This is a genomic window from Betaproteobacteria bacterium (assembly GCA_009377585.1).
Taxonomy (GTDB): domain Bacteria; phylum Pseudomonadota; class Gammaproteobacteria; order Burkholderiales; family WYBJ01; genus WYBJ01.
In genome coordinates this window covers 57,672-115,342 of sequence record WHTS01000003.1, presented here as the reverse complement: position 1 = coordinate 115,342, position 57,671 = coordinate 57,672, and the positions used below count along the sequence as shown (strand labels likewise).

Below are 57,671 nucleotides of genomic sequence, written 5' to 3'. Positions count from 1 at the left end.
GAATTCGCCACACGCGGCAGCGTCAGCTCGGCGCACAAGCCGCCGCCGCCACGATCGGAAAGCGCAATGTCCCCGCCGTGTGCGCGTGCGACCGCGCGCGCGATGGCAAGCCCGAGACCGCTGCCGCCGGTATGGCGCGCACGCGAGGGCTCGAGGCGCACGTACGGTTCGAAAACCCGCTCGCGCTCGGCCGCGGCAATGCTGGGCCCGCGATCCTCGATGCGAATGCGCACGCTCTGCGGTGAATCGAGCACCGTGACGTCGATGTCGCCGCCGCCATGGCGGCGCGCATTGTCCATGAGATTCGCGAGGCAGCGGCGCAAGGCGTGAGCTCGAGCATGGAGCGGCGCCTCGGCGCGGCCGTGAACGCGCACGCGTGCGCCCAGCGCTTCGATGTCTTCGGCCACCCCTTCGAGCAGCGCATTCAGATTGAGCAGGATCGGATTCTCGCCGCTCGCGCCGGCACGCAGGAATTCGAGTGTGCCGCCGATCATGTGCTCCATTTCCTCGAAGTCGGAGTCGAGGCTCGCCTTTACCTGCGCGTCGCCGATGCGCTCGAGCCGCAGCCGCGCACGCGTCAGCGGCAGGCGCAGATCGTGCGATACCGCGGCCAGGGCCTGCGAGCGGGTTTCGAGATAGGCCTTGAGCTCGCGCTGCATGGTATTGAACGCGCGCGCGGCGCGCGACACTTCGATCGGGCCGCTCTCGGGCAATGGCGGCCGGTCGAGATTGCGTGCAAGACCGGTGGCCGCATCGGCCAGCGTGGCGAGCGGGCGGGTGAGACGGCGCACGGCCCAGCCTGCAAGCAATGCCACGGTGACGCCGCTGATCGCCACCAGCGCGATCAGTCGCAGCGGCCGGTCCGCCGGCGCCGTCGGCACGACATGACGAAAGGTCGCGACCGCGCCGTTGGCCAGACGCACCTGCGCGATCATCAGCAGGAGCGGAAAACGGGCGCCACGCCTGCTCCGGCGAATCTTGCGCTCGCCCTCCGGCGACGCCGGCGGTGCTGTTCCGTCGTCGCCGCGATGCTGCCGTCGCTGCTCATCGTGGAATCGTCCCCGCCTGGCGGGGACCAGAGATAGGATCTGCACGTCGCGCGACGGCGCCAGCGCCTGCTCCAGATAGCGCGCATACGCTTGCGCCTCAGGCGAAAGCGGCTCCGCGCGCTCACGCCAGGGCTCCTCCAGGCTCACTCGCGTAGGCGGAACGCTCAACGCGCGCACCAGCCGAGCGCGCTCCTCGGCGTCGGCGTCGTCGAGCAAGGAGACGATGCCGGCGACGCGCTCGGCCGCGTAGCTGCCGAGAATGCGTCCGGCAAACCGGCTGCGATCGTCCAGCATGAGCCACGCACCCACGGCCTGCGCCGCGAGCAGCCCCGCAGCCAAGGCGGCCAGAAGCTGCCCGAAGAGCGTTCGCGGCAGCCACTTCACGCGCTGCGCTCCACCTTGGCCGCGAGCAGGTAGCCTTCATTGCGAACTGTCTTGATGAGCTCGGGCTCGCGCGCGTCGTCGTTGAGGCGCCGGCGCAAACGGCTGATCATGACATCCACGCTGCGATCGAACGGACCTGCTTCGCGTCCCGACAGCACGTCCATCAGCCGGTCGCGCGACATGACCCGGTTGGCATTCTCCGCCAGCGCCTGCAGCAGGCGAAACTCGCCAGTCGACAACGGGATGGCGACGCCATCCGCGCCGACCAGATGGCGCATGCCGATGCTCAACGTCCACCCCGCGAAGCGCAGCTCGCGGGCCGGACGTTCGCCGGCGAGCTCGTGCATCCGGCGCAGGATGCTGCGGATGCGTGCCAACAGCTCGCGTGGATGGAACGGCTTCGGCAGATAGTCGTCCGCCCCCATCTCCAGGCCGATGATCCGATCGAGCTCGTCGCCGCGTGCGGTCAGCATGAGAATGGGGATGCGCGAACGGGCGCGCAGCTCGCGGCACAGCGCCAGCCCATCGTCATCCGGCAGCATGAGATCGAGGATGACGAGATCGAATGCGCCTGCGTCCAGTGCCCGGCGCAGCGCGGTCCCATCTTCGACCGCTATCACCTCGAAACCTTGCTCGCCGAGGTAGCCTTCGAGGAGCGTACGCAGCTCGGCATCGTCGTCCACCACCAGCAGGCGCTGACTCATAGCGGGACTCTCGGTTCGCGCGGCCGTGCGCAAGCGTCACGAGCTGCGTAGGTCCAAAGCATAGCCTTTCGGCTTGTCGGCGCGGCCTCTGCAACGCCTGTCTTGCATTCCGTTACACGCGGTTAACAAAACCTCGCCCGTTGCTGCAAGCCGGTTTACATGCCCGGGCGTTAATGCCCATGCGTTTCCAACCTGAGGAGTAAATACCCATGAATCGCACCACCATCGCCCGTACCATCGCCGCCGCGTTGCTCGGCTCGACCGTGCTCGTCACCGCCGCACCGGCTCTGTCGCAACCGCACGGGGAAGGTCATCGCTTTCAGCGCATGTCGCAGATGACCGAAACCGACCGCGCGCAGATGCGCGAACGCATGCAGACGCGCATGAGCCAGCGTCTGGATCGGCTCGCCGCCCGGCTCGAGATCAAGGCCTCGCAACAGGACGCGTGGCAGGTATATCGCAAGGCGCGCGCTTCGATCTTCGAGAACCGGCCGCAGCGTCCGGCGCGCGACGCGGATGCGACCACGTTCACGCGTTTCCGCGCCGACATGGCGCAGCGCCGGGCACAGCACCTCGCGGCCATGGCGGAGGCCACCGCGACGCTACAGCAGGCGCTCGAGCCGCAACAGCGCAAGGTGCTCGACGAGATCGTGCGCCAGAGCGGGGCACGCGGCAAGCATCGCGGCCACCGCGATGGTCCGCGCCGCGGCGGTCATCATCACGGCAGCGGCCGCGCCTGAAGTGCCTGCGCCGGCCTCGTTCCTGCCGGGCTCGCGTCTGCGGGAACGGAACGAGGCACGGTCGCGACGCCGGGCGCAGCATCGGCGCTGCGCCCGGCGTTTCTCCGCTCTCAGGACGCGGCAAGGTTATCGCGTCCCCGCAATCCCGCCTCGATCTCCGCCGCATCCACGGTCGCACGCACTACCAGGCTGCTTGCAGCGGTTCGAGCCGTCTTTTCCTGCTTTCGGCCCGCCGATGTGTCCATTGGCTAAACTACACGGCACTCGCGGCAGAACGAATTGGCCAATTCAATGGCAGTCGAGCGAACAGGCGTGGGTCACCAGCTCGGTCGAGCGCGCAGGTCATACCGGCAGCGCGCCTGGGCCGATGCGTTCCAGGCATTCTCGCGCGCCGATCGTGAAGCTCCGCTCGAGGCTGTAGACCTCGAGTCGTTTGCGATGGCGGCATACCTGGTCGGTCGGGATCGTGAATACATCGAGACATTGGAGCGTGCTTACAACGCTCATTTGAACGCCGGCCGCTGCGCTCGCGCCGTTCGTTGTGCTTTCTGGCTGGGATTTCGCCACCTCATGCGCGGCGAGACGGGCCGCGCGAGCGGCTGGTTTGGTCGTGCCGAACGGATGCTGGTGCGCGAGGCCCAGGAGTGCGCCGAGCGCGGCTATCTGTTGCTGCCGGTGGTCGAGCAGCGGCTGCAATCGGGCGACTTCGAGAATGCATACGCCGCTGCAGCCGATGCCGCCGTCATCGGCGAGCGCTGCGGCGACGCGGACTTGGTCGCCTGCGCCCGGCACCAGCAAGGCCGGATCCGACTGCTGCAGGGGCAGGTCGAAGCCGGGCTGGCGCTCCTGGACGAAACCATGGTCACGGTCACCGCGGGAGAGCTGTCGCCCCTCGTGACCGGCCTGATGTACTGCAGCGTGATCGACGCCTGCCAGCGGGTATACGCGATCGACCGCTCCCGGGAGTGGGCCGCCGCCCTTGCGCATTGGTGCGAGCGCCAATCCGATATGGTCGCCTTCGCCGGCGTCTGCCAGGTCCATCGGGCGGAGATCCTGCAGCTGCAGGGCGCATGGCCGGACGCGATCGCGGCGGCGCGACGCGCCAGCGCGCGTTCGCAAGGCATCAATCGGGGCGCCGCCGCCGCCGCGTTCTACCAGCAGGGCGAGGTCCATCGCCTGACGGGGGAGTTCGGCGCGGCCGAGGAGGCATACCGTAGCGCCAGTCACCTCGGCCTGGAGCCCCAGCCGGGCCTCGCCTTGTTGCGCCTGGCGCAGGGACGCACGGACGCGGCTGCTGCCGCCATTCGCCGCGCCGCAGGCGCCACGACGGACCGGCTGAAGCGCATGGGCCTGCTGCCCGCGTGCATCGAGATTATGTTGGCGGTGGGCGCGGTCCAGGACGCGCGCCACGCCTGCCGGGAGCTGGAGCAGATTGCGCGGAACTTCGATACCGGGGTGCCGGGCGCCATCGCCGCACAGGCGTGCGGAGCCGTTGACCTGGCCGAGGGCGACGCGCAGGCTGCGCTCGGCCCGCTGCGGCGCGCTTTCGACGTCTGGCAGCGGATCGAGGCGCCCTACGCCGCGGCGCGCGTGCGCGTGCTGATCGCACTCGCCTGCCGTGCCCTCGGGGACGAGGACGGCGCCGGCCTGGAGATCGACGCGGCCAGGTCCGTGCTCGAGCGGCTGGGCGCCGCACCGGATCTTGCCCGGATCGAGTCGCTGATGAAGGACGTCCCCTCCGGTCACGCCCATGGGTTGACGGCACGCGAACTGCAGATCCTGCACCTGGTCGCCGCCGGCAAGACCAACAAGACCATCGCCCGCGAGCTATCCCTGAGCGAGAAGACCATCGACCGGCACGTGAGCAACATCCTCGCCAAACTCGGCGTCTCCTCGCGAACGGCGGCGACGGCATTCGCCTACCAGCGCAATCTCGTCTGACCGACTCGGGCTACTTGCCCGCATCTGGGGGAAATCACCCACGCCATCGCCGGGGACACTGGCGTGTTCCCCCGAAGCGCGCCCTCGCCTTCTCCGCTAGCTTGTGCGCAGATCGGCAGCGCGAACGCGGAGAACCCGAACCTTGAAGGAGATCGCGATGACGCAGGCATTCGATGCAATCGTCGTGGGCGCACGCTGTGCCGGTTCGCCGACGGCGATGCTATTGGCCCGGAGGGGATATCGGGTCCTCGCCGTCGACCGCGCAACGTTCCCGAGCGATACGGTGTCGACTCACATCCTGCACCCCCTCGGCGTGAGCGCCCTGTCGAGGTGGGAGCTTCTCGACAGCCTGGCGGCGACCGGGTGTCCGCCGATGCACACGTACGCCTTCGACTTCGGCGCCATCACGATTACCGGCGCGCCAGGCACCACGGAAGCACCCGTAGCGTATTGCCCAAGGCGGCCGATACTGGACAAGCTGCTCGTCGACGCCGCGGGCCGATCGGGCGCGGAGATCCGCGAAGGCTTCGCCGTCGAGGAAGTCCTGATCGAGGAGGGGCGTGCGGTCGGAATAAGGGGCCGCTCGAAGCAGGGCGGCTCCATCATCGAGCGGGCGCAAGTCGTCGTCGGCGCCGATGGCAGACGCTCGTTCGTGGCCAAGGCCGTTCGGCCCGAACACTATGACGAGAAACCGCCGTTGCTCGGCGCGTACTACACCTATTGGAGCGGATTGCCGATGGATGGCAGATTCGAGAACTATATCCGCGCCAAGCGGGGCTTCGCGGTCGCTCCGACTCACGACCATCTGACCATGGTCATTGTCGGGTGGCCGTACGCTGAGTTCGCGCAACACAAGCGCGACGTCGAAGGCAGCTATCTGAAGGCGATCGAACTGGCGCCGACCTTCGCGGAGCGCCTGCGCGGCGCGCAGCGGGAGGCGCCGTTCACCGCTGCGGCCGTGCCGAACTATTTCCGCAAGCCCTACGGTCCAGGCTGGGCGCTCGTGGGTGATGCGGGCTACAACAGGGACTTCATTACCGGACAAGGAATTATGGACGCCTTCCATGACGCCGAGCTCTGCGTCGCCGCGCTCGACGGGTTCTTCTCCGGAGCGCTGCCGTTCGAGGCCGCGATGAGCGAGTACCAGCGCGCACGCGATGCACGCGTGAAGGCGATGTACGAATTCACCTGTCACCTGGCGACTCTGGAACCCCCCTCACCCGAAATGCAACGGCTCTTCGGCGCGATTCACGGCAAGCAGCGGGCCATGGATGGCTTCGCGCGGATGAACGCCGGGACGATCTCGCCTGCAGAGTTCTTCGCGCCGGAGAACGTCGATGCAATGAACGCGGCGGTCAGCACGCAGGCCGGTGCCGCCTCGGCTCTGGCCTACCGGGACTGCGCGCCCAACTGCGGGGACTGCGCGCCCAACTGCGGGACGGGCAGCTGACCGTCCCAGCCCCCGCCCAACGCGCGCACGAGCTGCACGCTGGCCAGCAGGCGCCGGCCGAGGATCTGCACCGCCGTGCGCTGGTCGGAGAGCGCGATCGCCTGCACGGTGATGACGGCGAGGAAGCTCGCCGTGCCCGCCTTGTACTGGTTCTCCACCAACCGAACCGACTCGCGCGCGGCCGTCACCGCATCGGCCTGCAATTTCGCTTCCTCTTCCAGAATGCGCAGCGTCGCCAACTGATCTTCGACCTCCTGGAACGCCGCCAGCACGGTGCGCCGATAGAAGGCCACTTCCACTTCGTGCGCGGCGCGCGCCTCGTCCGTGATCGCCTCGCGCTCGCCGGCATCGAACAGGACCTGGCTGGCGGCGGCGCCCAGCGCCCAGAACAAATTGGGCGCGCCCAGCCGATTCGCCAGCGTGGCGCTGCGCAGCCCCGTTGCGGCCGAGAGGTTGAGCGAAGGGTAGAGCGCGGCCTGCGCGACGCCGATGCGCGCGTTGGCCGCTGCGACGTTGCGCTCGGCGCGCGCGATATCGGGCCGTCGTTGCAGCAGCTCCGACGGTATGCCCGCCGGAATGGCAGGCAGGACCGCGATCATCGTGGCGGACGGCACGGTCAATGCCGCCGGCGGCTCGCCGACCAACACCGCGATCGAATGTTCGAGCTGCGCGCGCTGGACGCCCAGGTCGACGCGCTGCGCCTGGTTGCTGCGCAGCTGCGCCTCGGCCTGGATGACGTCGGCCTTGGCCGCGACGCCGGCGTTGTAGCGGTTGCGCGTCAGCTGCAGGAAGCGCTCGAACGCGCTCACCGTGTCATCGAGCAGCCGCGCCTGGATGTCGGTCACCCGCAACGCGAGATAGTTCTGCACCAGGGTGGCGATCGCCGCCAACCGGATCGATTCCAGATCGGCGGCCTGCGCCTGCAGCTGCGCCTCGCCCGCTTCGATCGTGCGCCGCACCCGCCCCCACAGATCCGGCTCCCAGGAAGCGTCGAGCGCGAGCTCCAAGGTCGTGCTGGTGCCCGATCCTTCGTTCACGACGCGGCTTCGATTCGCCGCACCGCCGCCGCCGACGAAGGGATAGCGTTGCGCCTGGGCCTGGCGCACGATGGCCTGAGCCTGGCGCACGCGCGCCTCGGCCTGGCGCACGTCCTGGTTGGCGCTCTGCACGCGGCTGGCCAGGGCGCTCAACTGCGGATCCTCGTAGAGCTCCCACCAGCTGGCGCGCTTGACCACATCGCTCGGCTTTGCCGTCTTCCACAGCGCGCCCGCCTCGCGATATTCGGCGGGCGTTGCAACGGCCGGCGGCTGGTAGGTCGGGCCCACCACGATGCAGGCGCCGAGTGCAACCGCGCCGGCGACCGGCGCGAGCGCGCGCAGCGCCGCGCACGCTCGGGACGAAACACCGCGGCCCACTCGCATCAGCGCAGCTCGAGCGGCTCACCGGCACGCGGCGGCCGGCGCGTGCGTGCGCACCACAGGCGGAAGCGATCCAGGTACAGGTACACGACCGGCGTGGTGTAGAGCGTCAGCAGCTGGCTCAGCATGAGGCCGCCGACGATGGCGATGCCGAGCGGCGTGCGCAATTCCGCGCCGTCGCCCGCGCCGAGCGCGAGCGGCAGCGCGCCCAGCATTGCCGCCATGGTCGTCATCATGATCGGCCGAAAGCGCAGGCGGCAGGCCTCGAAGATCGCCTCCTCGGGCCGTTTGCCTTCGCTGCGCTCGGCGGCAAGCGCGAAGTCCACCATCATGATGGCGTTCTTCTTCACGATGCCGATGAGAAGGAATAGCGCTATCAGCGCGATTATGCCGAACTCGGTATCGAACAGCATCAGCCCGAGCAGCGCGCCGACGCCCGCCGACGGCAGCGTCGACAGAATCGTGAGCGGATGGATGTAGCTTTCGTACAGGATGCCGAGCACGATGTAGACGGCGACGATCGCGGCCAGGATGAGCCACGGCTGATATTGCAGCGAGCGCCGGAAGCTGCGCGCCGTGCCTTCGAACGTGCCGAAGATCGTCGTCGGCATGCCGATGCGGGCCATCGCATTCTCGATGCGCGCCGTGGCGTCCGAGAGCGAAGCACCTTCGGCAAGGTTGAAGGAGATGGTCGAGGCGGCGAACTGGCTTTGATGGTTCACCGACAGCGGCGTGTTGGTGAGCTCGTAGCGCGCCACGGCGGACAGCGGCACGATAGCGCCGCCGGGCGCTTGCACGTGAATCCGCTTCAGCGCCTCGGGACTGCGCTGGAAGCGCTCTTCCACCTCCATCACCACGCGGTACTGATTGCGTTCGCGGTAGATGGTCGAAACCACCGCCTGGCTGAACGCGTTGCCGAGTGTGGTATCGATGAGATCCGGCGTCAGGCCGTAGCGCGCGGCGGTCGGCCGGTCGATCACCAGCGTGAGCTGCATGCCGCGCGTCTCCTGGTCGGAGTCGACGTCCTGCAGCTCGGGCGCGCTCAGCAGCACCTGCTCCAGGCGCGGCGTCCAGGTGCGCAACAACTCCAGATCGTCGCTGCGCAAGGTGTACTGGTAGGTGCTGGAGGCCTGCCTGCCGCCGATACGGACATCCTGCACCGGATACAGAAACAGCCTTGCCCCGGGAACACGCAGCGCCTGGCGGCGCAACCGGTCCACGACCTGCGCCGCCGTATCGGTTCGCTCCGCAAGCGGCTTCAACGTGACGAACATCATGCCCGAGCGGCGCGAACCGCCGCCCACCACGGCCGTCACCTTCTGCACCGCCGGGTCGGCGCGCACGATCTCGACAAAGGACTCCATCTTGCGCTGGGTCAGCACGAACGGTGCGGACTGGTCGGCGCGCAAGCCGCCGAACAGACGCCCCGTGTCCTGCTGCGGAAAGAAGCCTTTGGGGATGGTGTTGTACAGGTGGACATTGAGACCGATGACCGCGGCCAGCACGACGATGGTCAGGAACGAGTGGCGCAGCGCAAACGCGAGACTGCGCTCATAGCCGCGCAGCATCGCGGCGAACCATCGCTCGCTGGCGCGCACCAGAACACTCTGGGGCCGCGGCGGACGCAGCAGCAGCGCGCACATCATCGGCGTGAGCGTGAGCGAGGCCACCAGCGAGATCAGAATCGCGACCGACAGCGTCACGGCGAACTCGCGAAAATAGCGCCCGACCACATCGCCCATCAGCAGAATCGGGATGAACACGGCAATGAGCGACAGGCTCATCGAGAGTACGGTGAAAGCGACCTCGCGCGCGCCGACATGGGCGGCCTCGCGCGGCGTCATGCCGCGCTCGATGTAGCGCGTGGTGTTCTCCAGCACGACGATCGCGTCGTCGACCACGAAGCCGGCCGCCACGATCAGCGCCATCAGCGACAGATTGTTGATGCTGTAGCCCGCGAGGTACATGAAGGCGAAGGTGCCGACGAGCGAGACCGGCACGGCGGCCGCCGGGACCAGCGTGGCGCGAAAGTTGCGCAGAAACGCGAACACCACCAGCACCACCAGCCCGACCGAGATGATGAGCGTGCGCTCGACTTCGCGGATCGAGCCGCGAATGGTGCTCGTGCGCTCCAGCGCCGTGCCGAGGTCCATGGCTTCCGGCATCGAGGCGCGCAGCCACGGCAGCAGCGCCTCCACCCGCTGCACCGTCTGCAGGATATTGGCGTTCGGCTCGCGATAGAGGATCAGCAGCACGGCCGGGTGGCCGTCCGAGACCGCGGCATTGTTCTTGTCCTGCACCGAGTCGGTCACAGTCGCCACGTCGCTCAAGCGCACCGCTGCGCCGTTGCGATACGCCACCACCAGCGGCAGGTACTCGGCCGCAGTGAACGCCTGATCGTTGGCGTGGATCCACCATTGCCGATCGTGATCCTCCACCAGTCCTTTGGGCCGGTTGGAGTTGGCCGCGATCAGCGCAGCGCGCACGTCTTCCAGCCCGATGCCCTGATGGCTCAAGGCGCGCGGATTGATCGCTGCGCGCACCGCCGGCAGCGAGCTGCCGCTGACGTTGACCTGGCCGATGCCGCGCACCTGCGAGAGCTTCTGCGCGACGATGGTCGAGGCCACGTCGTAGATCTGCCCGCGCGAGTGCATCTCGGAGGTGAGCGCGAGCACCATGATCGGTGCATCGGCCGGGTTCACCTTGCGGTAGGTCGGGTTGTTCGGCATGCCCGAAGGCAGCTGGCCGCGCGCCGCATTGATCGCCGCCTGCACTTCGATCGCGGCCTCGTTGATGTTGCGATTGAGATCGAATTGCAGCACCACCCGCGTCGTACCCAGCGAGGAGGAGGAAGTGATCTCGTTCACCCCGGCGATGCGCCCGAGCTGGCGCTCCAGAGGTGTCGCGACCGTCGCCGCCATCGTTTCGGGGCTTGCGCCCGGCAGACTTGCCGTCACCGAGATCACCGGGTACTCGACCTGCGGCAGGGGCGACACCGGCAGGCGCGTGAACGCGATCGCGCCCGCGAGTACGAGCCCCAGCATGATGAGCGTGGTCGCAACCGGCCGCGCGATGAAGATGGCGGGAAGGTTCATCGAACCGAGCTCAAGCCGCCGGACGCGCCGACGCCGGACGAGCGCGCATGCGCCGGGCCAGGCGGTCGAACGCGAGATAGATGACCGGCGTGGTGAAGAGCGTGAGCACCTGGCTCACGATCAGGCCCCCGACCATCGTCAGCCCCAGCGGGTGCCGCAGCTCCGAGCCCACGCCCGTTCCGAGCATCAGCGGCAGCGCCCCGAGCAGCGCGGCCAGCGTCGTCATGAGGATCGGCCGGAAGCGCAGCAGGCACGCCTGGAAGATTGCCTCGCGTGGGGCAAGGCCTTCGCTCCTCTCGGCGTCGAGAGCGAAGTCGATCATCATGATGGCGTTCTTCTTCACGATGCCGATCAGCAGGATGATGCCGATGACGGCGATGATGTCGACCTGGTTGCCGGCGAGCAGCAACGCAGCGAGCGCCCCGACGGTGGCGGTGGGCAGCGTGGAAAGAATCGTCACCGGGTGGATGAAGCTCTCGTACAGCACGCCCAGCACGATGTACATCGTCACCACGGCGGCCAGCACCAGCAGCAGCGTATCGCCGAGCGACTCGCGAAAAGATGCGGCCGCGCCCTGGAAATTGGTCTGGATCGCGGGCGGCAGGCCGATCTCGCGCTCGGCGGCCTCCACCAGGTCGACGGCGTTGCCGAGCGATGCGCCGCGGGCGAGATTGAACGAGATCGTAGCGGCCGGAAACTGGCCGACGTGATTGATCGCGAGCATGGCGTTGCCGACGCTCACGCGCGCGAGCGAGGACAGCGGCACCTGCTGGCCGGAGGAGGAGGCGACGTAAATGTCATCCACGGCTTCGGGGCCGCGGCGGAATGCCTCCTGCACCTCCAGCACGACCCGATACTGACTCGACTGCGTGAAGATGGTCGAAACCAGCCGCTGGCCGAAGGCATTGTAGAGTGCGGTGTTGATCGCTGCCGGCGTGATGCCCAGGCGTCCCGCGCTGTCGCGGTCGATATCGAGAAACACCTGCAGGCCCCGGTCCTGCAGATCCGAGGCGACGTCGGTGAGCAGCGGCGAGCCTCGCAGCCTTTCGACCAGCCTGGGCACCCAGGCGGAAAGCAAGGCGCCGTCGGGCGACTCGAGCGTGAACTGGTACTGGTTGCGGCTGATGCGATCCTCGATCGACAGGTCCTGCACCGGCTGCATGTAAAGCGTGATGCCGTGCAACTCGGCGAGCCGCGGCTGCAAGCGCCGGATCACATCGACGGCACGGACATCGCGCGCGGCCAGCGGTTTCAGGTTGATCAGCATGCGCCCGCTGTTGAGCGTGGTGTTGACGCCGTCCACGCCGATGAACGAGGACAGGCTCACGACCGCGGGATCCTCCAGCACGACCCGCGCGATCGCCTCCTGGCGCTCGGCCATGGCGCGGAACGACACGCTTTGCTCGGCCTCCGTGATGCCCAGGATCGCGCCGGTATCCTGCAGCGGAAAGAAGCCCTTGGGCACCGCAAAGTACAGCGCCGCGGTGAGCGCGAGCGTGCCGATCACCACCAGCAGCGTGAGGCCCTGGTGCTTGAGAACCCATTCGAGCATGACCCCGTAGCGGCGGATCACGCGATCGAACACGCCCTGGCTGGCGCGGTAGAAGCGGCTTTGCTCCTGCTCCGGGATGTGCCGGATGAGCCGCGCGCACATCATCGGAGTGAGGGTGAGCGAGACGACCCCCGAGATCAGGATCGCGACGGCGAGCGTGACGGCGAACTCGCGAAACAGCCGGCCGACCACATCGCCCATGAACAGCAGCGGGATCAGCACCGCCACCAGCGAGATGGTGAGCGAGATGATGGTGAATCCGATCTGCTGCGAGCCCTTGAGCGCCGCTTCGAGCGGCGTGTCGCCCCGCTCCAGGTAGCGCGAGATGTTCTCGATCACCACGATCGCGTCGTCGACCACGAACCCGGTTGCCACCACCAGCGCCATCAGCGTCAGGTTGTTGATGGAGAACCCGGCGAGGTACATGAAGCCGAAGGTGCCGACCAGCGACAGCGGCACGGCCACGCTCGGGATGAGGGTGGCGCGGACGTTGCGCAGGAAAAGGAAGATCACCAGCACGACCAGGGCGATGGCGAAGGCGAGCTCGATCTGCACGTCGCGCACCGAAGCGCGGATGGTGATGGTGCGATCGGTCAGCACGGCGACGTCGACCGCGGCCGGAAGCGAGGCGGTCAGCTGCGGCAGCTGGCGCTTGATGCGGTCGACCACCTCGATCACGTTGGTGCCGGGCTGGCGCTGGATATTGACGATCACCGCCGGCACGTTGTTCATCCAGGCCGCGAGGCGCACGTTCTCCGCGTCCTCGGTCACGTCCGCGACATCGGACAGGAACACCGGCGCGCCGTTGCGGTAGGCGATGACGACCGAGCGGTACTCCTGCGCCGAGCGCAGCTGATCGTTGGCGTCGATCACATAGGAGCGACTGGGCGTATCGATGTTGCCCTTGGCGCGCTTGACGTTGGCGGCGACGATCGCACCGCGCAGGTCTTCCAGGTTGAGCCCGTTGGCGGCGAGCGCCTTGGGGTTCGCCTGCACGCGCACCGCGGGACGCTGGCCCCCGGCGAGGGTGACCAGCCCCACGCCGGTCACCTGCGATATCTTCTGCGCGAGGCGGGTGTCGGCGAGATTCTGGATCTCGGGCAACGGCAGCGTCGCCGACGAAAGGCCGAGGGTGAGAATCGGCGCATCGGCCGGATTGACCTTGCTGTACACGGGCGGCGCCGGCAGGTCGTTCGGCAGCAGATTGGAGCCGGCGTTGATGGCAGCCTGCACGCCCTGCTCGGCCACGTCGAGCGGCACTTCCAGATCGAACTGCAGGGTGATGACCGAGGCGCCGCCGGAGCTGGTCGAGGACATCTGCTTCAAACCCGGAATCTGGCCGAACTGCCGCTCCAGGGGCGCGGTGACCGTCGAGGCGAGCACCTCCGGGCTGCCGCCGGGATAGAACGTGAAGACCTGGATGGTGGGGTAATCCACGTCCGGCAGCGCCGAGGTCGCAAGCTGCCGGTAGGCCACCATGCCCGAGAGCAGGATCGCGACCATCAGCAGCGTGGTCGCCACCGGCCGCATGATGAAGAGTCGGGACGGATTCATGGCCTACTGCCGGGCCGGTGCGGTGGTGCCGTCCTGGCTTTCCGCAGGAGGCTTGCGCCGGCGCTTCTTCTTCGGTGCCTCTTCGCTGCCCGCTTCGGCGGAAGACTTTTCCGTCGAAGCCTCGCTGGCCTTGCCTTTCCCCTTGCCCTTCTTGCGGGCGCCGCTGCCGCCGTCCACCGAGGGTTTGTACTCGGGCCGCTTGGCGAGGGATACGCGCGTGCCTTCGCGCAGGCGATCGATGCCGTCGACCACCACGCGCTCGCCCGGTTTGATGCCCTTCACGACCGAGACGCGCGGCCCGTCCGCGGGTCCGAGCTCGACGGGACGCGCGGTCACCGTCATGTCGTCCTTCACCACGTAGACGAAAAGCCCGCGCCCGCCGCGCTGCACCGCCGACTGCGCGATCACCGTCTGCTCTTCCAGAGTTTCGAGCTTCAGGCGCACGTTGACGAACTGGTTCGGGAAAAGCTCGCTGCCCGCGTTCTTGAACTGCGCCTTCAACTTGATCGTGCCGGTCGCGACGTCGACCAGGTTGTCGACTGCGAGCAGGCTGCCTTGCGCAAGGCGCGTCTTCTGCTCGCGGTCCCAGGCTTCCACCGGCAGGCGTTCGTCGGCGCGCGTGCGCTTCATCAATGCGGGCAGACTATCCTGCGGCACGGTGAAGAGCACGCCGATCGGCGCGAGCTGCGTGATCACCACGATGCCGTTGGCATCGGCTCCGCGCACGATGTTGCCGGGATCGACCTGGCGCAAGCCCACACGGCCCGTGATCGGGGCGGTGATGTGCGCGTAGCTGAGCTGCAGGCGGGCGCTCTCGACCTGACCTTGGTCGGATTTGACGATGCCTTCGTACTGGCGCACCAGAGCTTCCTGCGCATCCACCTGCTGCTTGGCGATCGAGTCCTGCGCGAGCAGCGTGCGATAGCGCTCGACATCGATGCGGGCGTTGGCCAGCAATGCCTGGTCGCGCGCGAGCTGACCCTCGGCCTGCGTCAACATCACTTCGAACGGCCGCGGGTCGATCTCGGCCAGCAGCTGTCCCTGCTTGACCCGCTCGCCCTCGTCGAAGTGCACGCGCATGAGCTGCCCTTCGACGCGGCTGCGCACCGTCACCGTGCGCAGCGGCGTCACCGTGCCCAGCCCATCCAGGAAGACGTTGATCGGCGCCTTGAGCGCCGGCACCGCGACCACAGGCGTCGGCCCGCCCAGCCCCTTGCCGAAGCCCTTCTTGCTGGCCGCCTCCTTCGCGGCGGCCAGCGTCTGCGCCTTGTGACGATCGTAGAAGTAGTAGCCGCCCGAGGCCAGCGCCGCGACCAGGACGAACCATAGCCAGGCGCGCACGGGCTTGCGCTCGGCGCGCGCGGCAGAACCGTCCGAAGCCTCGGGACCCGGGGGCAGCGGGGATTCGTTCATGGCAGGCAGGCGCTTGTGGGTGGATGGGCGTAACGGTCGGTCACGTAGGGGTCTCTCCTCGGGCCCGTTAGCATACCGCGCGCGCCGCCGTCCGAACGGCAGTATATCGAGGGTTTTTCAATCCGTTACAAGCGATTTACATCGCTTGGCAGGCATCGCTTCGCGCCCTTACGGGTTTGGGCGGGCGTGGAGGGGCCGCGCCGCTTCGCTCCTGGCGGGGCTTGCATGGCGCCCAGGCTGGTTTATGCTGTTCGAATCACATACAGGGAAACGCGCCGCCGCAGCCAGCTCACATTTTTCCGTCGACCGCACGCATCACGAACTGCACCGTTCTTTTCCTTGAGGAGGGAAACATGGGCCGGATTGCACGTTCCTTAACTGCAAGCGCGTTGATCACCTCGGCATGCATGCCGCTGCCGGCCGAGGGTCAGGACAGGGTGGGCGATTATCCGTTGCGGCCGATTCGCGTGGTGATCGGCATCGCGCCTGGTGGCGGGCTCGACACGATGACCCGGCTCGCCGCGCAGAAGCTGACCGAGCTGCTCGGGCAGACCGTGGTGGTGGACAACCGGCCGGGCGGGGGCACGGTGCTCGGGATGGACATCGTCGCCCACGCGCAGCCGGACGGATACACCCTGCTGTGTGCGTCCGAGACGTTGATCCTGAACGGCGTGCTCAGGCGCGCGAAATACGATGTGCGCCAGGCCTTTGTTCCGGTTGCGCGCATCACTGCGCAGCAGTACATGCTGGCGAGCAATCCCAATGTGCCGGTGAGCTCGGTGAAGGAGTTGATCGACCTTGCCCGCAGCAAGCCCGGTGCGCTCGCCTATGGATCCCCCGGCGTGGGTACCACCCTGCATGTCGGATGGGAGCGGATGAGCGCGATGGCCGGTCTGCAGCTGTTGCACGTCCCGTACAAGGGCGGTGCACTCGCCATCCTGGACGTGATCAGCGGTCAGATCCAGATGCTCATGACCACCGTGCCGACCGTCGGGCCTCATGTGCGGGCGAACAAGGTGAAGCTCATCGCCACCACAGGACCGAAACGGGTTCCCGTGTATCCCGAAACCCCGACCGTGTCCGAGTCCGGGCTGCCCGGCTACGAGCTCACCAACAGCTACGCGTTTTACGCGCCTGCCGGCACACCAGCCGCCATCGTCGCCAAGGTGAACGCCGCGCTGGTGAAGGGCATGCGCTCGCCCGACACGATGCGCATCGTGGCCGCCGACGGCGGTGAGGTCGCGGCGGCGGAAAGTCCCGCGGAGTTCCGCGCCCGCTTCGTGCGCGCCTATGCCGAAATGGAGAACACGACCAAGGTCGCCAACATCCGGCTCGACTGACCGGGGCGCGCTTCACCCGACGCGATTCAGCGCAACACAATCGTCAGCGGCGCAATTGACTGAGACCCGGCTGCCGCTCAGTTGAAACGCCCGCGCGCACCAGCGACGCTGAAGCGGCCGGCGCCGAGCAGCGTGAGCGCGAGCGCGGTGAACAGGAACATGCCCTGCAGCTCGAGCGCCCAGCCGCCCTGCTTGGTCAGCGTAAAGAGATCGGCCATGTGGACGAGAACCACGGCGACCACCATGTTGCCCACGATCACCAGGGCGGCCAGCCGCGTCCACAAGCCGACGATCAGCAGCAGCGGCGCCAGCACTTCTCCCAGATAGACCAGGTAGCCGAACACGCCCGGCAGGCCGGATTTCTCGACCATCCCGACGATCCCGTCGACGCCGCCCATCATCTTCGAGATGCCGTGCAGCAGGATCATCACGCCCAGGCTGATACGCAGGATCAATTTGCCGAGGTCTTCACTGTTCGTGTACGTCGTCGCCATGCCGTGCCCTTTCGTCTCGAAGGCGGTTTATCGGGGCGCCTCACCGCGCGCGGCCGCGATCACCGTATCGAGGATCACTTCGCGCTGGAACTCGGTTGCCGCATCGGCGGAACGATCGATCGAATCAGGATCGAACACCGTTTCGCCCTCGAGCCAGCGCGCCTCGGCATCGGAATCGGCCAGCGCTTTCGACAGCGCGCCGGTCAGCTCGTAGCTCACCGCCGGCAGTGTACAAGCCTTCAGCGCGGCGCGCAGAGCGCTTTCCAGCGCGCTGCGGACATTCGCATACGGCTGAGGAATCATCACGTCGTCGGTGAGCGCGTCGTAGGCGCGCTGGCAGGCCTCGGCGGAGAAGGAGGCAAAGCCGCGACACGATAGCGGGCGCGCCTCAAAAATGCCGCACGCGCCGTCGGCAAGCAGCGGGCAAGGCTCGCGCAACGCGATGCGCACACGCCATTCGAGACCGCGCACGCGTGCGGACGTGGCGCGGATGCGGGCGCAGACCGTGTCGAACGCAGCCGCATCTCGGCGGATCTCGCCCGCGGCTACGAAGATCTGCGGCGCGCTGGCGGAAACGTAGCCGTGACAGCACTAGGCGCAGCCGCGCCGGCAGGCCAGGCGATCTTCCACGCCGCTGGCGCGAAACGACTGCGGCGCGATGCGATAGAGGTATCGCGCCGCCGCGCTGGCGCGGTTCGCATCGTCACGATCGAGGATCTCGATCGCTCCCGCGGTCAATGCCGCGACGTGATACAGGTTGGGTCGCGGCGGAAGGCCATTGCGCTCGATCTCGCCCCGGATACCGCGCAGGCGATCGAGGGCACGCTTGCGCTTCAGCGACATCGCCCGCCCGGCATCGTCACGGGCCGTGCTGGATGAAGCTACCCGTGCCTCCTCCTTGCAAGGACGGTTCAAGGCAGCGCAATGCCCAGCGCCTTGGCTTTCGCGCGCAGCCGTTCGCCTGACTTGTCGACGTCGATCACGAAGCGCTCGTGCTCGCACTCGCCGATGCGGTCCAGCTCGTCGAGAAGCTCCACCTTGAACTTGAGCCGCCGCCGATCGACCTCGACCAGCTCGATCTCCGCGCGCGCGGTCTGGCCTTCCAGCGTCGGCGCCAAGTGCTTGATGTGCACGACCGCCCCGACCGTATGCTGGCCAGAGCTCAAGTGCGGCGCGACCAGCTCGTGGCACGAGCGCTCGGAAAAGCGCACCATCTCCGGCGTCGCGAACACCCAGGGACCGCCGCGCGAGGTGCAATGCTTGCGCTCGACCGCGAGCGTGAACGTGCCTTTCAATCCGGGTTTCAATGCTTCCTGCATGTCGGCTCCGTGCTTGCGATGTGAAGCGCGGCCAGCCATGGCGGCCGCCGCATACGATGGAAAACGCATGATAGGTCGCGCCAGCACTCGCGTCCATGCGCGCGCTACTGCAGCACCGCGTCGGACGCCCCTTCCGAACGCACTCGGCTGCGGCGGCTGAGACCGGCGCAAACCCGGCTACGCGCTCGGGTGCGGTTCGTCTTCGTCCGATCGAGCGCAGTGGACCGCGCCGCAACGCGCCAAGGCGTCGATCTCGGCTCGATCGAGTCCCAGCATCTCGTGCAGCACCGCGCGCGTATCCTGGCCGATCGCGCCACCCGCGCGCGTGATCCGGCCGGGCGTCGCCGAAAGGCGCGGTACCGGCGCGGCGAGTGTGACCGTGCCGAGGGTGTCGTGCGCGGCCGGGACCAGCATCCCGCGGGCGGCGAAATGCGGGTCGGCGAAGATGTCGGCCATGGTATAGATGCGAGTGAACGTCACGCCGTGCGGGGTGAAGGCGCGTTCGAGCTCGGCGTAATCCCGGCTGCCCATCCAAGCTCCGACGATCGCATCGATTTCGGCGCCATGAGTGTTGCGCGCGCGGCGCGCAGCGAAACGCGGATCGGCGGCGAGCTCGGGCTGGCCCATCGCCTCGCACAAGCGGCGGAAGCTGTTCGCCTGCGAGCCCTGCACGTGCACGTAGACGCCGTCGCGCGTGCGAAACGTGTTGTTCACGTACGAATCCGCCATGCCCGCGCCCATGCGCTCGGCCACCACCTGCAGCTTCTCGTAGGCGGGGACGTGCTGTTCCATGAAACTGAAAGCGCACTCGTACAGCGCCGTGTCGACATACTGGCCCTGGCCGGTGCGCTCCCGGTGCCGCAGCGCCATCATGGCGCCGAACGCGGCATAGAGGCCGGTAATGTAGTCGGTGAGCCCGATGTTGGCGCGCGCCGGCGGCCGGTCGGGATCGCCGATGATGTAGCGCAATCCGCCGACAGCTTCGCACACGATGCCATAGCCCGGGCGCGCGCTGTACGGTCCGCTCTGGCCGTAACCCGAGATGCGCACCATCACCAGCCCCGGGTGCAACTTCTCCAGGTCGGCGTAGCCGAGCCCCCATTTCTCCAGCCCGCCAGGACGGAAGTTCTCGATGACGATGTCGAATTTCGGCACCAGGCTGCGGACGAGCGCCTGCGCTTCGGGCTTGCGCAGGTCGGCCACGATCAGCCGCTTGCCGCGCAGGATGCTGGCGGCATAGAGCGAGGCGCCGTCATGGACCTTGCCCGCGCCGCGGATCGGATCGCCCTCCGGCGGCTCCACCTTGACGACCTCGGCGCCGAAGTCGGCGAGCAGCCGAGCGCAGAACGGGCCGGCAATGGTCGTGCCGAGCTCCAGCACGCGCACGCCGTCCAGAGGACGCGGGTCGGTGGATCGTTCGGTCATGCTACCGCCATTTGCAGCTCTCGCTGTGCTGCGTTATGGAACCACACCACCCCGGCGCTTCGCGCCACCCCTCCTCATGAGAGGAGGGGAGCCACACGACCCCGGGGCGACGCACATTCTTCCCCTCCTCGTCGAGGAGGGGCGGGACGCGCGGATGCGCGGACGGGGTGGTCATGGCAGGTCGCGGCGGCTGGCCACGAAGCGCTCGTGCTGCGCCAGCGCCGCCAACGCCCAGCCGACATTCATCATCTCGTCGTACACCGGGATGCCGAGCGCGAGCGCCTGATCGCGGAACTCGCGCTTGCGCGCCTCCACCTCGGGCCAGCCGTCGGAGCGCAACACAAGGAGGAAGTGTGCGCGTCCCGGGTAGCGCGATTCGACGCGAAGGGCCGCCTGCATGAGGTTGCCCAGCACGTCGCCGCGGGTGCGGCCGACGAACGCCGCCATGTTCAGATGCATGACCAGCGCTTGCGGATTGGCTGTGGCAAAGATCGCATCGAGGATCTTCTCCGCGATCTTGCCCTCTTCCTGCTGCAGCGTGCCCACGGGCGTATCGATCGGGTTGGTGATCGAGGAACCCGGCGGAAGCTTCAACGCGCGCATTGCCGCGAGTGTCGGCCCGGCGAACGGCGTCACGTCCAGGCCCAGCCGCGAGAACAGGTCGGTCGCCAGCACGCTCGTGCCGCCGCCGTTGCCGAACATCACGATCTCGCGCGTCGGCGCGTCGACGCGCGGCCTGAGCGCCTGGAAGATGAGCAGCGTATCGAGGAATTGATCGAGCGTGTCGACCAGCAGGCACCCGGTCTGGCGCGACAACGCGACCCAGACCCGGTCGTCACCCGCGAGCGCGCCGGTATGCGAAGCGGCAGCCATGCGCCCTTGCTGCGTGCGCCCGCCCTTGAGGATCACCACCGGCTTGGCGGCGCGGTGGGCCTGCAGCAGTTCGAACAGGCGGCGCCCGTCGCGGACCGCCTCCATGTAGATGCCGATCACGCGCGTCTGCGGATCGGCCAGGTAGTACTCGAGCAGGTCGCTGGGACCCAGGTCGGCGCTGTTGCCGACCGTCACCGCGGCGGAAAAACGAATACCGCGCACCTGGCCGCGGCGCACGATGTCCGTCCCGAGCCCTCCGCTTTGCGATATCACGCCCACCGTGCCAACTTCCGTCGAGCCGTCCTCGACGAACGTCACTCGCCCGCGCGGCGAGTACATCCCGAGGCAGTTCGGGCCGAGCAGCCGCAGGCCTCCCGCACGCGCCGCGCGAACGAGCTCCTCCTGCAGCGCCTTGCCCTCGTCCACCTCGCCGAAGCCGCTGGAGATGACCTGCGCGAAGCGCACGCGCCCGTTGGCATCCGCAAGCATCTTCGGCACGTGCTGCGCCGGCACCGAGATGTAGAGATAATCGATCGGCTCGGGGGTGTCGGCAACCGACCGGTAGGCCTGCAAGCCATCCAGCGCGTCGGCGCTCGGGTGGATCGGGAAGATGCGCCCCGGGTAACCGAATTCGCGCATGCGGCGGATGAAGGTGTTGGCTGCGGCCAACGAGGTTGCCGACGCGCCCACCACCGCGATCGTCTTCGGCGCGAACAGCGGCTCGAAGGATTCGAGAATGTGCTTTGCGTCGTTCACTTCGCCGCCGCCGAATCGAAGCCGCAGAACAGCCGGGCAGTAGAACCACCCCGCCCGCTGGCGCGGGCACCCCTCCTTGGGAAGGAGGGGAGGTTGTTGGAGCTTTCCCCTCCTCTCAAGAGAGCGAGCCGGGGTTTCGAAGGATGTGCCTGCGCACACCCGAGCCGGCGAGCGCCCGATGCGCTGCATCGCATCGGGCATCGTGGCGCGCAACGCCGGGGTGGTGTGGAATGAATGACGTTCGTCTTCTTCGGCGACCTCATGCCGGCACTCCTCGCTGCGTGAGGATGAAGCGGGCATCGACGGCTACCGCCCCGGAAGGCGACACGATCACGGGATTCAAGTCGGCCTCGGCGATCTCGTCCTGAAAGCGCATGAGCAGTCCGTCCGTCCCGCCGACTCGCAGCAGCACGTCGACCAGCGCTTCCCTGGAAACCGGAGCGCGGCCGCGCACGCCGTCGAGCAGCGCGGCTGCCTTGAGCTCCGAGAGCATCTCGATCGCGTCGATGCGCTCGATCGGACAGATCCGGAACGCGACGTCCTTCATCACCTCGACGAAAATGCCGCCCAGGCCCACCATGACGAGCGGCCCGAATTGCGGATCGCGCAGGCCGCCGACGACCAGTTCTTCGCCGGGCGGCGCCATCTCCTCGACCAGAAATCCGTCGAGCCGCGCTCTTGCGATGGCGGGGTTTTCGCGCATGGCACGGATCGTGGCCTCCACTTCGGCCGCGTCGCGCAGCCGCACGCGCACGCCGCCGGCATCGCTCTTGTGCAGGATGTCGGGCGACATCACCTTGACGACGAAGGGCGCCCTGAGGCCCGCGATCTTCGACGCAGCCGGCTCGTCCGGCGCGACCATGACCGAGCTTGGCACCGCGATGCCGAACTGCGACAGCAGCCGCTTGCCGGCATGCTCGTCCAGCGACGAGCGGCCAGCGGCGCGGGCAGCGCGTATCGAATCGTCCGTCATGTCGCCGCCTCCGAACAATCATCGAGTTGAGAACGCCAAGGTGTCGGCGGCCTAGCGGCAGTTCGCTTTGCGGTCGATCCCCGCAAGCGGGCACCTCCGAACCGAATGAGGAAAAGAAGCCGCCAGGCCGTCGGTGCCCGGCGTCGTTCGCTTTGCGGTCGATCCCCGCAAGCAGGGCCCCTCGCCCGGGAAGCGAACGACGACCGCCCCTCGCCCGGGAAGCTCATATCGCTCCTTTCGCCTTCGGCCGGGCCAGCACCTGGCTCACGATGCCGGTGTGCACGTCGCCGTCACCGAAAGCATCGGACTTCAGGATCGCGATCACGGCCGGGATGTTGTGCTTCAGGCCCTGGATGTCGAACGCCTGCAGCGCCTGCACCAGCCGCTCGATCGCCTGGCTGCGGGACGCAGCCTTGACGATCACCTTGGCGAGCATCGGATCGTAGAACGGCGTCACCTCGCGCCCTTCGGCATAGCCGGTCTCGATACGGATCGACTTGTCCTCGGGTGGCCGGAACACGTTGAGCTTTCCGGGCGAGGGGAAGAAGTTCTTCGGATCTTCGGCGTACACGCGCGCCTGAATGGCGTGCCCGCTGATCGCAATGTCGCGCGGCAGGACCTCGGAGAGCCGTTCGCCCGCCGCAGTACGGATCATGGCCCTCACCAGATCGACGCCGGTCACTTCCTCGGTCACGCCATGCTCGACTTGCAGGCGCGTATTCATTTCGAGGAAACTGAGCTCGCCTCCAGCGTCCATCAGCATCTCGACCGTGCCGATGTTGTCGTAGCCCATGCTGCGCACCGTGGCGGCGATTCGATCGGCCATGGCCTGCACGTGATCGCGCGCGACGTTGGGCGCCGGCGATTCCTCGATGATCTTCTGATGCCGGCGCTGCACCGAGCAGTCGCGCTCGAACAAGTGCCGCAGATCGCCGTGCGAATCGCCCAGCACCTGAAATTCGACGTGCCGCGGCCGCTCCACCAGGCGCTCCAGATACACCTCGGCGCTGCCGAAGCCGCGCGCGGCGAGCGAGCTGGAGCGCTCCACCGCCGCGATCAGCTCGGTCTCGTCCTTCGCCGACAGCATGCCGATGCCGCCGCCACCGCCGGCGGGCTTGACCAGCACCGGATAGCCGATGGCACGCGCGGCCGCCTTGATTGCCTCCGGCTCGGCCGGCAGCACGCCGCTGCCGCGCGCGATCGGCATGCCGTGCTCTTGCGCGAGCTCGCGCGCGCGCGTCTTGTGCCCCATCGCGTCGATCCAGCGTGGGCTGGGACCGATGAAGCGCGCGCCGCTGTCGTTCACCTTGGCCGCGAACTCGGCGTTTTCGGCCAGAAACCCGTAGCCCGGATGCAAGCCGTCGCATCCGGTCTGCTTCAGTACCGCCAGGAGCGCCTCCTGGTTGAGGTAACTGTCGCGCGCGGGCGCTGCTCCGATCGGGTATGCCTCGCTCGACATCTCGAGATACGGCGCGCGCGCATCGGCTTCGGAGTACACCGCGACGGAACGGATGCCGAGCGCGTGAAGCGCGCGCAGCACGCGGGCGGCGACGGCACCGCGGTTGGCAACCAGGACTTTGTCGAACATGAATATCTCGCTATCTACTCTGACTCCCCTCTCCCTCCGGGAGAAGGGTTGGGGTGAGGGAAGTCGTGCACATGCCGCATAATTTTCCCTCACCCTCGATCCCTCTCCCGAAGGGCGAAGGAAGACAACCATACCGTTGGGATAGACGGACAAGGGCTGGGCCGTGAGTGAACAAGAGCATGGTCATCAATACGAAGTCGGCCACGAACGCATGAGATGCTGCCCAACGCCGCGGCTCATGCGCAGCTGGTAGACCTCGAACATGCGGATCAGGTAGTCGCGCGTCTCCTCGGGCCGAATCACGGCCTGGGCGGCGAATACCGAGGCCATGCCCCAGACATCGCTGTCCTGCCGGATCAGGGCCAGCTTGGCGGCGAAATCCGGGTCTCCGGGCTTGGCGCCGTGCACGATGGTGGTCGCGAACTCCGGGGTCATGAAGCTCACTTCGGCCGTGGGCCAGGCCGAAATGTCGTCGGAATGGCGCCCGCCGCCCATGCAGACGTAGGCGCGACCGTAACTCTTGCGAACGAGCACGGACAGCCGCGGCACGCTGACGAGCGTCATCGCGTTCATGAAGTTCATGATCTTGCCCGGAGCGCCATCGCGCTCGGCCTCGGTGCCGATGACGAAGCCCGGCGTGTCCACCAGCAGCAGCAGCGGGATGTTGAAGGAATCGCACAGCACCAGGAAATCCACGATCTTGCGGCAGGCGTTGCCGTCGAGCGCGCCGCCGCGATGCAGCGGATTGTTGGCGATCACGCCGACCGACTTGCCGCCCAAGCGCGCGAGCGCCACCACGGCGCTGTTGCCGAAGCGCGGCTTCAGCTCGAACAACGAATCCTTGTCCACCAGCGTGCGCGCGAGTTTGCGCATGTCGTAGACCTGCGTGCGGCTCTCGGGCAGAAGCGACAGGATGTCCTTCATGCCTTCGCCCGATCCGGCGGGCACCGGCGCTTGCGGCGGCACTTCGTTGTGATGGCTCGGCAGGTAGGAAAGAAAGCGCCGGATGTCGTCGAACACTTCCTCCTCGGTGTCCGCCACGCGGTCGATGAGCCCGGTGATTTCCGCGTGCATGCGCCAGCCGCCGAGCTTCTCGAAATCGACTTTCTCCCCCAGCGCCATCTCGATCAGCCGCGGGCTCGACACCGCCATGGTGGAGCCCTTGAGCATCACGGCGAAGTCCGAGCAGCACGCGAGCCATGCCGAGGATCCGAACGAGGGGCCGAGCGCGGCGGCCACCAGCGGCGTCTCGCGCATGCGGCGAAACTGCGTGATGTCGTTGCCCAGCAGCAACCCCATGCCGCGCGAGCCCATCGCATCCGGCAGCCGCGCGCCGGTCGACTCGCCGAGCACGACCAATGGCATGCCGCGCTCGGTGGCGGTGCGCTTCATGTGCCCGACTTTCTTGCTGTTGGTCGCGCTGGTGGAGGCGCCCTTGACGGTGAAGTCGTTCACCACCAGGCATACGTCGCGCCCGTCGATCCTTGCGAATCCGGCGATCTTGCCGTCGCACGCGGTCTCGTCGGCTTCTTCCGGGTAGATCCCCGAGGTGCCGAACAGGCCCGATTCGATGAAGCTCCCCGGGTCGGCCAGCGCGGCGATGCGCTCGCGCGCATTGAGCTGGCCGCGCGCGCTGCGCTTGGCCATCTTATCCTCGCCGCCCATCGCCAAGGCCTTGGCACGGCGGCGCTCGTATTCTTCCAACAGGGCTTCAAATGCCATTGCAATGCTCCGCTATTGACCACTCGGAAAGTGGCTGACAAGCCGCTTTCCGCACAGCGCTCCCCTCTCCCTCCGGGAGAGGGGTTGGGGGTGAGGGAGCGAGCTGTAAGGCATCTCCCGAAAGCTCGCCAGTAGCTCGTCACAACTTCCCGGAGGAAGCGTCGTTCAAAGTGCGCAATTGCGCGATCAGCGCCGGCACGATCTTGCGATAGTCGCCGACCACGCCGAAGCGCGCGTCTTCGAAAATGGCTGCCTCGGGGTCGGAATTGATGGCGACGATCGCCCTGGCGTTGCCGCAGCCGGCCATGTGATGTCCGGCGCCCGAAATGCCGACGGCGATGTAGAGCTCGGGCGCCACCGTCTTGCCGGTAAGGCCGATCTGCCAGGAGTGCGGGCACCAACCCAGGTCGCAGGGCACGCGGCTCGCACCGACGGCGCCGCCCAGCTCGCGGGCAAGGTCTGCGAGCAGATCGAAACCCTCCGGCCCCTCCAATCCGCGGCCGCCCGCGACGATGATCGCCGCGTCTTCCAGACGCGCCCCGCTCGCAGCTTCGATGCGCCGATCCACGCGCTTGGTGCGCGCGGTGTGATTCTCAAACGGCCCGACTTCGATCAGCTCACACCGGCGACCCGGCTGCGCTTGCGCCCGCTCGAATACTCCGGCGCGCACCGTCGCCACGACCGGCGCCACTGCGAACTCGTCCAATTCGCGCGCGAGCCCGCCATAACAGGGGCGCGTGCAACGCACGCTATTGCCCTCGATGCTCACGTCGACACAACCGGTCGCCACCGCGCCGTCCAACCGGAAGGCCAGACGCGGCGCCAGCTCGGCACCCGCGACGGCGTGCGGGAGCAGCACGACCGCGGGCAACGCCCGGCGCACCGCTTCGGTCGCGGCATTGAGCTGCGTCTCGGGCAGCAGCGCGCTGGAATCGCCGCGCGCGAAATAGACGCGATCGACGCCTCGGGCCGCCCACGCGTCCGGCGCCGGCGCAGCCTCCCCCAGCACCAGCACGCCGACGTGATCTTGCGATCCACGCGCCAGTTGCCGCGCAGCCGTGATCAATTCGCACACCACCGGCGAGGATGCATCCTGTCCGCAATCGGGGACGATGAGAACGTCGGTGCTCATGAGCTCGGAATGAGGTGCTCGGCATACAGGCGCTGCGCCAGGCGCGCACCGCGCTCGGCCGCCGTCGCGGCCTCGATCCACTCGCACTGCGCGCGCTTCTGCGGCAAGTACAAGCGCGCGAGCGTGCGCCGCGCGGCGAGCCGGCGCGCGTCCAACCCGATCTCGGCTGCGGTCCAGGTCGCGACCGGCTTGCGCGCCGCGCGCATGGTCTCGCGCAGATTGGGCTTGCGCACTTCGCCCAGCTCGTTCGACACCGTCACCACCGCCGGCAAAGCCGCTTCGAACGTCTCGAGCCCGTCCGGGAGCACGCGCTCGACGCGGATCGAATCGGTCGAGGCCTCCACGGCGCAGGCGAAGCCGATCGACGGCAAGCCCAAAATCTCCGCCACGCCGAGCGCCACCACGCCAGCATCCCAGTCGGCTGCCTGGCGGCCGGCGAGCACGAGATCGACCGGCCCGAGCTGGCGCAGCGCCGCCGCCAGCGCGTGTGCCGTGACGTAGCTGTCGGCGCCATCGAACGCGGGGTCGAGCAGGTGCACGGCATCATCGGCGCCGAGCGAGAGCGCCTGCTTGAGCGCAGTGCGTGCCGATTCCGGCCCGAGCGTGAGCGCCGTGATGCCGACCTGGGTGCCGAGCTGGTCGCGGATGCGCAGTGCCGCTTCCAATGCCTGCTCGTCGAACGGGCTCATCACCATGGGATGGCCCGGCGGCAATACGACCTTGCGCGCATCTTCATCGACACGCAACACCGCGCCCAACGCTTCCGGGTTCGGCACCTGCTTGACGAGCACTGCGATCCGCACGCTATTGCACCCAGTCGAACAGGCCTTGGACGTTGCCGGCGCTCGCGATTCCCGCACTCACGGCTATCTCACCGCGACTTCGGTCGGGACGATCCAGTCGCACAGCTTCCTCTGGAAATTCCAAGGAATCTGCGGCTGCACGCGTCCCTTCTCGTCGGTGGCGCGCGCCATGATCTTGTACGCTCCGGGTTGCGCGTCCCAGGGGTACGACCAGCGCACCCATAGCCAGCGTTCGCGCGGTTCCTCGATATGGGCGTCGCGCCAGCTGGCGCCGCCGTCCATGCTCACCTCGACGCGCGCGATCATGCCTTCGCCGCTCCAGGCAAGCCCGCGCACGCAGCGCTGCCCGGCTGCGAGCGGGGAATCCTCGTCCACCGGATCGGTCACGATGCAGCGCACGCCCATCGCGGTCAGCATTTTTCTTTCCGGATCGTCGGCCGATTTGCCGAGCACGAAGTAATGCGTTTGGTGGTAGCACGGCGGCATTTGCGCCGTGACCTCCAGCTGCTGCAGCCACTTCACCCACCAGTTGCCGGACCAGCCGGGAACGACCAGCCGCACCGGGCCGCCGTGGACGTGCGTGAGGTATTCGCCGTTCATCGCCCAGGCGAGCAGCGTATCGGGATGCAGCGCTTTCTCCAGCGGCAGTCCCTTGTCGTAGTGGATGACGCCCGGATCGACGAACTTGTAATCGGTGGTGCCGACCGAGCGGTATTGCACGACCGGGTCCGGCCGGCCGGTATCGAAGCCTTCGGCGCGCACCGCGACCGCGGACGGCTTGATCCCGGCGCGCTTCAATACTTCGGCGAGCGGCACGCCGGTGAACTCGCCCGCAGACACCGCGCAGGTCGTGGTCGATTCGGAGCTTACTTCGGCGTCGCTCGGCACGCGGCCCTTGACGCGCATTTCGGCGCGTTGCTGCATGTCCTGCTGATTGCGGCGCGATGGCTTGTTGCCGCCCTTGGTGAGATAGTCGAAGAAGCCAGCATCGTTGCCCGCGCACTCGGTCACGGCACGCACGCTGCGCCCGGGGAGCTGGCGCAGCTCCTCCAGCTCGAGCTGCAGCGGGCGATCGATCGCGCCGCAGAGCGTGAGCCGCCAGTCGTCGGGATGAACCGGCTCGGGCACGTCGAGCTGGTTGACGACGTAGTAGGCGTCGGTGGGCGTGAGCAGCCCTTCCAGCTCGAGCAGCGGCGCGCGGCCGTTGATGACGCGGCCCTCGGCATCCTTGCCCGCCATGAGGGTTGCCCGCTTGCGGTCGGGCCAGCCCATCACCCAGTCGCCTTCGATCTCTCGTTTCGGCACGGTCGTCCTTTCAGGCAATCGTTTCGAAGTGAACTTGCACAGCTCGAGCGTTCACGGCCGCACGCCCAGCTTGGGCTTCGGCCCGAGCTGGGTCCTGAGCCGCGGCTGGCATGCTTGCAGGAACCTGCACAAATAGGGCCGGGTCTCGCGCGGATCGATCAGGTCTTCGATGCCGAATCCTTCCGCGGTCAGGAACGGCGAATTGAGCCGCTTGAGCTCCGCCTCGATCTCCTTTTCCTTCTGCACCGGATCGGCCGCTTGCTCGATCTGGCGCTTGTAGGCGGCCCGCACGCCGCCTTCCAGCGGCAGCGAGCCCCACTCGGCCGAGGGCCAGGCGATCTTGAAGTTGAGCCCGCGACGGTCGATCGCGCCGCCGCCCGCCATGCCGTAGCAGCGGCGAACGATCACGGTGAATACCGGCACGCTCACCTGCAACCCGATGTAGCGGGCGCGCACGCCTTCGCGCAATACCGCATTCTCCTCCGATTCCTTGCCGATCATGAAACCCGGGATGTCGGCGAAGAACACGAGCGGGACGTTGAACATGTCGCACAGCTCGACGAAGTGACCCTGCTTGCGCGCAGCCTTGCTGTCCATGATGCCGCCGAACATGGGGTTGTTCGCGATCACCCCGACGGCGTGACCGTCGATGCGCGCAAGCATCGTGATGACGGCGCGGCCGAAGCTCGGTTGGATCTCGAGCTCGGAGCCGCGATCGACCACCATGCCGACCAGCTTGCGCATATTGTAGGCCTGCCTCGGGTTGCGCGGGATGATCTCCAGCAGCGCTTCGTCGCAGCGCTCGAGCGGATCGTCGCAGGTCACGCGCGGCGGTGCCTCCCACACGTTGCTCGGCAGATACGACAGGAAGCGGCGGATCGTGTCGAGCGCTTCCTGCTCGCTCTGCGCGACGTTGTCGATCGTGCCCGCGGTATCGGCGGCCACCTGTGCGCCGCCGAGCTCCTCCTTGCTGAGCTTGACGCCGAAGTTGCGCTCCACCACCGGCGGGCCGGCGGCGAAGATCTGGCTCTGGCCGCGCACCATCACCGAGAAGTGGCACAGGATCGCGCGCGCCGAAGGACCGCCGGCCGACGTACCGAGCACGGCGCTCACCACCGGAACGACACCCATGAGGTCGACCGAGCGCTCGAATCCGTCCTGGCCATAGCCGGGCACGACACTGAAGCCCTTGCGCTTGGCCGTGTTGACCGTGCCGCCGGTGCCGTCCACCAGATTGATGAGCGGTATGCGGTACTCGTAGGCGAGATCCTCGATGAAGCCGCCCTGACCGCCTTTGCGACGGTCGCTGCCGAAGCCGGTGCCGGCGCGAATGGTGTAATCCTCGCCGCCGATCGCGACCGGACGGCCGTCGATCGCGCCGATGCCCATGACGTAGGCCGCCGGCTCGAAGCCGACCAAGTTGCCCTGCGCATCGTACTGGCCGCGGCCCGCGAGCTTGCCGACTTCCTGGAAGGAGCCGGCATCGAGCACCCCGGCGATGCGCTCGCGCACGGTCAGCTTGCCCGCGGCATGCTGCCTCGCCACCGCATCCCGCCCGCCGCACGCCTCGGCCAGACTGCGGCGTCGACGGATTTCCTCGGCTTCTGCTCTCCAGCTCATGGGCAATGCTTTCGTAGATGCGTCTGCTCGCACCGAATTCGCAAGCGGGGACGTGGGGTACAGAGGCCGCCCCTGCGGGCGCGCCGATGCGGCAAGTGCCCGTTCGATGCTAGGTAGGCGGCCTCATGTTGTCAAGATGATTGTTGACAATCGGACAATCGTACGCGTAAGGTAGCCGCCATGGCCACGTCTCCTGTGCGGCGCTTGCGCGCAGCGGCGCTTCGGGTCGAGCCGCGCGCTTCCGAGCAAGCCGGCAACGTGCCCCGAACGCCGCCCGCCGCGATCGAGCCCCTGACGCGTTCGCTGCCCGAGCAGATCGCCGCACATCTGGCCGCACGCATCCTCGCTGCGGCCTATACGCCCGGCGAGCGCGTGCGAGAAGAACAGGTCGCGGCCGAGTTCGCGGTCAGCCGCGGCCCCGTGCGCGAAGCCTTGCGGCTGCTGGAAAAGGACGGCCTCGTCACCATCGTGCCGCGGCGCGGGGCCATGGTGACGGACTTGAGCGTGGACGAGGTGCGCGAGATTTTCGAGATCCGCGCGGTGCTCAACGGGTTGCGCGACCGCTCGGTCGCCGAAAGCGAACGGCGCACGCAGCTGCTGCCGCTGCTCGAAGCCGAGGTTGCACGCCTGGCCCGGTGCGCGCGCTCCTCCGAGCTGGGCGAGCAATACGTCGACACGGTGCTGCAGATCAATCGGCTGCTCAACCGCGCAACGCCGAACCGGCGCCTGAGCAACTATCTATCGTCGCTGGAACAGCAGACCGCGCGCTATTCGCGCCTGGGCTTGTCCACGCCGGAGCGGCGGCGGCAGTCGGTGCAGCGCTGGCAGAAGCTGGTGAAGGCGATTCGCGCCGGCAACGGCGAAGAGGCCGAGCGCATCGCGCGCGAACGCGTGCTGGAGTCGCGTGATGCGGCGGCCCGGCTGCTCTCGGCGCGCCGCTAGCCTGGATCTTTCATCGGGGCGCTCAGTCTTCGATGATCGCGACGACCTGACCTTCGGCGACCGGATCCTTTTCCTTCACCAGGATCTCCTTCACGGTGCCGGCGTCTTCGGTGATGACCGGGATTTCCATCTTCATCGACTCGATCACGACGAGCGTATCGCCTTCCTCCACGCGATCGCCGGGCTGCGACTTGACCTGCCATACCGTGCCGGTGATTTCGGACTTGATCTCGATCCTCGCCATGCCGCTTCCCCGTCGCTTGATTCGATGTGCTCGAGTCGATGAGCGTGAGCCGCGGAAATTCTAGCATGCGCGGCTCGCGGCCTTCGTGGCGCGAGGAGATCCTGCGCGCCGGCCGAAGGCGCACAGCGCCGCCGCGCGCGGCAGTGGTGCAGGTTCAAGTGATCCGATCCCCCGGCGCTCGGTGGAGTGGTTCACTTATCCACCCGAGCGGCTTACCATCGGCGCTTTCGCCCGCTCCATGAATCTTCCCACCTTTTCGTTCGCGTCCGTCCGCCGCCCGCACCCGGCCCGCGGCATGACGCAGGCTGTCATGCGTTTCGCATGCATGGCGCGCGCGTGGGATACGCCGCACGCAAGGGCCGCCTGCGCGGTGCTCGCGCTCTGCCTCGCGATCCTTCCGGGTTTCCAGGCGCACGCGCAAGACATGCCGTTCGCGCCGATCGACGAGAACGCCGCGAATCTCGATTGGCTCGGCTACAAGAACCGGCTGGTGGAGGCGCTGGAGTCGCGCAACCGCAAGATCGTGCTCGGCGCGATCGATCCCAGCGTGGACAACGGCCCGGAGCAGAAACGCGGTCTGGAGGAGTTTCGCCGGCGCTGGGATTTCGACGACGACGCAAGTCCCCTGTGGGATGTGCTGCGCAAGGCAGTCGAGCTGGGCGGGGCCTACGTCAAGGACGCCAAGGGCGGCACGCGCTTCTGCACGCCGTATGTCGCGGCCAAGTGGCCGACCAGCATCGACCCGTTCGCATTCGGCGCCATCGTCTCGGCCGATGTTCTGGTGAAGACCGAGCCCTCGTCGGAATCGCGCACGCTTGCCACCCTGACGCACGAGGTGGTGAAGGTCGAGGACTGGGAAGTGGCGGACAAGACCCCGGGGTTTCCGCAGAAATGGACCCGCATTGCGCTCAAAAGCGCTTCGGGCTATGTGCCCGAGCAACAGATCCGCAGCCCGATCGAGCACATGGCCTGTTTCTCCGCGCAGGGCGGGCCGTGGCGGCTGGTGTCGTTCACCGCCGGCTATCTGCCGGAATAGGGCGGCGTCGACTCAGGGTTTGCGCACCGCGGGCCGGAATTCGTAGCGCACGCTGCCCTCGCCCTCGGCGCGCGGTTGCTCGCCGAAACTGATCCAACCCGAACCCTGCAGCACGAACTCCTCGCGCCGCAGATGGATGGGCTGCCCCCCTTCCGGCACGACGAAGGTGCCGTTGGTGCTGCTGTCGGCGAGGATGAACTTGCCGCGGCGCGACCCGATGCTCGCATGCTGGCGCGAGGCCATGGTGGTGGCGACCACCAGCTGACAACTCGCGTCGCGCCCGATGAGGAACGGATTGCCCTGCGGCGAGATGGTGAACGTGCGCCCACCGTAATGCAGCACCACGCTGCCGGCATCCTCGCTCGTGCGCTGGATTGGGGGTACCACGGTCGTGATCGAGCGTCCGCGTTGCCACATCACTTCCAGGATCGTGGTCTCGGCACTGCGGCCGCGCACGCTCATGCGGTCGATGGCGCGAATGCGGCCTCTGCCGAGCAGCGGGATCTTGTCGAAGCAGCTGTCGGTGATGAGAATCTGGCGCGGCCGCGCCAGCTCCACCACCCGGGCCGCGACGTTGACGGCATCGCCGAACACGTCGCCGCGGTCCTCCAGCGCGGGGCCGTAGTGCATGCCGATGCGCAGCGCGAGCTTGCGCCCGCCGGGACCCTCCACCGCCGCCGCCTGCTGCTGCATCGCGGTCGCACCGGCGAGCGCCGATATGACATCCGGAAACGTGCACAGCAGCTCGTCCCCGATCGACTTGATGACCGCGCCCTTGTGGAAGTACGTCTCCTCTTCCATGCGCCCGAGCAGGCCATGGATCAGCTCGACCGCGGCCGCATCGCCCAGCTGCTCGTAGATCGCCGTGCTGCCGCTGATGTCGGCGAACAGCACCAGCAGCTCGCGGGCAGGCGATTCGCTCATGTGTAGCTTAGCGGCACTCGAACTCGATGATCCCGCGCTTGCGCACGGCGGCCGGCTCGCCGATGCTGAGTTTGCCGTGGCCGCGCAGCACGAAGCCTTCATGCTTGACCAGCACCTCCGGTTCACCCTCCACGACGACGTAGGTACCGTTGGTGCTGTGATCGAACAGCACGAACTTGTCGCGGCGCCATTCGATGCGCGCATGCTGGCGCGAGGCTTTGCGGCTCACCACCGGCAGATCGTTGACGGCATCGCGCCCGATGGTGAACGTGCTGCGCGCACTGTCGACCACGACCTCGTGTCCGTCGCTGCGTAGCAGCATGTGCGCCTTGCCCGCGCCTTCCAGCACGGCTGCCTGCTCAGTGGTGAACGGCTCGCCGGAGCGGCGGCGCCACCCGAGCTCGACGAGCTCGATCTCGCTGCTTTTCCCCTTCACCCTGCGCCGGTCCAAGGCGCGCGCGCGGCGCCGAAACCCCGCGCGCATGACGGCGAGGCTGCCGGCGTCGGTCAGGATCTGGCCGGGGCCTGCGAGCTTCACCAGCCGCGCCGCGATATTGACGCCGTCGCCGAATACATCGCCGCGCTCCTCGATCAGCGGCCCGTTGTGCAGCCCAATGCGCAGGCTCAAGGGAAGCGCGGCATCGGCGGCGAAATGCTCCACCCGCTGCTGCATCGCGATGACGGCGCTCGCTCCCGTATTGGCGTCGGGAAAAAGGCTCAGCATCTCCTCGCCGATGGTCTTGATGACCTCGCCGCGGTGATGGTAGACCTGCTCTTCCATGGCGACCAGGCAGCGGGTGATGAGGCTCATGGCGCGCAGGTCGCCGAGCGATTGGTAGAGGCTGCTCGAGCCCGTGATGTCGGCGAATGCGACTGCCCGCACGGCCGCGCCTGCCCGGTTTCGAGCGGCGGCCCTGGCCGTTTGGACGGCCCCGTCCTTGGCCGCCTGCGCGGCCCCGTCCTTGGCCGCCTGCGCGGCCCCGTCCTTGGCCGCCTGCGCGGCCCGCTCTTTCGCCGCCTGCGCGGCTGCCTTGGGGGTCGGTGCGTCGTTGTTCATGTGCGCGCTTCAGGCGCTTGCTGCCTCAATAACTCGTGGGCCAGTTATGCAGTAGATGCTTGCCAACACCCCCGCTCAGACGCAGGCGATGAGTTTCGAGCGCGCGCACGAGGAACGCGCGGGTATCGCGCGGATCGATCACGTTCTGCGCCTCAAACAGCTCGGCGAGCCCCCACGCACTGGCGTCTTGCGAGATGGCATCGAGCACTTCCTGCCGGCGCGCCGATTCGTCGCCCGCTTCATCGAGCGCACCCCCCTTGTACAACGGGTTGCTGGCGATGAAGCCCACGCTGCGGCCGTCGAGGCGCGCAAGCGAGGTTGCGATCGAGCGTCCGAAACGCGCCTTGACCTCGAACTGACTGCCGACATCGACGATGGCGTCGATGATCTTGCGCACGTCGTACACCTTGCTGCGCGACTCGGGCAGGATGTCGAGGATTTTGCGCGAGCCCTCCTCGGACCCCGGCGGCACCGGCGCGATCGGCGGCGGCTCCATGTTGTGGCTCGGCAAGTAGGACAGGAATCGGCGCACGGCGTCGAGCGCCTGCTGGTCGGTATCCACCGCCAGGTCGACCAGCCCGCTTTTCTCGGCATGCACCCGCCAGCCGCCCAGCTCTTCCGGGTCGATCGGCTTGTTGATCGCCATGGAGGTCACGCGCGCGCTCGCGATGGCCATGGTCGAGCCCTTGCGCATGACGACGAGGTCGGACATCGCGGCATACCAGGTCGACGAGCCGTAGCAGGGACCCAGCAACGCCGATACCCACGGCGTTTCGCGCAACCGCTGGTATTCGGCCGCGTCCTGCGCGACCAGCGAGCGTCCGGCCGCACCCATGCGGTCCGGCATGCGTGCACCGCTCGACTCGCCGAGCAGCACCAGCGGCAGCCCGCGCTTGTTGGCCACCTGCTTCACGTGCTTGATCTTCTTCATGTTGATCACGCTGGAGGAGGCGCCCAGCACGGTGAAGTCGTTGGCGACCAGGGCGACCTCGCGTCCGTCGATGCGCGCGAATCCCGCCACTTTGCCGTCGGCAGGCGTACGCGCGCGAACTTCGGGCCGGTGCGAGGTGGCGAACATGCCGGACTCGCTGAAGCTGCCCGGGTCGATCAGGTGGTCGATGCGTTCGCGCGCGTTGAGTTGCCCCTCGGCCTTGCGCTTGGCGACCTTCTCCGGGCCGCCCATGGCCAGCGCCTTGGCGCGCCGGCGCTCCAGCTCCTGCAGCGTTTCCTCGAATGCCATCGTGATATGCCTAACTTCCGTTCCTGGTTTTCTTGGTCGTCTTGCGCGGGCCGAAGCCCTCGAGGTAGACGGGACCGGCCATCGTTCCGTCCACCGCTTTGCCGATGATGCCCTGCGACAGGTCCTTGATCGCGATGAAGATCACGTCCTCGTCCGGGGTCGATACCAGCGTGTGCGGCGCATTGGCCGGAATGTAGATCAAGGTGCCCGCGGGTGCATGCACCCGCTTGCCGTTGACCGAGCCGGTGAGCGTGCCCTTGACCACGAGATTGAACTGCTCGTTCTTGTGCGAATGCATGCGCGATCCGGTGCCGCGCGGCTTGTGGATGTAGCCCACCAGCATGCGTTCGCCCTCGACCACGCCGCCGTGCGAGGTGGAATAGCCGGTTCCCGCCGCTACCTTGCGGATGCGCGCAAGATCATACTGATAGCGGCCATTGCCGCCGCGGATTGCGCCTTCTGTCTTGGTGCCGTCGCTGGAAGGGCGCTTGGGCTTCGCCTGGCTGCGGGGCGTCGCGTTACGTCTGCCGGAAGCGGAAGTCGTGGCTGCCAAGGCCGGCCTCCATGAGAGGATTCGGGGGAGTGCTTGGGTGCGGCGCTCCGATTCTACCGCCGGGGCGAAGCCTCGGAGGGAGAAAGAGGCGGGCAAACGCCCCGGTTAGGCCGGGAACGCCCATACCGGCCTGGTGCCTCGACCCGGGGGGTGGCTCGAACGCCAAGCCCGGCGTTCGTGCTCAGCGCTTGCGGTGCTCGCCCACCTTGACGATCTTCATGGTGTTGGTGCCGCCGGCCTTGCCGAACGGCTCGCCGATGGTGAGGATGATGTAGTCGCCGTTCACGACCGCACCGCGCTTGAGCAATTCGTCTTCCGCCATGTGCAAGGCTCGCTCGGGGTCCCGGGAGCCCTTGAACTTGATCGGGTAGACGCCCCGAAACAGCGTCACCCGGCGGCGCGTTTCGGTGATCGAGCTCAAGGCATAGATCGGCACCGAGCAGGCCATGCGCGACATGAGCTGCACCGTCTTGCCGCTCTGCGTCATCGCCGCGACCGCCTTGATTTCGAGCGAGGCTGCCGTGTACATGGTGGCGCGCCCGATTGCTTCTTCCGCGTCCTGCGGCAACCCGGAACGAAGCCGATCCGCGCCGGGAAGGTCTTCCTTCTCGGCCGCCTCGCACACGCGCGCCATGGCGGCGATGGTTTGCACCGGGTATTTGCCCGCAGCGGTTTCACCGGACAACATTACGGCATCGGTGCCGTCGAGAACGGCATTGGCCACATCCGAGACCTCGGCGCGCGTCGGGCTGGGGTGATTCATCATCGACTCCATCATCTGGGTCGCGGTGATCACCAGCTTGTTGTGGTCGCGGCTCATGCGGATCATGCGCTTCTGCAAGGCGGGCACCGCGGCATCCCCGACTTCGACCGCGAGATCGCCGCGCGCCACCATGATCGCATCCGAGGCGTTGACGATGTCTTCCAGCGCTGGAATGGCTTCCGCGCGCTCGATCTTGGCTACCAGGAGCGCGCCGCCGCGCGCCTTCTGCAGCAGCTCGCGCGCCCATTGCATGTCTTCGCCCGAGCGCGGAAACGACACGCCGAGAAAATCCGCCTTCAGATGCGCCGCGAGCTTGATGTCCTCCATGTCCTTCTCGGTCAACGCCGGCGCGCTCAAGCCCCCGCCCTTGCGGTTGATGCCCTTGTTGTTGGAAAGCGCGCCGCCTTCCACCACCTTGGTCACGATGCGCGGTCCTTTCACGTCCTGCACCGTGAGCACGATGGCGCCATCGTCGAGCAGCAGCGTATCGCCCTTGTGGACATCGCGCGGCAGGTTGGGATAGTCGAGACCCACGCGCGTTTGGTCGCCGAGCTTGCACTCCGCATCCAGAATGAACTTGTGCCCCGGGTGCAGCGTGATGCGGTCGTTCTCGAAGCGGCCGATGCGAATCTTCGGCCCTTGCAGATCGACCAGGACGCCGACCGCGCGCCCGGCCTTGCGCGCGAGCTGGCGCACCGTCGTCACGCGCTTCTCGTGCTCGCGCGGCGTGCCGTGGGAAAAATTCAGCCGCACGACATCCAGGCCGGCCGCGATCATGCGGCTCAAGACAGCCGGCTCGCTCGAGGCGGGTCCCAGCGTGGCTACGATCTTCGTTCTGCGTGGCATCGAATCAAAGCTCCCCCTGAATTCAGCGACTCGCGAGTTGGCGCACGCGCGCGGCGCTACGCTTGCGCGCGCGCCTCGAGTATGGCGACTGCCGGCAGGGTCTTGCCCTCGAGAAACTCGAGGAATGCGCCGCCGCCGGTGGAGATGTACGACACCTTGTCGGTGATGCCGAACTTGGCGATCGCGGCCACCGTATCGCCGCCGCCCGCGATCGAGTACGCCTTCGACTCGGCAATCGCCTGCGCCACCGTGCGGGTTCCGGCGGCGAAGGCATCGAATTCGAACACGCCGACCGGACCGTTCCATACGACAGTGCCGGCCTTGCCGATCAGCTCGGCATAGCGCTGCGCCGTTCGTGTCCCGATGTCGAGAATCATGTCGTCGGCCGCGACCGCCTGCGCATCCCTGGCGCTCGGCTCGGCATCGGCGGCGAAGCGTTTCGCGACCACGACGTCCTCGGGCAGCGGCACCGCGGCGCCGCGCGCCTTCATTTTGGCCATCACGGTCCGCGCCGCTTCGACCAGGTCCGCCTCGGCCAGCGATTTCCCGATGGGCAGGCCGGCGGCGACCATGAACGTGTTGGCGATTCCACCGCCGACGATCAGCTGGTCGACTTTGTCGGCGAGCGCTTCCAGAATGGTGAGCTTGGTCGAAACCTTGGAGCCGGCGACGATCGCAAGTAGCGGCCGCGCCGGGTTGCCTAATGCGCGCGACAGCGCGTCGAGCTCCGCGGCCATCAACGGCCCGGCACACGCCACCTTGGCGAATCTGGCGATTCCGTGGGTGGTCGCCTCGGCACGATGCGCGGTGCCGAAAGCATCGTTGACGTAGACATCGCACAGCGCGGCCATCTTGCGGGCGAGCGCCTCGCTGTCTTTCTTCTCGCCCACGTTCACGCGGCAGTTCTCCAGCAGCACCACTTCACCGGGGACGACTTCGACGCCATCCACCCAGTCGCGCCGAACAGGCACCGGCCGCCCCAGCAGTTCGGCCAGGCGCCGCGCGACCGGCTCGAGTGAATCCTCGGGCTTCAACTCGCCTTCCTTCGGCCGGCCGAGATGCGAAGTGAGCATCACCGCTGCGCCCGCGTCGAGCGCGTAGCGAATTCCCGGCAGCGCAGCGCGGATGCGGGTGTCGTCGGTGACGTTGCCCGCGCCGTCCTGCGGCACGTTGAAGTCGACACGAATGAATACCCGCCTGGCCTTGAGATCGAGGTCGGTCATTCGCAGGAATTTCACGTCGTGCACTCCTTCGCGTGGGCGCAGCGCCCGCCGCAGTGCGGTGAAGCGCGCAATCGGTGGGCTACGCACGCCGGCAATCGATGCGGACAGGCTCCCGGGCGGCGGGCCAGGTTCGATTGTAGCTGTCGCGGGCGGCGCTGGCAGCGGCAAACAACAGAGGCGCCGAAAAGTGCAGCGCCGTGTACCGGGTGTGCGAAGTCGCAGGCGCACTGCCGTCATTCCCGCGCAGGCGGGAATCCGGGCCACTGATTCCGGATTGTTCCGGATTCCCGTTTACACGGGAATGACGCTTCGATCTACTTCGCGTTTACCAACGCAACCGTCGTATCCAACATCCGGTTGCTGAAGCCCCATTCATTGTCATACCAGGCGAGGCACTTCACCAGGTTGCCCGAGACCTTGGTAAGTGTCGCGTCGAAAAGGCTCGACTCGGTCGTGTGATTGAAATCGACCGAGACCAGTTGGCCCGAGCTGTAGCCGAGAACGCCCTTGAGCTCGCCTTCGGCGGCGCCTTTCATCAGCGCGTTGACCTCGTCCACGCTGGTGCTGCGCGCGGCGACGAAGGAGAGATCCACGATCGAAACGTTGATCGTCGGCACCCGGATCGCAAAGCCGTCGAGCTTGCCGTTCAGCTCGGGCAGGACCAGGCCGACGGCAGCCGCGGCGCCCGTCTTGGTGGGGATCATCGACTGCGTGGCCGAGCGCGCGCGGCGCAGGTCCTCGTGATAGACGTCGGTGAGCACCTGATCGTTGGTATACGCATGCACCGTCGTCATGAGCCCGTTGACGATACCGATCTTCTCGTGCATCACCTTGGCGACCGGCGCCAGGCAGTTGGTCGTGCACGAAGCGTTGGAGATGACGGTGTGGCTCGCCTTGAGCGACTTGTGGTTGACGCCGTACACCACCGTCGCATCGACGTCCTTGCCACCGGGCGCCGAAATGATGACCTTCTTCGCGCCGCCCTTCAGATGCGCGCCAGCTTTCTCCTTGGTGGTGAAAAGACCGGTGCACTCCAGCACGACATCGACCTTGAGATCGCCCCACGGCAGCTCTGCGGGATTGCGCACCGCGAGCACCTTGATGCGATCGCCGTTCACCACCATCGCATCGCCATCGACCTCGATCTTGCCGCCGAACTTGCCGTGCACCGTGTCGTAGCGGGTAAGGTGGGCGTTGGTCTCGGCGCTACCGAGGTCGTTGATGGCGACGATCTCGATCGGATGCGATTTGCCCGACTCGGAATGGGCACGCAGGATGTTTCGGCCGATGCGGCCATAGCCGTTGATGGCAACGCGAATGGTCATGACGGGCTCCAGGCGGGGAGAAGTTCTTGCGAACTATTCTAACGCCATCGCCTCAGCGCCTGAAGCCAGGCAACTAACACGCCCGCGTGAACCTCAGCCGCCAACGAGTGCCTGCGTGCGCGCGACGACGTTGTCTACCGTGAAGCCGAGGAATTTGAAGACGTCGGCCCCGGGCGCCGATTCGCCGAACCGGTCGATGCCGATCACGTCGCCTTCCAGTCCGACGTACTTGCGCCAGTAGTCGGGCACGCCGGCCTCCAGCGCGAGTCGCGGAATGCCGCGCAAGAGCACCGTTTCACGATAAGCCGCGTCTTGCCGATCGAATACGCTGGTCGAGGGCATGGATACGACCCGCACCGGGACGCCCGCCGCGGCCAGCTTTTCACGCGCTGCGACGGCAAGCGCGACCTCCGAGCCGGTCGCAATCAGGATCGCGGCCGGCTTGCCGCCGTCGGCATCGACGAGCACGTAGCCGCCGCGCGCAATCGCTTGCACGGTTTCGTCCGAGCGAGCGTTGAAGGCGAGATTCTGGCGGCTCAACTGCAGGCTGGTCGGGCCGTCGCGGCGCTCGAGCGCCGCAATCCAGGCCACCGCCGTTTCGGTGCTGTCGCACGGCCGCCACACGTCCATCCGCGGTATCAGCCGCAACGTAGCCGCATGCTCGATCGGTTGGTGCGTCGGACCGTCTTCGCCCAGCCCCACCGAATCATGGGTGAAGACGAACACCAGGCGTTGGTGCATGAGCGCGGCCATGCGCAGCGCATTGCGTGCGTAGTCGGAGAAAACGAGGAAGGTGCCGACATACGGGATGAGACCGCCGTGCAAGGCAAGGCCGTTCGCGATCGCGCACATGCCGAACTCGCGCACGCCGTAGAAGATGTAATTGCCGCCGCCGCGAGAGATCGGCTTGGAGGTCGAGGCCATGGTGAGATTGGATGCGGCCAGGTCGGCCGATCCGCCGATCAGCTCCGGCAGCTGCGGCAACAGGGCTTCGAGCACGTTCTGCGAGGCCTTGCGCGTCGCGACGGTTTCGCGCTTGGCGATGGTCTGTTGCACGAGCTCGCGGCTGCGTCGCGCCCAATCAGCAGGCAACTCGCCCGCCAACCGCCGGCGCAGCTCCGCGGCCTCGGCGGGATACTCGTCCGCGTATCGGCTCAGCTGCTGCTGCCAGTCGCGCTCGAGCTTGCGGCCACGTTCGCGCGCATCCCAATCGGCATAGATGTCGGCCGGGATCTCGAACGGTGGGTAGGACCAGCCGATATTCGCGCGCGTGGCGGCGACTTCGTCGGCGCCGAGCGGGGCGCCATGCGCGGCGCCGGTGTTGGCCTTGTGCGGCGCGCCCTTGGCGATGATGGTCTTGCAGACGATCAGGGAAGGGCGGTCGTTCACCGCCTGCGCCGCCTGGACCGCGCGCTCGATCGCCTCAGAATCGTGCCCATCCACCGGACCGATCACGTTCCAGCCATAGGCCCGGAACCGGGCCGGGGTGTCGTCGCTGAACCAGCTGCGGATGTTGCCCTTCTCGGAATCGATCGAGATCGAATTGTCGTCGTAGAAGCCGATGAGCTTCCCGAGGCCGAGGGTGCCGGCCAGCGAACACGCCTCGTGCGAGATGCCCTCCATCAGGCAGCCGTCGCCGCAGAACACGTACGTACGATGGTCGATGAGCTCGACACCGGGCCGATTGAATTGCGCCGCCAGCACGCGCTCGGCAATCGCCATCCCGACTGCGTTGGCCAGGCCCTGGCCGAGCGGCCCGGTGGTCGTCTCGACACCGGGTGTGAGCCCGTATTCCGGATGGCCGGGCGTCTTCGAATTGAGCTGCCGGAAGCGGCGCAGCTCCGCCATCGGCAGATCGTACCCGCTCAGATGCAGCAGGGCGTACAGCAGCATCGAGCCGTGGCCGTTGGAAATGACAAAACGGTCGCGGTTGATCCAGCTCGGATTGGCCGGGTTGTGCCGCAGGTGATGGCGCCACACGACTTCCGCAATTTCCGCCATCCCCATGGGCATGCCGGGATGACCGGAATTCGCCTGCTGGACCGCGTCCATCGCGAGCGCGCGAATGGCGTTACAGAGATCGCTGCGAGTGGCCATGTGGGATTCCTTCGAAGACGGATCGATTATCCCGCGGCGCGTCGACGCGGGGCAAACTCCTTGGGGTACCGGAGATTCGGGGTGACGGAGTGAAGCGTGGCGGACTTCTCGCGCCTGCGTCCATCACGCTTCACGCCCCCTCAGGAAGCGAAGGAGTTGGACCAGTTCACACCGGCTCTTCGTTGCGCTTGGAGACACGGATGCCGAGCTGCTTCAATTTCCGGTAGAGGTGGGTGCGCTCAAGCCCCACGCGCTCGGCCACCCGGCTCATGTTGCTGCTCTCGAGCCCCAGGTGGTGCTCGAAGTAGACCCGCTCGAACGCATCGCGTGCCTCGCGCAGCGGCAAGTCGAGCGGCAGGCTGGAGGCCGGCGTAACCGGTTCCAGGTCGAAGCTCGCTGCAACGCGCTGCACGTCGTCGAGCGTGATTTCGTCCCCGAGCGCGCTCAGGGCAGCGCTGCGAACGACGTTTTCCAGCTGCAGCAGGTTGCCCGGCCAGTCGTGGTTGCGCAGCGCGTTCAACGCCGCGGTGCTGAAGTGCTTCGGCGGTAGCTCCTTGGCCTCGATGCCGCGCGCGAGCATGAGCGACGCGAGCTCGGGCACGTCCTCGCGATGCTGGCGCAGGCTCGGCACCGACACCGTCACCGCGGAAAGCGCACCGAAAAGGCGTACATCGAAGGTGCCGACGGCCACCATGTCGGGCAGGGAGCGCGACACCGCGCACACCAGGCGCGCATTGTATTTATCCAGTTTGCCGATGAGCAGCAGCAACCCCCGCTGCTCCAGGCGGGCGAGCTCGCTCACGTCATGCAGGAACAACGTGCCGTCGCGCGCCTTCTCGGCGAGCTCCATGGGCGCTTCGGCCAGCATCCCGGTGCTGTCCGGAGCGACCCAGGGCGTGTTCGGCTGGTGCAGGAAGCGCGCGCACACTTCCGCGCCGCTGCCGGGCTCGGCCGCGACCAGCACGGGGCTGCGCAGGCTGCGTACCCGTTCGAGCCGTTGCTTCAGCTCGTTGATGACCGCCGAACGGCCAAGGCTCCCGAGCGAAAGCGGCGCGTGCGGCTCGACTGCCCCGCGCTTGAGCGCGCGGCCCACCGTCCCGAGCAGCTTTTGCAGCGCGATCGGCTTCTCCAGGAAATCGAAGGCGCCGATGCGGGTTGCCTCGACCGCGGTCTCGATGGTGCCGTGCCCGGACATCATCACCACGGGCATGGTGAGCATTCCGCCGGCTGCCCATTCCTTGAGCAGCGTTATGCCGTCGGTATCCGGCATCCAGATATCCAGCAAGATCAGATCGGGCCGGTTCTGAACGCGCATCTCGCGCGCCTGGCTCGCGTTCTCGGCCAGCCGCACCTGATAGCCCTCGTCGCGCAAAATCTCCGACAGGAGCTCCCGGATCCCCACCTCGTCGTCGACCACTAGTATTTGCTGCATCGATTCGGTCTCCACCCATTCTGCGCGTCTGCTCCGGGCCGTGACCCCTGAGCGCTTTTCACACCGCGCTTTTCATACCGCTGCGGCCGCCACGCCGATCGGCCCGAGCGGCTCGCCGCTCATCGAGCAATGGCCGTGCGCGTGCCAGCTTCCGCGCGCTTCGGCAATTCGATGCTGACCCGCACGCCGTGCGGTTTCAGATTCTCGATCGAGACGCTGCCGCCGTGATCTTCGATGATCTTCTTCACGATGGAAAGCCCGAGCCCCGTGCCCTTCTGCTTGGTGGTCACATAGGGCTCGAATACGCGCTGCATCGATTGCTCCGGAATGCCGCAGCCGTTGTCCTCGATCGATAGGCGCACGCTTCGCCCCGTGTCCTCGCTCTTGACCAGGATGTGCGGTTCGGCGATCTCGGCCAGCGCATCCTGGGCATTCTGCACGAGATTGTGGAACACCTGGCGCAGCAGGCGCGCATCGCCCTGCACGGGCGGCAGCTGCGGCGCAAGCCGCACCTCCATGGCGCGGCCGAGCGTCTCGTACAGCCCGAGCACCTCGCGCGCGAGCTGGTTGAGATCGAGCGGCTGCAGCCGCGGCTCGGGCGAACGGGCGTACTGGCTGAAGGCGTCCACCATGCTCTTCAGCGCCGCGACCTGCTCCACGATGAGCCGGGTCGATCGCTCCAGCATTTCGCCATCGGCCGCCGCCAGCTTGGCGCCGAGCTTGAGCTGCAGGCGCTCGGCCGACAACTGGATCGGCGTGAGCGGGTTCTTGATCTCGTGCGCGAGCCGACGCGCGACTTCGCTCCACGCCGCGTGGCGTTGCGCCTGCATCAGCTCGGTGATGTCGTCGAAGACCACCACGTAACCGCCTTCGGTATCGCTGCCAAGGCCGGTTCCGCGCAGCAGGATCGTCTTTTCCAGCCCGCCCTGTTGGAGCGACACCTGGCTCTCCCATTCGGCGTCTTTCGCCTGCGCGAATCCGTCCGCGATCGCGCCGGCCAGCGGCGCGAGCTCGACTGCGCTCTGCGCGATGTCGGCGAGCTGCACGCCGAGCAGCCGGTCGAGCTCCAGACCCAGGATGGCGCCGGCGCTCGGGTTCGACGAGCGCAGCCGCATTTGAACATCGAACGACATTACCCCGGTGGAGAGGTGCGCGAGCAGGCTTTCGAGGTAGCTCTTCGCGCGCGCGAGCTCGAGCTGATGATGCTCGGCCGATTCGCGCGCCTCGCTCAACTGCTCGATCATGGTATTGAACGATTGCGTCAGCACCCCCAGCTCGTCGCGGCTTTCGACCGGGATATGCTGACTGAAATCGCCATGCGCCACGGAGCGCGTTCCATGCGCGAGCGTGGCGAGCGGTGCCGCCAGCTTCTCGCTCAAAAGGAACGCCAGCAGGAACGCGGACAGCAAAGCCACCAAGAGCGCGAGCGTCAACGTCACCCCGTATAGCCGCTTCAGGCCCACCCGCGCGAGCAATAGCTCCTGGTAGTCGCGATAGCCGCCCTGGACCGCCTCGGCATCGGCTGCCATGTGGCTCGGAACCGGCTCCAGCAGCTGCAGCGCACGCACACCCTCGCTCAACGACGGTATGTCCAGCGGCACCACGACCCGCATGTACAAACCGCCGCCTTCGCCGGCGGATTCGATTGCGGCATAGCGCTGCAGCTGTCGAACCTGCTTGAGGGCGGCATGCGAAAGCGTCTCGGGCACCAGGCCCACCTGCTCGTTGCCGGCGTAGCCGACGATGCGCCCGCGGCTGGTGAAAAGCGTGGCTTCGCGCACGTGTGCCTGCTCGCGCAGGCTGCTCAATGCGCTCACCTGCTCCTCGCGCGGCAGGCGCGATAGCGTGAGGCTCATCTCGTCCGCTTTCTTCGCCAGCTCCTTGAGCATGCCGTCGAGCATGCCGCGGCCCAGGCTCAAGCCGCCCTCCAAGGCCTTGTCGACCCGCACTTCGAACCACGATTCGATGGAGCGCGCGAGAAACTTCACCGACACCGCGTACACGAGCGCTCCGGGCAGGAGCGACATCAGCGCCAGCAGCAGGACGAATCGCAGCGCGAGGCGCGAACCGAATTCGCGCCGGCGCAGGCGCCGTCCCAGCCGCACCAATTGATAGACCAGGAGCGCGACCAGAATGAGAACGAGCGCCCCGTTGACCAGCAGCAGCGTCGGGTAGTGTTCCGCGAACATGGTCGTATTCGCGGTCGCGGTGGACAGCAGGTACAGCGCCACGGCCCCCAGGCCCACGCACAAGACGACGGCATAGCGCATCGCGCGTGCGAAGCGCCGGCGGCGGGGGCGGGCGGACTGCGCGTTCACGGGGTCACCGCGAACCGATGCCAATCCGAGCTCAGATTCCACTCGCGCGATCCGAACGCGGTGATCTGAAACGGCTTGGGAAGCTGCGACACGTCCAGGCGCATGCGCACGGCCGCCTGGTACTCGGCACCCGGCTGCAGGTCCGACTTATCCGCGACCGGCAGGTTGCGCACGCTCGAGAAGAAACGCACCGCCTCGCCCACCGTGGCAAAATTCTGGAACAGCGTTCCGAGCGACACCCGGTATTGGCGCGTGAGCGAATTGTAGGAAAGCTTGTACTGTTGCGCGCTGGTTGCGATCCGGTCGTTGAACCAGTACCAGCGCGGGCGAATGATTTCCACCTCCAGCAGAAAATTGAGCGGAACGCCCTTGCTCAGGATGTCTTCGAGCGTGGGCGTCAGTGCGATCTCGAAGTCCGCGTTGAGGACATATCCGTCTTCGCCGAGTGCGATGGCGGCGCTGCGCACCTCGATATTGTCCGCACGCGCCGCGAGCGCGAGGAACAGCAATCCGGCGAGCGCGAGGAACCGTCTAACGCGCATGTCCCATGCGGGCGCGCACGGCTGAGAGCGGGAGCGGTTGCGCGGACGGGGCGATGGCCGCCGGAAGCTCGACGCCGCTACCCGAGCAGCGAACGGGCAGGTCAGCCGGGCGACGGTTATGCCCGCTCGAGCAACGCGTAATAGAAGCCGTCATGGCGTTCGTCGGGCAATAGCTGCACATCGAGACTGTCTTGTCCGGGAAGCGGCGCGAGTCGTGCGTCCGCATGGCGTCCGACGAAGTCATCGACCTGGCCCCGGTTCTCCTCGCGGAACACCGAGCAGGTGGCGATCAGCAATTTACCACCGGGGCGCACGACGCGCCACAGACAATCCAGCAGCGCGGCTGCGCGTGCCGCCAGCGCCGCGATATCGGATTCGCGGCGCAGCCATTTAATGTCCGGATGGCGGCGCACGACGCCCGACGCCGTGCACGGCAGATCGGCCAGCACTCGGTCGAACGCCTGGCCGTCCCACCAGCGATCGGGCTCGGCGGCATCGGCGCAGACGCTCGCCGCTTCGAGCCCGAGCCGGCGCAGGTTTTCGTGCACGCGCTGTATCCGCGCCGGGTCGTTGTCGAGCGCGACCAGATGCACCGTCTCGCGCTCCAGGATATGCGCAGCCTTGCCGCCCGGAGCGGCGAACGCATCCAGCACGCGCTGGCCCGGGCGCAGGTCGAGAAACCGGGCCGCAAGCTGCGCGCCGGCGTCCTGAACCGACACCAGGCCGCGTGCGAACCCCGGAATCTGCGCCACCGGCATGGGACGCGCGAGCATGACGCCCACAGCGTCGAGCGGGATCGCGTCGATGCCGGCCTGGTGCAGCGCGTTCAGGTACTCGTCACGTGTGCTGCGACGCGCATTCACGCGCAGGCTGGTCGCTGCGAGACGGTTGCCCGCATCCAGAATCGCTTCCCACCGATCGGGGTAGGTCGCCCGGATGCGTTCCAGCCACCAGCCGGGATAGGAATAACGGCCCTCTGGCGTGCCGCGCGCGCGCGTCAGGAGCTCCTCGCGCTCGCGCGAGAATCGACGCAGCAGTGCATTGACCATGCCTTTTGCCCAGGTCCAACCCGCTTGCTCGGTTGCGCGCACCGCATGATCGACCACGGCGTACGGGGCGGCCTTGGTGAACGCGAGCTGGTAGAGCGCCGCCACCAGCAGCGCTTCCAGCTGCGGCGGGTTGAGCGGCTTGCGCAGCATCAGGGCGCACACCCCGCGCAAGAGCCCCAGATGGCGCAGGCTGCCGTGCGCGATGTCGAACACCGCGCCGCGCTGGCCCGCATCCAGTTCGGGATGCTGCCTGAACAACCGCTCCAGCAGCGGCGTGAGGCTTCTTCCGGAGAGCACCCCATGAATCGCCTCGACCGCGAGGCGTTGCTCGATCAGCATGCCGCCTCCGAACCGCCGTCGCAACGCGAACCGCCAAGGCATCGGCGGCCAGGCACCGTTCGCTTTGCGGTCGATCCCCGCAAGCGGGCACCTCCGAACCGGCTCATGTAAATCAACCGCCAGGCCGTCGGCGCCCGGCGTCGTTCGCTTTGCGGTCGATCCCCGCAAGCGGGGCCCCTCGCCCGGGAAGCGAACGACGACCGCCCCTCGCCTAAGAAGCTCACGTTGCCACCTCAGTCTCCCAGGCGCGTACCCGGTTCGATCCGGTGGCCCAGCAAGAACGGTCCTGCTTCGAGACGACGGCTACCTGCGCGCTGCAGGACCGTCACGATCAGGCTGCCGTCGCCGCACTGGATCTCGATGCCCGCGGGCCCGGCAGCGAGCAGGGTGCCGGGCACTGCGGCGGCCCGCCCGGTCGAAACCCGCCCCGACCACATTTTGAGGACGGCACCGGCGTGGGTCGTATAGGCCCCAGGCACTGGATCGAGCGCCCGCAGCCGCCGCTCGAGGTCCACGGCCGGCTGCGACCAATCGATATGGGCGTCTTCACGGGTGAGCTTGGGCGCATAGCACGCTCCCTCGGTTGCCTGCGCCTCGGCGCGAATGGCCCCCGCCGCCAAGGCGTCGAGCACCTCGCACACGGCAGCCGCACCGACTTCGGCCAGGCAGTCGTGCAGGCTGCCGGCCGTGTCGTGCGCTTCGATCGGCACTCCACGGCGCAGATAGACCGGGCCCGTGTCCAGGCCTGCGTCCATGCGCATGATCGAAACTCCCGTCTCGGTGTCTCCCGCCAGGACGGCGCGCTGGATCGGCGCCGCCCCCCGCCAGCGGGGAAGGAGCGATGCATGGATATTGACGCAGCCGAAGCGCGGCAGCTCCAGGACCGCGCGCGGCAACAGCAGCCCGTACGCGGCGACCACCCACGCGTCGGCGTCGAGATCGCCCAGGCCTGCTTGAACGCCTGGATCGCGCAAGCTGACCGGCTGTCGCACCGCAATTCCGCGTTTCGAGGCAAGCTGCTTTACGGGACTATAGGACTCGCGCAACCCCCGCCCGGAGGGCCGGTCGGGCTGCGTCAGTATGGATACGACGTCGTAGCCACGATCCAGCAGCGCGCGCAGCGCTATGGCGGCGAATTCGGGCGTACCGGCAAATACCAGGCGCATGGAACGATCGCGTAGTCCATCAAGTTCGCCGAGGGCGGCAATAAGTTCGCCGAGTCCGGCAATTCGCCCGCCGAGAGGGGCCGAAAGCTCGGACCGGCAGGCGGGTTGCGCCGCAGCGGGCCTAGCCTGCGCGGCGCTCTTGCTTGCGGATGCGGGTGAGAATGCGGCGGCGTTTCAGCGGCGACAGGTATTCGACGAAGACCTTGCCCTGCAAATGATCCATCTCGTGCTGGATGCAAACCGCAAGCAAGCCGTCGGCCTCGAGCTCGAACGCTTTGCCCTCGGGGTCGAGCGCCCGCACTCGAATCCATTGCGCTCGCGCGACTTTGTCGAACACGCCGGGGACCGAGAGGCAGCCTTCCTCGGCGTCGGAAGCGCCCCGGCTTGCCACGATCTCGGGATTGATGAAAACCTTCAGTTGATCGTGCGTGGGCGAAACATCGATGACGATCACCTGCTTGTGCACATCGACCTGGGTTGCGGCCAGGCCCACCCCGGGCGCCGAATACATCGTCTGCGCCATGTCGCGCACCAGGGTTCGAATCGCCTCGTCCACGCGCGTCACCGGCACGGCCACCTTGTGCAGGCGCGGATCGGGATATTGCAGAATCGGAAGAATCGCCATAAATGCTTGCAAATAGAGGTCGCTAGATGCAGAATTTAAACCGAGTTGTCAAAACGGGTCCGATCTCGACGCGCCCGTTGTGCCTCATAAGGGGGGTGCGATGCGCAAGCTGATCATTATAGGCGCCATGCTGCTGCTGAGTCAGACCGGTACCGCATGGGCAGCGGTCGCCGGACCGGCGCTCGATCCGAATGCGCCCGACCGCTATATCGTCGTCCCGGGGGATACGCTGTGGGGCATATCGGGGCGATTCCTGCAAGATCCATGGCGCTGGCCGCAGTTGTTCGAGCTGAACAAGGACCAGATCAGGAACCCGCATCGGATTTATCCTGGGGACGTGATCGTGCTCGACCGTGCAGCAGGACGCGCGCGGGTCGTAGCGGGCATGCCCACCGTGGTGCTCACGCCCAAGGTTCGCGCCGAGCCGCATGCAGCCGAAGCCATTCCGAGCATTCCGCCGGCCGCCATCGAACCGTTCCTCACCCAGCCGCTGGTGATCGAGCAATCGACCCTGGATGGCGCGCCGCGCATCGTCGCCACCCAGGAGAACCGCATGATCCTCGGGGCAGGCAGTCGCGCCTATGCGCGCGGAATCAACGGCAGCCCCGGTCAGTTCTGGCAAGTGTTTCGGCCGGGCGAGCCGCTGGTGGATCCGGACACGCAGGAGCCGCTCGGTTACGAGGCGGTCTATCTGGGCGATGCCCGGATCGTGCGCCCCGGGGAAGTCAGCATCCTCGAGATCGTGAAGTCGAACCAGGAAATGTATATCGGCGACCGGATGTTTCCGGCGCCCAAGCCGAGCTTCGTCAGCTACATCCCGCGCGCCCCGGAAAAGCCGATCAAGGGTCGGGTCATTTCAGCCTACGGGGGGTTGGCCGAAGTCGGTGTCCATAGCGTCGTGACCTTGAATCGCGGGGCTCGCGACGGTGTCGACGTAGGCACCGTGCTGGCGGTGTACCGCAGCCCCGAAAGCGCGAGCAACATCCGCTACAGCACCGAACCTATTTCAGGCTTCCGCAATACGCCCTTGTACGGCCGGCAAGGTCCGACCGGCCGCGACGATACCATCCGCTCGCCGATGCCCGAGACCGACCTGCCGCCGGTGCGCCACGGCCTGCTGTTCGTATTCCGCACGTTCGAGAAGGTCTCCTACGCGCTGGTGATGCAAGCGAGCTCGACGATCAACATGCTCGACTACGTTCAGAACCCGTAAGCCCCGTACGGCCAAGTCGCTCCGAGTGCAACCGGCCTCGGCTCGCCGTTGGATCCCGCTTCGCTTTCCTCCTGGCTCGCGCTGAACGCCGTAGCGGCGCTCAGCGGCGCCAATTGGCGGCGGCTGGCGGCAACGTTCGGCTCACCCGCGCAAGTGCTGCGCCAGTCGCAGCAAGGTCTCGCGCGCGTGGTGGACCCGGCGCTTGCGGAGGCCATCCGCCGCAGTCCCGAATCGCCGCTCGTGCAAGCCGCGTTCGATTGGGCCGCGCAACCCGGCCACGCCATCGTCACGCTGGAAGATCCGCACTACCCGCAGCTGCTGCGCGAAACGCCCGACCCGCCGCCCGTGCTGTATGCCGCCGGCCGGATCGAGCTGCTGGCGTGCCCCATACTTGCCATGGTCGGCAGCCGCAACGCCTCGGCACAGGGGATGCGCAACGCCGAGGCGTTCGCGCGCGTGCTCTCGACGCACGGACTGTGCATCGCAAGCGGCATGGCGCTGGGCATCGACACGGCCGCGCATCGTGGGGCGTTGCAGGCAGTCGGCCGCTCCGTCGCGGTGCTCGGCTGCGGCATCGACGTGATCTATCCGCACGGCAATGCACAACTTTATAGCCAGCTCGCCTCGGAGGGGCTGGTACTGTCGGAATTCGCGCTCGGCACGCGTCCATTGACGCACCATTTCCCCCGGCGCAATCGCATCATCGCCGGATTGAGCCGCGGTTGCCTGGTGGTCGAAGCGGCAATGGCGAGCGGTTCGTTGATCACCGCGCGTTGCGCCGTCGACATGGGGCGGGACGTGTTCGCCATTCCCGGCTCGATCCATTCGCCGCTCAGCAAGGGCTGTCATCATCTGATCAAGCAAGGCGCGAAGCTGGTCGACGATGCGCTCGACGTGCTCGACGAGCTCGGCATGCCGAAGCAACCGATCGGCTGCGCGGACACGCAGGCGCCTCTCGAGCCGGATGCTGCGAGCGTGCTCGCGGCCTTGGGGCATGATCCATGCGGCTTCGACGCGCTGGTCGAGCGCACCGCAATGTCGGTCGAGCGATTGGTTGCGCTGTTGACGCAGCTCGAGCTCGACGCGCGGGTGAGCCGAACCGATCGAGGCGATTACCAGCGACTCGATTGAGCGCGCGCGCGAGTGGCGCACCGCCTCGCGAGCGGCTCGGGGCCTTCCTTGCCATCGGCTGGGATTGTTCTTATCATCTGCCGCTCTTTGCCGCCCGCCACCCACGAAAGCGTGTCCGCTTAAGTCATGGGCAAACCCCTCGTCATCGCTGAAAAGCCCTCGGTCGCGAACGACATTGCGCGCGCGCTCGGCGGCTTCACGCGCCACGACGATTATTTCGAAGGCGAGGACGCCGTCATTTGCTCGGCGGTGGGACATCTGCTCGAACTCGTCGTGCCCGATGAGTTCGAAGTCAAGCGCGGCAAGTGGTCTTTCAACAATCTGCCAGTCATTCCGCCGCATTTCGATCTGCAGCCGATCGCGCGCACCGAGGCGCGCCTGAAGCTGCTCGCGAAGCTGCTCCGGCGCAAGGACATCGATGCGCTCGTGAACGCCTGCGACGCCGGCCGCGAAGGCGAGCTGATCTTTCGCTACATAGTCCAGTACTGCAAGGCGAAACAGCCGATCCAGCGCCTCTGGCTGCAGTCGATGACGCCCGCGGCGATTCGCGAAGGGTTCGATGCCTTGCGCGCCGACAAGGAAATGCTGCCGCTCGCCGATGCGGCCAAGTGCCGCTCGGAAGCCGATTGGCTCATCGGCATCAACGGCACGCGCGCCATGACGGCGTTCAACTCCAAGGAGGGCGGTTTCTACAAGACGACGGTCGGGCGAGTGCAGACGCCGACCCTGGTCGTGTTGATCGAACGCGAGGAGAAAATCCGCGCATTCCGCCCGCGCGACTACTGGGAAGTGCACGCGACCTTCGCCGCCAAGGCCGGCGAATACCAAGGCCGCTGGTTCGATCCCGAGTTTCGCAAGGACGACGACCCGGAGCGGCGTGCCGAACGCCTGTGGCAACGCGAACGCGCGGAAGCCGTTGCAGCCGCGTGCACCGGCAAGATCGGGACGGTCACCGAGGAAGCGAAACCGTCGAGCCAGCTCTCGCCGCTGCTGTTCGATCTCACCAGCCTGCAGCGCGAGGCAAATGGCCGCTTCGGCTTCTCGGCCAGAAGCACGCTCGCGCTTGCGCAATCGCTATACGAAAAGCACAAGGTGCTGACGTATCCACGCACCGACGCCCGTGCGTTGCCTGAAGATTATCTGGAAACGGTGCGCACCACGCTGGCGCAGTTCGGCGGCTCGAGCGCCAAGCGGGCAGCGGCGCATAAGCCGGGGTCGGATAGCGCCGGCGCGGCGCCGTATGCGCCGTTCGCCGCCGAGATCCTGAAAAGCAACTGGGTGTGGCCGAACAAGCGCATCTTCGACAACAGCAAGATCTCGGATCACTTCGCAATCATCCCCACGCTGCAGCTGCCCAAAGCGCTGTCCGAGCCGGAGCAGAAGCTCTACGACCTGGTGGTGCGCCGCTTCCTGGCCGTGTTCTACCCGGCCGCCGAATACCTGCAGACGACGCGCATCACCGAGGTGGAAGGCCATCGCTTCAAGAGCGAAGGCAAGGTCCTGCAGAAGCCCGGCTGGCTCGCGGTCTATGGGCGGGAAGCGCAAGGCGAAGACGCGCGCCTGGTGCCGGTGCAACGCGGTGAGCGCCCTACCGTGGTCGGCATCGACGTCGCCGCGGAGCAGACCCGTCCGCCCGCGCGCTATACCGAGGCGACTTTGCTTTCGGCCATGGAAGGAGCCGGCAAGCTGGTCGAAGACGAGGAACTGCGCGAGGCGATGGACGCCAAGGGTCTCGGCACGCCGGCCACGCGCGCGGCCATCATCGAGGGATTGATCGCCGAGGAATACGTTCTCCGCAACGGCCGTGAGCTGGTGCCTACGCCGAAGGCGTTCTCGCTGCTGTTCGCGCTGCGCCACTTCGGTGTGACCGAGCTCACCTCGCCCGAACTGACCGGGGACTGGGAGTTCAAGCTGAAGCAGATGGAGCACGGCAAGCTTCCGCGCAGCGTCTTCATGGAGCACATCACCGCGGTGACGCAGGATATGGTCGCGCGCATCAAGAAGGGCGACATTCCGGACACCGCGTTTGCAACGCTCTCCACGCCTTGCCCGAAATGCGGCGGCGTGGTGCAGGAGAACTACCGCAAGTTCCAGTGTCAGAAGTGCGACTTTTCGCTTTGGAAAGTGGTCTCGGGACGCGAGTGGGCGCCCGAAGAGGTGGAAGAGCTGATTCGCAACCGGCGAATCGGTCCATTGACGGGTTTTCGCAGCCGGCAGGGGCGGCCGTTCGCGGCTTCGATTCGATTGAACGACGAACAGCGTGCCGAATTCGACTTCGGCCAGCCGGGCTCGGGCGAGGGCGCGGACGCGAAGCCGGATTTCAGCGCGCAGGAAGCGCTCGGCAGTTGCCCCAAGTGCTCGGGCTCGGTCTACGAGCACGGCAGCGGCTACACCTGCGAGAACGCCGTCGGTCCGGAGCGCAGCTGCGATTTTCGCGTCGGGCGCATCATCCTGCAGCAGCCGATCGAGCGCGACCAGGTGCAGAAGCTGCTGCGCGACGGCCGCACCGACCTGCTGCCGCGCTTCATCTCGAAGAAGGGAAGGCCCTTCAAGGCCTATCTGGTGAAGAGCGCGGGCGGCAACATCGGCTTCGAGTTCCAGCCGCGCGCCGCCAAGGCGACCGCCGCCAACGAAGCCGATTCAGCCCCGGCCCGCAGCCGCGCGCGTCGTCGCGCTGGGTGAGCCGGGGTTTCGAAGGAGGTGCCTGCGCACCTCCGGGCCGGCGAACGCCCGATGCGCTGCATCGCATCGGGCCGGGGGCGGTTAGTTCGACCTGAACCCTAGCGCTTTCGAGGTGCGAGCATCGTTCCCCGACATCCGGGCGCGCCGCAGTGGCACACCCACTTGCGGCGTGCGCGCGCGCCGTGCGGCTCGTCCAGGGTAATGCGGTAGTCGTAGGAAATCTCTTCGCCGGGCCGGATCGCGCGCACCGCCTCGATAAAAATGCGCAGGCCCTCCTGCACCGTCTCGCAGTTCGGCGAGCACGAATGGTTGATCCAGCGCGCGGAATTTCCATTCACGCCCGCATCGATGTACAAGTCGTCCTCGGCATCGAACAGAAACGTGTGCGGCGGCGTTCCGTCTTCGGGGTAACGTCCGTCGGCCTGATCGGCGTCGATCAGCGCGCCCTTGTATTCGATCAGCCGCTCGCCCTTGGCGATGGGGCGGCGGGCGAAGATGCCATAGCCGTGGATGGAAGAACGGCGCCGCCCGAACCGCGGGCCTGAATCAATGGATTTTCTTTTCGACATGGACCCGCTTGCTGCCGTTGCCGATTGGCCCGGATATTCAGACGTCGAGGTTGCGCACGCCGAGCGCATTGCTTTCGATGAAGGCGCGGCGCGGCTCGACCATGTCGCCCATCAGCGTGGTGAAAATTTCATCGGCCGCGATGCTGTCCTCGATCTGAGCGCGCAACAGCCGCCGCGTGGCCGGGTCCATGGTGGTTTCCCACAACTGCTCCGGATTCATCTCCCCCAGTCCCTTGTAGCGCTGAATGCTGACCGCGTGCTTCACTTCTTCCAGCAGCCAGTCGAGCGCTTCCTTGAACTCGCTCACCGGGCGCGAACGCTCGCCTCGGCGCACGGCCGCGCCTTCGCCGAGTAGTCCCACAATCAGTTCGCTGGTCCTGCGGATCTGCTCGAAGTCTCCGCTCACCAGAAAATCGGTATCGAGCGTCGTGACGCGGCGATTGCCGTGCTGCACGCGTGCCATTTCGAGCGACCAGCGCTCCGAATTGTCGTCGAATCGAGGCGAGATGGTCAGGGCCGGGCCCTGCACCGCCGCCTGCAAGCGCTCGGCGCTCGGCCCGGCATGCTCCGCGTCCGACAGGTCGACCACGACCCCGCGCAGTAAAGCATAGAGCGCTTGCTCGTCGATCAGGCGGCGCACCCGTTCGATGACGGCCTCCGCCAGGAAGAACTCACGCGCGACTTTGGCGAGCGCCTCGCCGGTGAGCGGCGCCTCGCCGGCACGCGGTACCAGTTCCGCGTCGGTCAAGGCCAGGCGCAACAGGTATTCCTTCAGCTCGTGATCGTCCTTCAGATACCGTTCCTGGCGACCGTGCTTCACCTTGTACAACGGCGGCTGGGCGATATAGATGTGTCCGCGCTCGACCAGCTCCGGCATCTGGCGGTAGAAGAACGTCAGCAGCAAGGTGCGGATGTGCGAGCCGTCCACGTCCGCATCGGTCATGATGATGACGCGGTGATAGCGCAGCTTGTCCGGGTTGTATTCCTCCTTGCCGATGCCTGCGCCGAGCACGGTAATGAGGGTGGAAATCTCCTGCGAGGAGAGTAGCTTGTCGAAGCGCGCGCGCTCGACGTTGAGAATCTTGCCCTTGAGCGGAAGAATCGCCTGGAAGCGCCGATCGCGCCCCTGCTTGGCCGAACCGCCAGCCGAATCGCCCTCGACGATGTAGAGCTCGCACTTGGACGGATCTTTCTCCTGGCAGTCAGCGAGCTTTCCCGGCAAGCCGAAGGAGTCGAGCACGCCCTTGCGCCGGGTCATCTCGCGCGCCTTGCGCGCCGCCTCGCGCGCTCGTGCGGCTTCGATGATCTTGGAGACGATGGTCTTCGCGTCGTTCGGGCGCTCGAGCAGGTATTCGGCGAGCTTCTGCGCCACGACCTCCTCGACCACGGGCCGAACCTCCGAGGACACCAGCTTGTCCTTGGTCTGAGACGAGAACTTCGGCTCCGGTACTTTCACCGAGAGCACGGCGCACAAGCCCTCGCGCATATCGTCACCGCTGGTCTCGACCTTGGCCCGGCGCGCGAACTCGTTGGCTTCGATGAACTGGTTCAGGGTGCGCGTCATCGCCGCGCGCAGCCCCGTCAGGTGGGTGCCACCGTCACGCTGCGGAATGTTGTTCGTGAAGCACTGAACCGACTCCTGGTACGAGTCGTTCCACTGCATCGCCACCTCGACGATGATGCTGTCCTTCTCCGCGCACGCGTG

General features: G+C 67.1%; 45 protein-coding genes and 1 pseudogene (2 of these 46 cut by a window edge). 9 read left to right on the top strand and 37 right to left on the bottom strand.

Annotated features, from left to right (window positions below; all coding sequences use genetic code 11):
• Nucleotides 1–1,343 carry the 5' portion of a HAMP domain-containing protein gene (locus tag GEV05_01980; GenBank protein MPZ42175.1) on the bottom strand. It extends 34 nt beyond the left edge of the window, so 1,343 of the gene's 1,377 nt are visible here — the first part of the coding sequence; its start codon is at nt 1,341–1,343; the stop codon falls past the left edge of the window.
• 86 nt (nt 1,344–1,429) lie between these two features.
• Complete coding sequence (locus tag GEV05_01975) at nt 1,430–2,137, bottom strand: response regulator (protein ID MPZ42174.1); 708 nt, start codon at nt 2,135–2,137, stop codon at nt 1,430–1,432.
• Between the two features lie 209 nt (nt 2,138–2,346).
• On the opposite strand from GEV05_01975, the gene GEV05_01970 reads away from it, so the two are divergent.
• The 3 genes from GEV05_01970 to GEV05_01960 all read left to right on the top strand — a co-directional run bounded on the left by GEV05_01970 (nt 2,347) and on the right by GEV05_01960 (nt 6,268).
• Nucleotides 2,347–2,877 carry a hypothetical protein gene (locus GEV05_01970; protein ID MPZ42173.1) on the top strand — a complete coding sequence of 177 codons (531 nt, stop codon included), beginning with the start codon at nt 2,347–2,349 and terminating at the stop codon, nt 2,875–2,877.
• A 291-nt stretch (nt 2,878–3,168) separates the two neighbouring features.
• Entirely contained in the window at nt 3,169–4,818 is a 1,650-nt protein-coding gene (locus GEV05_01965) for a helix-turn-helix transcriptional regulator (protein MPZ42172.1), read from the top strand.
• 157 nt (nt 4,819–4,975) lie between these two features.
• Complete coding sequence (locus GEV05_01960; protein ID MPZ42171.1) at nt 4,976–6,268, top strand: oxidoreductase; 1,293 nt, start codon at nt 4,976–4,978, stop codon at nt 6,266–6,268.
• Here the strand turns inward: GEV05_01960 and GEV05_01955 are convergent.
• Genes GEV05_01955 through GEV05_01940 form a run of 4 tightly spaced genes read right to left on the bottom strand, consistent with a single transcriptional unit; the run spans nt 6,208 to nt 15,300 of the window.
• Entirely contained in the window at nt 6,208–7,689 is a 1,482-nt protein-coding gene (locus GEV05_01955; GenBank protein ID MPZ42170.1) for an efflux transporter outer membrane subunit, read from the bottom strand. The two genes, GEV05_01960 and GEV05_01955, sit on opposite strands and share 61 nt — an antisense overlap.
• Nucleotides 7,689–10,781 (bottom strand): multidrug efflux RND transporter permease subunit, encoded by a 3,093-nt coding sequence (locus GEV05_01950; protein MPZ42169.1) that lies wholly within the window; start codon nt 10,779–10,781, stop codon nt 7,689–7,691. Before GEV05_01950 ends, GEV05_01955 begins: the two co-directional genes overlap by 1 nt.
• A 10-nt stretch (nt 10,782–10,791) precedes the next feature.
• A complete protein-coding gene (locus GEV05_01945; protein ID MPZ42168.1) occupies nt 10,792–13,887 on the bottom strand; it encodes an MdtB/MuxB family multidrug efflux RND transporter permease subunit in 3,096 nt (1,031 codons plus the stop codon).
• Nucleotides 13,888–13,890: 3 nt separating this feature from the next.
• The gene (locus GEV05_01940) at nt 13,891–15,300 is read right to left on the bottom strand and encodes an MdtA/MuxA family multidrug efflux RND transporter periplasmic adaptor subunit (GenBank protein MPZ42167.1); all 1,410 of its coding nucleotides are present in this window, start codon (nt 15,298–15,300) and stop codon (nt 13,891–13,893) included.
• 353 nt (nt 15,301–15,653) lie between these two features.
• Here GEV05_01940 and GEV05_01935 point away from each other — a divergent pair, with 353 nt between their 5' ends.
• Complete coding sequence (locus GEV05_01935; GenBank protein MPZ42166.1) at nt 15,654–16,640, top strand: tripartite tricarboxylate transporter substrate binding protein; 987 nt, start codon at nt 15,654–15,656, stop codon at nt 16,638–16,640.
• 77 nt (nt 16,641–16,717) lie between these two features.
• Here GEV05_01935 and GEV05_01930 read toward each other — a convergent pair whose 3' ends face one another.
• The 13 genes from GEV05_01930 to GEV05_01870 form a co-directional block, all read right to left on the bottom strand.
• Nucleotides 16,718–17,134 carry a DoxX family membrane protein gene (locus GEV05_01930; protein ID MPZ42165.1) on the bottom strand — a complete coding sequence of 139 codons (417 nt, stop codon included), beginning with the start codon at nt 17,132–17,134 and terminating at the stop codon, nt 16,718–16,720.
• Between the two features lie 27 nt (nt 17,135–17,161).
• Nucleotides 17,162–17,605 (bottom strand): hypothetical protein, encoded by a 444-nt coding sequence (locus GEV05_01925; protein ID MPZ42164.1) that lies wholly within the window; start codon nt 17,603–17,605, stop codon nt 17,162–17,164.
• 120 nt (nt 17,606–17,725) lie between these two features.
• Complete coding sequence (locus GEV05_01920) at nt 17,726–17,977, bottom strand: hypothetical protein (GenBank protein ID MPZ42163.1); 252 nt, start codon at nt 17,975–17,977, stop codon at nt 17,726–17,728.
• Nucleotides 17,978–18,045: 68 nt separating this feature from the next.
• Nucleotides 18,046–18,522: a thioesterase gene (locus GEV05_01915; protein MPZ42162.1), complete on the bottom strand. Its 477-nt coding sequence runs from the start codon at nt 18,520–18,522 to the stop codon at nt 18,046–18,048.
• Between the two features lie 108 nt (nt 18,523–18,630).
• On the bottom strand, nt 18,631–19,878 hold the full coding sequence (locus GEV05_01910) for a CoA transferase (GenBank protein MPZ42161.1): 1,248 nt from the start codon (nt 19,876–19,878) through the stop codon (nt 18,631–18,633).
• 171 nt (nt 19,879–20,049) lie between these two features.
• Nucleotides 20,050–21,696, bottom strand: a complete 1,647-nt coding sequence (locus tag GEV05_01905) for an acyl-CoA synthetase (GenBank protein ID MPZ42160.1) — start codon at nt 21,694–21,696, stop codon at nt 20,050–20,052.
• A 70-nt stretch (nt 21,697–21,766) separates the two neighbouring features.
• Nucleotides 21,767–22,480 carry an acetyl-CoA synthetase gene (locus tag GEV05_01900; protein ID MPZ42159.1) on the bottom strand — a complete coding sequence of 238 codons (714 nt, stop codon included), beginning with the start codon at nt 22,478–22,480 and terminating at the stop codon, nt 21,767–21,769.
• 223 nt (nt 22,481–22,703) lie between these two features.
• Nucleotides 22,704–24,068, bottom strand: a complete 1,365-nt coding sequence (locus tag GEV05_01895; GenBank protein ID MPZ42158.1) for an ATP-grasp domain-containing protein — start codon at nt 24,066–24,068, stop codon at nt 22,704–22,706.
• Nucleotides 24,069–24,254: 186 nt separating this feature from the next.
• Complete coding sequence (locus tag GEV05_01890; GenBank protein ID MPZ42157.1) at nt 24,255–25,790, bottom strand: methylmalonyl-CoA carboxyltransferase; 1,536 nt, start codon at nt 25,788–25,790, stop codon at nt 24,255–24,257.
• 139 nt (nt 25,791–25,929) lie between these two features.
• Nucleotides 25,930–26,922 carry an electron transfer flavoprotein subunit alpha/FixB family protein gene (locus tag GEV05_01885; GenBank protein MPZ42156.1) on the bottom strand — a complete coding sequence of 331 codons (993 nt, stop codon included), beginning with the start codon at nt 26,920–26,922 and terminating at the stop codon, nt 25,930–25,932.
• Nucleotides 26,919–27,725: an electron transfer flavoprotein subunit beta/FixA family protein gene (locus GEV05_01880; GenBank protein MPZ42155.1), complete on the bottom strand. Its 807-nt coding sequence runs from the start codon at nt 27,723–27,725 to the stop codon at nt 26,919–26,921. The genes GEV05_01885 and GEV05_01880 overlap by 4 nt, the downstream gene beginning before the upstream one ends.
• A gap of 63 nt (nt 27,726–27,788) precedes the next feature.
• Nucleotides 27,789–29,030 carry a molybdopterin-dependent oxidoreductase gene (locus GEV05_01875; GenBank protein MPZ42154.1) on the bottom strand — a complete coding sequence of 414 codons (1,242 nt, stop codon included), beginning with the start codon at nt 29,028–29,030 and terminating at the stop codon, nt 27,789–27,791.
• A gap of 51 nt (nt 29,031–29,081) precedes the next feature.
• Nucleotides 29,082–30,650, bottom strand: coding sequence for a propionyl-CoA carboxylase (locus GEV05_01870; protein MPZ42153.1), 1,569 nt, complete (start codon nt 30,648–30,650; stop codon nt 29,082–29,084).
• Between the two features lie 180 nt (nt 30,651–30,830).
• Between GEV05_01870 and GEV05_01865 the strand changes: the two genes are divergently transcribed.
• Nucleotides 30,831–31,592 (top strand): GntR family transcriptional regulator, encoded by a 762-nt coding sequence (locus GEV05_01865; GenBank protein ID MPZ42152.1) that lies wholly within the window; start codon nt 30,831–30,833, stop codon nt 31,590–31,592.
• Between the two features lie 22 nt (nt 31,593–31,614).
• On the opposite strand, the gene GEV05_01860 is transcribed toward GEV05_01865, so the two are convergent.
• Nucleotides 31,615–31,836: a biotin/lipoyl-binding carrier protein gene (locus GEV05_01860; protein ID MPZ42151.1), complete on the bottom strand. Its 222-nt coding sequence runs from the start codon at nt 31,834–31,836 to the stop codon at nt 31,615–31,617.
• A gap of 310 nt (nt 31,837–32,146) precedes the next feature.
• Here GEV05_01860 and GEV05_01855 point away from each other — a divergent pair, with 310 nt between their 5' ends.
• Nucleotides 32,147–32,872, top strand: coding sequence for a hypothetical protein (locus GEV05_01855; GenBank protein MPZ42150.1), 726 nt, complete (start codon nt 32,147–32,149; stop codon nt 32,870–32,872).
• A 12-nt stretch (nt 32,873–32,884) separates the two neighbouring features.
• Here GEV05_01855 and GEV05_01850 read toward each other — a convergent pair whose 3' ends face one another.
• The 15 genes and pseudogenes from GEV05_01850 to def all read right to left on the bottom strand — a co-directional run bounded on the left by GEV05_01850 (nt 32,885) and on the right by def (nt 50,371).
• Nucleotides 32,885–34,000, bottom strand: a complete 1,116-nt coding sequence (locus GEV05_01850; protein ID MPZ42149.1) for an FHA domain-containing protein — start codon at nt 33,998–34,000, stop codon at nt 32,885–32,887.
• Entirely contained in the window at nt 33,804–34,853 is a 1,050-nt protein-coding gene (locus tag GEV05_01845; GenBank protein MPZ42148.1) for an FHA domain-containing protein, read from the bottom strand. Before GEV05_01845 ends, GEV05_01850 begins: the two co-directional genes overlap by 197 nt.
• Before the next feature lie 25 nt (nt 34,854–34,878).
• A complete protein-coding gene (locus GEV05_01840) occupies nt 34,879–36,093 on the bottom strand; it encodes a hypothetical protein (protein MPZ42147.1) in 1,215 nt (404 codons plus the stop codon).
• A gap of 10 nt (nt 36,094–36,103) precedes the next feature.
• Nucleotides 36,104–36,646, bottom strand: coding sequence for a cupin domain-containing protein (locus GEV05_01835; protein MPZ42146.1), 543 nt, complete (start codon nt 36,644–36,646; stop codon nt 36,104–36,106).
• A gap of 181 nt (nt 36,647–36,827) precedes the next feature.
• Nucleotides 36,828–38,255, bottom strand: a complete 1,428-nt coding sequence (gene pyk / locus GEV05_01830) for a pyruvate kinase (protein ID MPZ42145.1) — start codon at nt 38,253–38,255, stop codon at nt 36,828–36,830.
• Between the two features lie 56 nt (nt 38,256–38,311).
• Nucleotides 38,312–39,493, bottom strand: a complete 1,182-nt coding sequence (gene pgk / locus GEV05_01825; protein MPZ42144.1) for a phosphoglycerate kinase — start codon at nt 39,491–39,493, stop codon at nt 38,312–38,314.
• A 205-nt stretch (nt 39,494–39,698) separates the two neighbouring features.
• Nucleotides 39,699–39,785, bottom strand: a pseudogene (locus tag GEV05_01820) (GIY-YIG nuclease family protein).
• A 7-nt stretch (nt 39,786–39,792) separates the two neighbouring features.
• Nucleotides 39,793–40,803 carry a type I glyceraldehyde-3-phosphate dehydrogenase gene (gene gap, locus GEV05_01815; GenBank protein MPZ42143.1) on the bottom strand — a complete coding sequence of 337 codons (1,011 nt, stop codon included), beginning with the start codon at nt 40,801–40,803 and terminating at the stop codon, nt 39,793–39,795.
• A 93-nt stretch (nt 40,804–40,896) separates the two neighbouring features.
• Entirely contained in the window at nt 40,897–42,900 is a 2,004-nt protein-coding gene (gene tkt / locus GEV05_01810; GenBank protein ID MPZ42142.1) for a transketolase, read from the bottom strand.
• 166 nt (nt 42,901–43,066) lie between these two features.
• A complete protein-coding gene (locus tag GEV05_01805; GenBank protein MPZ42141.1) occupies nt 43,067–44,332 on the bottom strand; it encodes a response regulator in 1,266 nt (421 codons plus the stop codon).
• 119 nt (nt 44,333–44,451) lie between these two features.
• On the bottom strand, nt 44,452–46,602 hold the full coding sequence (locus GEV05_01800; protein MPZ42140.1) for a HAMP domain-containing protein: 2,151 nt from the start codon (nt 46,600–46,602) through the stop codon (nt 44,452–44,454).
• Between the two features lie 44 nt (nt 46,603–46,646).
• Nucleotides 46,647–47,192, bottom strand: coding sequence for a DUF4390 domain-containing protein (locus tag GEV05_01795; GenBank protein MPZ42139.1), 546 nt, complete (start codon nt 47,190–47,192; stop codon nt 46,647–46,649).
• A 116-nt stretch (nt 47,193–47,308) separates the two neighbouring features.
• On the bottom strand, nt 47,309–48,580 hold the full coding sequence (gene rsmB, locus GEV05_01790) for a 16S rRNA (cytosine(967)-C(5))-methyltransferase RsmB (GenBank protein MPZ42138.1): 1,272 nt from the start codon (nt 48,578–48,580) through the stop codon (nt 47,309–47,311).
• Between the two features lie 233 nt (nt 48,581–48,813).
• Nucleotides 48,814–49,746, bottom strand: coding sequence for a methionyl-tRNA formyltransferase (locus tag GEV05_01785; protein ID MPZ42137.1), 933 nt, complete (start codon nt 49,744–49,746; stop codon nt 48,814–48,816).
• Between the two features lie 121 nt (nt 49,747–49,867).
• A complete protein-coding gene (gene def, locus GEV05_01780; GenBank protein MPZ42136.1) occupies nt 49,868–50,371 on the bottom strand; it encodes a peptide deformylase in 504 nt (167 codons plus the stop codon).
• A 100-nt stretch (nt 50,372–50,471) separates the two neighbouring features.
• Between def and GEV05_01775 the strand changes: the two genes are divergently transcribed.
• The 3 genes from GEV05_01775 to GEV05_01765 all read left to right on the top strand — a co-directional run bounded on the left by GEV05_01775 (nt 50,472) and on the right by GEV05_01765 (nt 55,397).
• Nucleotides 50,472–51,584, top strand: coding sequence for a LysM peptidoglycan-binding domain-containing protein (locus tag GEV05_01775; GenBank protein ID MPZ42135.1), 1,113 nt, complete (start codon nt 50,472–50,474; stop codon nt 51,582–51,584).
• A 123-nt stretch (nt 51,585–51,707) separates the two neighbouring features.
• Nucleotides 51,708–52,715, top strand: a complete 1,008-nt coding sequence (gene dprA, locus GEV05_01770; GenBank protein MPZ42134.1) for a DNA-protecting protein DprA — start codon at nt 51,708–51,710, stop codon at nt 52,713–52,715.
• 126 nt (nt 52,716–52,841) lie between these two features.
• Entirely contained in the window at nt 52,842–55,397 is a 2,556-nt protein-coding gene (locus GEV05_01765; GenBank protein ID MPZ42133.1) for a DNA topoisomerase III, read from the top strand.
• A gap of 98 nt (nt 55,398–55,495) precedes the next feature.
• Here the strand turns inward: GEV05_01765 and GEV05_01760 are convergent, their stop codons facing one another.
• Nucleotides 55,496–55,966 carry an SET domain-containing protein-lysine N-methyltransferase gene (locus GEV05_01760; GenBank protein MPZ42132.1) on the bottom strand — a complete coding sequence of 157 codons (471 nt, stop codon included), beginning with the start codon at nt 55,964–55,966 and terminating at the stop codon, nt 55,496–55,498.
• 37 nt (nt 55,967–56,003) lie between these two features.
• Nucleotides 56,004–57,671 carry the 3' portion of a DNA topoisomerase (ATP-hydrolyzing) subunit B gene (gyrB, locus tag GEV05_01755; protein MPZ42131.1) on the bottom strand. It continues 762 nt past the right edge of the window, so the window shows 1,668 of its 2,430 coding nt (coding positions 763–2,430); the start codon falls outside the window, past its right edge; the stop codon is at nt 56,004–56,006.

Coding starts and splice junctions, on each gene's coding strand:
- GEV05_01975 (MPZ42174.1), bottom strand. CDS start 2,137: ATGAGTCAGCGCCTGCTGGTGGTGGACGACGATGCCGAGCTGCGTACG.
- GEV05_01970 (MPZ42173.1), top strand. CDS start 2,347: ATGAATCGCACCACCATCGCCCGTACCATCGCCGCCGCGTTGCTCGGC.
- GEV05_01965 (MPZ42172.1), top strand. CDS start 3,169: ATGGCAGTCGAGCGAACAGGCGTGGGTCACCAGCTCGGTCGAGCGCGC.
- GEV05_01960 (MPZ42171.1), top strand. CDS start 4,976: ATGACGCAGGCATTCGATGCAATCGTCGTGGGCGCACGCTGTGCCGGT.
- GEV05_01955 (MPZ42170.1), bottom strand. CDS start 7,689: ATGCGAGTGGGCCGCGGTGTTTCGTCCCGAGCGTGCGCGGCGCTGCGC.
- GEV05_01950 (MPZ42169.1), bottom strand. CDS start 10,781: ATGAACCTTCCCGCCATCTTCATCGCGCGGCCGGTTGCGACCACGCTC.
- GEV05_01945 (MPZ42168.1), bottom strand. CDS start 13,887: ATGAATCCGTCCCGACTCTTCATCATGCGGCCGGTGGCGACCACGCTG.
- GEV05_01940 (MPZ42167.1), bottom strand. CDS start 15,300: ATGAACGAATCCCCGCTGCCCCCGGGTCCCGAGGCTTCGGACGGTTCT.
- GEV05_01935 (MPZ42166.1), top strand. CDS start 15,654: ATGGGCCGGATTGCACGTTCCTTAACTGCAAGCGCGTTGATCACCTCG.
- GEV05_01930 (MPZ42165.1), bottom strand. CDS start 17,134: ATGGCGACGACGTACACGAACAGTGAAGACCTCGGCAAATTGATCCTG.
- GEV05_01920 (MPZ42163.1), bottom strand. CDS start 17,977: ATGTCGCTGAAGCGCAAGCGTGCCCTCGATCGCCTGCGCGGTATCCGG.
- GEV05_01915 (MPZ42162.1), bottom strand. CDS start 18,522: ATGCGTTTTCCATCGTATGCGGCGGCCGCCATGGCTGGCCGCGCTTCA.
- GEV05_01910 (MPZ42161.1), bottom strand. CDS start 19,878: ATGACCGAACGATCCACCGACCCGCGTCCTCTGGACGGCGTGCGCGTG.
- GEV05_01905 (MPZ42160.1), bottom strand. CDS start 21,696: ATGCAGCGCATCGGGCGCTCGCCGGCTCGGGTGTGCGCAGGCACATCC.
- GEV05_01900 (MPZ42159.1), bottom strand. CDS start 22,480: ATGACGGACGATTCGATACGCGCTGCCCGCGCCGCTGGCCGCTCGTCG.
- GEV05_01895 (MPZ42158.1), bottom strand. CDS start 24,068: ATGTTCGACAAAGTCCTGGTTGCCAACCGCGGTGCCGTCGCCGCCCGC.
- GEV05_01890 (MPZ42157.1), bottom strand. CDS start 25,790: ATGGCATTTGAAGCCCTGTTGGAAGAATACGAGCGCCGCCGTGCCAAG.
- GEV05_01885 (MPZ42156.1), bottom strand. CDS start 26,922: ATGAGCACCGACGTTCTCATCGTCCCCGATTGCGGACAGGATGCATCC.
- GEV05_01870 (MPZ42153.1), bottom strand. CDS start 30,650: ATGAGCTGGAGAGCAGAAGCCGAGGAAATCCGTCGACGCCGCAGTCTG.
- GEV05_01865 (MPZ42152.1), top strand. CDS start 30,831: ATGGCCACGTCTCCTGTGCGGCGCTTGCGCGCAGCGGCGCTTCGGGTC.
- GEV05_01860 (MPZ42151.1), bottom strand. CDS start 31,836: ATGGCGAGGATCGAGATCAAGTCCGAAATCACCGGCACGGTATGGCAG.
- GEV05_01855 (MPZ42150.1), top strand. CDS start 32,147: ATGCGTTTCGCATGCATGGCGCGCGCGTGGGATACGCCGCACGCAAGG.
- GEV05_01850 (MPZ42149.1), bottom strand. CDS start 34,000: ATGCGCGCATCGAATGGCGCCGCGACAAGTTCGTGCTGTTCGATCACA.
- GEV05_01845 (MPZ42148.1), bottom strand. CDS start 34,853: ATGAACAACGACGCACCGACCCCCAAGGCAGCCGCGCAGGCGGCGAAA.
- GEV05_01840 (MPZ42147.1), bottom strand. CDS start 36,093: ATGGCATTCGAGGAAACGCTGCAGGAGCTGGAGCGCCGGCGCGCCAAG.
- pyk (MPZ42145.1), bottom strand. CDS start 38,255: ATGCCACGCAGAACGAAGATCGTAGCCACGCTGGGACCCGCCTCGAGC.
- gap (MPZ42143.1), bottom strand. CDS start 40,803: ATGACCATTCGCGTTGCCATCAACGGCTATGGCCGCATCGGCCGAAAC.
- tkt (MPZ42142.1), bottom strand. CDS start 42,900: ATGGCCACTCGCAGCGATCTCTGTAACGCCATTCGCGCGCTCGCGATG.
- GEV05_01805 (MPZ42141.1), bottom strand. CDS start 44,332: ATGCAGCAAATACTAGTGGTCGACGACGAGGTGGGGATCCGGGAGCTC.
- GEV05_01800 (MPZ42140.1), bottom strand. CDS start 46,602: ATGCGCTATGCCGTCGTCTTGTGCGTGGGCCTGGGGGCCGTGGCGCTG.
- GEV05_01795 (MPZ42139.1), bottom strand. CDS start 47,192: ATGCGCGTTAGACGGTTCCTCGCGCTCGCCGGATTGCTGTTCCTCGCG.
- rsmB (MPZ42138.1), bottom strand. CDS start 48,580: ATGCTGATCGAGCAACGCCTCGCGGTCGAGGCGATTCATGGGGTGCTC.
- GEV05_01785 (MPZ42137.1), bottom strand. CDS start 49,746: ATGCGCCTGGTATTTGCCGGTACGCCCGAATTCGCCGCCATAGCGCTG.
- def (MPZ42136.1), bottom strand. CDS start 50,371: ATGGCGATTCTTCCGATTCTGCAATATCCCGATCCGCGCCTGCACAAG.
- GEV05_01775 (MPZ42135.1), top strand. CDS start 50,472: ATGCGCAAGCTGATCATTATAGGCGCCATGCTGCTGCTGAGTCAGACC.
- GEV05_01765 (MPZ42133.1), top strand. CDS start 52,842: ATGGGCAAACCCCTCGTCATCGCTGAAAAGCCCTCGGTCGCGAACGAC.
- GEV05_01760 (MPZ42132.1), bottom strand. CDS start 55,966: ATGTCGAAAAGAAAATCCATTGATTCAGGCCCGCGGTTCGGGCGGCGC.